Annotated in this window: 49 protein-coding genes (1 of these 49 cut by a window edge); 34 read left to right on the plus strand and 15 right to left on the minus strand. The window is 49.7% G+C overall.

Annotated elements, in window-relative coordinates; translation table 11 throughout:
* The first annotated feature begins 95 nt into the window (after positions 1–95).
* The 5 genes from ACFOE0_RS05805 to ACFOE0_RS05825 all read left to right on the plus strand — a co-directional run bounded on the left by ACFOE0_RS05805 (position 96) and on the right by ACFOE0_RS05825 (position 5,995).
* Entirely contained in the window at positions 96–1,187 is a 1,092-nt protein-coding gene (locus ACFOE0_RS05805) for a 3-deoxy-7-phosphoheptulonate synthase (RefSeq protein ID WP_248935059.1), read from the plus strand.
* A 24-nt stretch (positions 1,188–1,211) separates the two neighbouring features.
* Positions 1,212–2,357, plus strand: a complete 1,146-nt coding sequence (tyrA, locus tag ACFOE0_RS05810; RefSeq protein ID WP_248935058.1) for a bifunctional chorismate mutase/prephenate dehydrogenase — start codon at positions 1,212–1,214, stop codon at positions 2,355–2,357.
* 226 nt (positions 2,358–2,583) lie between these two features.
* Positions 2,584–4,245, plus strand: a complete 1,662-nt coding sequence (gene hcp, locus ACFOE0_RS05815; RefSeq protein WP_248935057.1) for a hydroxylamine reductase — start codon at positions 2,584–2,586, stop codon at positions 4,243–4,245.
* 58 nt (positions 4,246–4,303) lie between these two features.
* Positions 4,304–5,509 carry a hybrid-cluster NAD(P)-dependent oxidoreductase gene (locus ACFOE0_RS05820; protein ID WP_248935056.1) on the plus strand — a complete coding sequence of 402 codons (1,206 nt, stop codon included), beginning with the start codon at positions 4,304–4,306 and terminating at the stop codon, positions 5,507–5,509.
* A 153-nt stretch (positions 5,510–5,662) separates the two neighbouring features.
* Complete coding sequence (locus tag ACFOE0_RS05825) at positions 5,663–5,995, plus strand: hypothetical protein (protein ID WP_248935055.1); 333 nt, start codon at positions 5,663–5,665, stop codon at positions 5,993–5,995.
* Positions 5,996–6,065: 70 nt separating this feature from the next.
* On the opposite strand, the gene ACFOE0_RS05830 is transcribed toward ACFOE0_RS05825, so the two are convergent.
* Positions 6,066–7,919 carry a chorismate mutase gene (locus ACFOE0_RS05830; RefSeq protein ID WP_248935054.1) on the minus strand — a complete coding sequence of 618 codons (1,854 nt, stop codon included), beginning with the start codon at positions 7,917–7,919 and terminating at the stop codon, positions 6,066–6,068.
* Between the two features lie 245 nt (positions 7,920–8,164).
* Positions 8,165–8,518 carry a ribosome hibernation-promoting factor, HPF/YfiA family gene (gene hpf, locus ACFOE0_RS05835; protein ID WP_115135761.1) on the minus strand — a complete coding sequence of 118 codons (354 nt, stop codon included), beginning with the start codon at positions 8,516–8,518 and terminating at the stop codon, positions 8,165–8,167.
* A gap of 615 nt (positions 8,519–9,133) precedes the next feature.
* Between hpf and ACFOE0_RS05840 the strand changes: the two genes are divergently transcribed.
* Positions 9,134–9,799, plus strand: coding sequence for a cytochrome b/b6 domain-containing protein (locus ACFOE0_RS05840; protein ID WP_248935052.1), 666 nt, complete (start codon positions 9,134–9,136; stop codon positions 9,797–9,799).
* Between the two features lie 79 nt (positions 9,800–9,878).
* Here ACFOE0_RS05840 and ACFOE0_RS05845 read toward each other — a convergent pair whose 3' ends face one another.
* Entirely contained in the window at positions 9,879–10,328 is a 450-nt protein-coding gene (locus tag ACFOE0_RS05845; protein ID WP_248935051.1) for a c-type cytochrome, read from the minus strand.
* A gap of 238 nt (positions 10,329–10,566) precedes the next feature.
* On the opposite strand from ACFOE0_RS05845, the gene trpR reads away from it, so the two are divergent.
* The gene (gene trpR, locus ACFOE0_RS05850) at positions 10,567–10,857 is read left to right on the plus strand and encodes a trp operon repressor (RefSeq protein ID WP_248935050.1); all 291 of its coding nucleotides are present in this window, start codon (positions 10,567–10,569) and stop codon (positions 10,855–10,857) included.
* A 47-nt stretch (positions 10,858–10,904) separates the two neighbouring features.
* Here the strand turns inward: trpR and slyD are convergent, their stop codons facing one another.
* On the minus strand, positions 10,905–11,477 hold the full coding sequence (gene slyD, locus ACFOE0_RS05855; RefSeq protein WP_248935049.1) for a peptidylprolyl isomerase: 573 nt from the start codon (positions 11,475–11,477) through the stop codon (positions 10,905–10,907).
* A 674-nt stretch (positions 11,478–12,151) separates the two neighbouring features.
* On the opposite strand from slyD, the gene thrA reads away from it, so the two are divergent.
* The 3 genes from thrA to thrC are packed head-to-tail and all read left to right on the plus strand — an operon-like array spanning position 12,152 to position 16,848.
* Complete coding sequence (thrA, locus tag ACFOE0_RS05860; RefSeq protein WP_248935048.1) at positions 12,152–14,623, plus strand: bifunctional aspartate kinase/homoserine dehydrogenase I; 2,472 nt, start codon at positions 12,152–12,154, stop codon at positions 14,621–14,623.
* Complete coding sequence (gene thrB / locus ACFOE0_RS05865) at positions 14,620–15,552, plus strand: homoserine kinase (RefSeq protein WP_248935047.1); 933 nt, start codon at positions 14,620–14,622, stop codon at positions 15,550–15,552. Before thrA ends, thrB begins: the two co-directional genes overlap by 4 nt.
* A 9-nt stretch (positions 15,553–15,561) precedes the next feature.
* On the plus strand, positions 15,562–16,848 hold the full coding sequence (gene thrC / locus ACFOE0_RS05870) for a threonine synthase (RefSeq protein WP_248935046.1): 1,287 nt from the start codon (positions 15,562–15,564) through the stop codon (positions 16,846–16,848).
* A gap of 68 nt (positions 16,849–16,916) precedes the next feature.
* Here the strand turns inward: thrC and nfo are convergent, their stop codons facing one another.
* On the minus strand, positions 16,917–17,819 hold the full coding sequence (gene nfo / locus ACFOE0_RS05875) for a deoxyribonuclease IV (protein ID WP_248935045.1): 903 nt from the start codon (positions 17,817–17,819) through the stop codon (positions 16,917–16,919).
* An 87-nt stretch (positions 17,820–17,906) separates the two neighbouring features.
* On the opposite strand from nfo, the gene ACFOE0_RS05880 reads away from it, so the two are divergent.
* The 3 genes from ACFOE0_RS05880 (at position 17,907) to ACFOE0_RS05890 (ending at position 21,753) form a co-directional block, all read left to right on the plus strand.
* Positions 17,907–19,964 (plus strand): ATP-binding protein, encoded by a 2,058-nt coding sequence (locus ACFOE0_RS05880; protein ID WP_248935044.1) that lies wholly within the window; start codon positions 17,907–17,909, stop codon positions 19,962–19,964.
* The gene (locus tag ACFOE0_RS05885; protein WP_248935043.1) at positions 19,965–21,056 is read left to right on the plus strand and encodes a response regulator transcription factor; all 1,092 of its coding nucleotides are present in this window, start codon (positions 19,965–19,967) and stop codon (positions 21,054–21,056) included.
* A gap of 151 nt (positions 21,057–21,207) precedes the next feature.
* Positions 21,208–21,753, plus strand: a complete 546-nt coding sequence (locus ACFOE0_RS05890; RefSeq protein WP_248935042.1) for a hemerythrin domain-containing protein — start codon at positions 21,208–21,210, stop codon at positions 21,751–21,753.
* A gap of 57 nt (positions 21,754–21,810) precedes the next feature.
* Here ACFOE0_RS05890 and ACFOE0_RS05895 read toward each other — a convergent pair whose 3' ends face one another.
* From ACFOE0_RS05895 to ACFOE0_RS05910, 4 genes are all read right to left on the minus strand, one after another.
* Positions 21,811–21,993, minus strand: coding sequence for a DUF3545 family protein (locus ACFOE0_RS05895; protein ID WP_115135748.1), 183 nt, complete (start codon positions 21,991–21,993; stop codon positions 21,811–21,813).
* A 168-nt stretch (positions 21,994–22,161) separates the two neighbouring features.
* A complete protein-coding gene (pgi, locus tag ACFOE0_RS05900) occupies positions 22,162–23,799 on the minus strand; it encodes a glucose-6-phosphate isomerase (RefSeq protein WP_248935041.1) in 1,638 nt (545 codons plus the stop codon).
* Positions 23,800–23,815: 16 nt separating this feature from the next.
* A complete protein-coding gene (gene tal, locus ACFOE0_RS05905) occupies positions 23,816–24,772 on the minus strand; it encodes a transaldolase (protein ID WP_248935040.1) in 957 nt (318 codons plus the stop codon).
* A gap of 284 nt (positions 24,773–25,056) precedes the next feature.
* On the minus strand, positions 25,057–26,169 hold the full coding sequence (locus ACFOE0_RS05910; protein WP_248935039.1) for an OmpA family protein: 1,113 nt from the start codon (positions 26,167–26,169) through the stop codon (positions 25,057–25,059).
* A gap of 677 nt (positions 26,170–26,846) precedes the next feature.
* Here ACFOE0_RS05910 and ACFOE0_RS05915 point away from each other — a divergent pair.
* Together ACFOE0_RS05915 and yaaA are read left to right on the plus strand one after the other, a co-directional pair.
* Positions 26,847–28,289, plus strand: a complete 1,443-nt coding sequence (locus ACFOE0_RS05915; RefSeq protein WP_248935038.1) for an alanine/glycine:cation symporter family protein — start codon at positions 26,847–26,849, stop codon at positions 28,287–28,289.
* 119 nt (positions 28,290–28,408) lie between these two features.
* Positions 28,409–29,182 carry a peroxide stress protein YaaA gene (yaaA, locus tag ACFOE0_RS05920; RefSeq protein ID WP_248935037.1) on the plus strand — a complete coding sequence of 258 codons (774 nt, stop codon included), beginning with the start codon at positions 28,409–28,411 and terminating at the stop codon, positions 29,180–29,182.
* Positions 29,183–29,250: 68 nt separating this feature from the next.
* Here yaaA and ACFOE0_RS05925 read toward each other — a convergent pair whose 3' ends face one another.
* Positions 29,251–30,660, minus strand: a complete 1,410-nt coding sequence (locus ACFOE0_RS05925) for a M20/M25/M40 family metallo-hydrolase (RefSeq protein WP_248935036.1) — start codon at positions 30,658–30,660, stop codon at positions 29,251–29,253.
* 134 nt (positions 30,661–30,794) lie between these two features.
* On the opposite strand from ACFOE0_RS05925, the gene ACFOE0_RS05930 reads away from it, so the two are divergent.
* Positions 30,795–31,091, plus strand: a complete 297-nt coding sequence (locus ACFOE0_RS05930) for an ArsR/SmtB family transcription factor (RefSeq protein WP_115135740.1) — start codon at positions 30,795–30,797, stop codon at positions 31,089–31,091.
* Between the two features lie 92 nt (positions 31,092–31,183).
* On the opposite strand, the gene rpsT is transcribed toward ACFOE0_RS05930, so the two are convergent.
* Positions 31,184–31,450 carry a 30S ribosomal protein S20 gene (rpsT, locus tag ACFOE0_RS05935; protein WP_115135739.1) on the minus strand — a complete coding sequence of 89 codons (267 nt, stop codon included), beginning with the start codon at positions 31,448–31,450 and terminating at the stop codon, positions 31,184–31,186.
* A gap of 247 nt (positions 31,451–31,697) precedes the next feature.
* On the opposite strand from rpsT, the gene murJ reads away from it, so the two are divergent.
* The 12 genes from murJ to ACFOE0_RS05995 all read left to right on the plus strand — a co-directional run bounded on the left by murJ (position 31,698) and on the right by ACFOE0_RS05995 (position 45,653).
* Positions 31,698–33,266 carry a murein biosynthesis integral membrane protein MurJ gene (murJ, locus tag ACFOE0_RS05940; protein WP_248935035.1) on the plus strand — a complete coding sequence of 523 codons (1,569 nt, stop codon included), beginning with the start codon at positions 31,698–31,700 and terminating at the stop codon, positions 33,264–33,266.
* A 55-nt stretch (positions 33,267–33,321) separates the two neighbouring features.
* Positions 33,322–34,257: a bifunctional riboflavin kinase/FAD synthetase gene (ribF, locus tag ACFOE0_RS05945; protein ID WP_115135737.1), complete on the plus strand. Its 936-nt coding sequence runs from the start codon at positions 33,322–33,324 to the stop codon at positions 34,255–34,257.
* 42 nt (positions 34,258–34,299) lie between these two features.
* Complete coding sequence (ileS, locus tag ACFOE0_RS05950; protein ID WP_248935034.1) at positions 34,300–37,119, plus strand: isoleucine--tRNA ligase; 2,820 nt, start codon at positions 34,300–34,302, stop codon at positions 37,117–37,119.
* A gap of 28 nt (positions 37,120–37,147) precedes the next feature.
* Positions 37,148–37,687, plus strand: coding sequence for a signal peptidase II (gene lspA, locus ACFOE0_RS05955; protein WP_115135959.1), 540 nt, complete (start codon positions 37,148–37,150; stop codon positions 37,685–37,687).
* A 4-nt stretch (positions 37,688–37,691) separates the two neighbouring features.
* A complete protein-coding gene (gene fkpB, locus ACFOE0_RS05960) occupies positions 37,692–38,111 on the plus strand; it encodes an FKBP-type peptidyl-prolyl cis-trans isomerase (RefSeq protein ID WP_248935033.1) in 420 nt (139 codons plus the stop codon).
* Positions 38,112–38,150: 39 nt separating this feature from the next.
* Positions 38,151–39,080, plus strand: coding sequence for a 4-hydroxy-3-methylbut-2-enyl diphosphate reductase (gene ispH, locus ACFOE0_RS05965; protein ID WP_205407294.1), 930 nt, complete (start codon positions 38,151–38,153; stop codon positions 39,078–39,080).
* A gap of 262 nt (positions 39,081–39,342) precedes the next feature.
* Positions 39,343–39,906: a type IV pilus modification protein PilV gene (gene pilV / locus ACFOE0_RS05970; RefSeq protein ID WP_248935032.1), complete on the plus strand. Its 564-nt coding sequence runs from the start codon at positions 39,343–39,345 to the stop codon at positions 39,904–39,906.
* Between the two features lie 9 nt (positions 39,907–39,915).
* Positions 39,916–40,896, plus strand: a complete 981-nt coding sequence (locus tag ACFOE0_RS05975; protein ID WP_248935530.1) for a PilW family protein — start codon at positions 39,916–39,918, stop codon at positions 40,894–40,896.
* An 11-nt stretch (positions 40,897–40,907) separates the two neighbouring features.
* Positions 40,908–41,345 (plus strand): pilus assembly PilX family protein, encoded by a 438-nt coding sequence (locus ACFOE0_RS05980; RefSeq protein WP_248935031.1) that lies wholly within the window; start codon positions 40,908–40,910, stop codon positions 41,343–41,345.
* Between the two features lie 34 nt (positions 41,346–41,379).
* Entirely contained in the window at positions 41,380–44,928 is a 3,549-nt protein-coding gene (locus ACFOE0_RS05985; protein WP_248935030.1) for a pilus assembly protein, read from the plus strand.
* 15 nt (positions 44,929–44,943) lie between these two features.
* Positions 44,944–45,342: a type IV pilin protein gene (locus ACFOE0_RS05990; protein ID WP_248935029.1), complete on the plus strand. Its 399-nt coding sequence runs from the start codon at positions 44,944–44,946 to the stop codon at positions 45,340–45,342.
* Positions 45,342–45,653, plus strand: coding sequence for a TapY2 family type IVa secretion system protein (locus ACFOE0_RS05995; protein ID WP_248935028.1), 312 nt, complete (start codon positions 45,342–45,344; stop codon positions 45,651–45,653). Before ACFOE0_RS05990 ends, ACFOE0_RS05995 begins: the two co-directional genes overlap by 1 nt.
* 12 nt (positions 45,654–45,665) lie before the next feature.
* On the opposite strand, the gene ACFOE0_RS06000 is transcribed toward ACFOE0_RS05995, so the two are convergent.
* Both ACFOE0_RS06000 and ACFOE0_RS06005 read right to left on the minus strand, forming a co-directional pair.
* Positions 45,666–46,196 carry a GspH/FimT family pseudopilin gene (locus tag ACFOE0_RS06000; protein WP_248935027.1) on the minus strand — a complete coding sequence of 177 codons (531 nt, stop codon included), beginning with the start codon at positions 46,194–46,196 and terminating at the stop codon, positions 45,666–45,668.
* Positions 46,197–46,285: 89 nt separating this feature from the next.
* Positions 46,286–46,816 carry a GspH/FimT family pseudopilin gene (locus ACFOE0_RS06005; protein ID WP_248935026.1) on the minus strand — a complete coding sequence of 177 codons (531 nt, stop codon included), beginning with the start codon at positions 46,814–46,816 and terminating at the stop codon, positions 46,286–46,288.
* A gap of 160 nt (positions 46,817–46,976) precedes the next feature.
* On the opposite strand from ACFOE0_RS06005, the gene glnB reads away from it, so the two are divergent.
* Positions 46,977–47,315 (plus strand): nitrogen regulatory protein P-II, encoded by a 339-nt coding sequence (gene glnB / locus ACFOE0_RS06010; RefSeq protein ID WP_115135727.1) that lies wholly within the window; start codon positions 46,977–46,979, stop codon positions 47,313–47,315.
* Between the two features lie 55 nt (positions 47,316–47,370).
* On the opposite strand, the gene ACFOE0_RS06015 is transcribed toward glnB, so the two are convergent.
* Entirely contained in the window at positions 47,371–48,207 is an 837-nt protein-coding gene (locus ACFOE0_RS06015) for a phospholipase A (protein ID WP_248935025.1), read from the minus strand.
* A gap of 74 nt (positions 48,208–48,281) precedes the next feature.
* Complete coding sequence (locus tag ACFOE0_RS06020; protein ID WP_248935024.1) at positions 48,282–49,298, minus strand: LacI family DNA-binding transcriptional regulator; 1,017 nt, start codon at positions 49,296–49,298, stop codon at positions 48,282–48,284.
* 383 nt (positions 49,299–49,681) lie between these two features.
* Here ACFOE0_RS06020 and ACFOE0_RS06025 point away from each other — a divergent pair, with 383 nt between their 5' ends.
* The 5 genes from ACFOE0_RS06025 to ACFOE0_RS06045 all read left to right on the plus strand — a co-directional run.
* Complete coding sequence (locus ACFOE0_RS06025; protein ID WP_248935023.1) at positions 49,682–52,327, plus strand: TonB-dependent receptor; 2,646 nt, start codon at positions 49,682–49,684, stop codon at positions 52,325–52,327.
* A gap of 64 nt (positions 52,328–52,391) precedes the next feature.
* A complete protein-coding gene (locus tag ACFOE0_RS06030; RefSeq protein ID WP_248935022.1) occupies positions 52,392–53,924 on the plus strand; it encodes a tryptophan halogenase family protein in 1,533 nt (510 codons plus the stop codon).
* The gene (locus ACFOE0_RS06035) at positions 53,917–54,561 is read left to right on the plus strand and encodes a putative 2OG-Fe(II) oxygenase (protein WP_248935529.1); all 645 of its coding nucleotides are present in this window, start codon (positions 53,917–53,919) and stop codon (positions 54,559–54,561) included. The genes ACFOE0_RS06030 and ACFOE0_RS06035 overlap by 8 nt, the downstream gene beginning before the upstream one ends.
* 153 nt (positions 54,562–54,714) lie before the next feature.
* On the plus strand, positions 54,715–55,413 hold the full coding sequence (locus ACFOE0_RS06040) for a SapC family protein (protein ID WP_248935021.1): 699 nt from the start codon (positions 54,715–54,717) through the stop codon (positions 55,411–55,413).
* Between the two features lie 483 nt (positions 55,414–55,896).
* Positions 55,897–57,671, plus strand: the 5' portion of a protein-coding gene (locus tag ACFOE0_RS06045; protein ID WP_248935020.1) for a family 20 glycosylhydrolase. The gene runs 871 nt beyond the window's last position; 1,775 of the gene's 2,646 nt are visible here — the first part of the coding sequence; the start codon lies at positions 55,897–55,899; its stop codon lies off the right edge, out of view.

Below are 57,671 nucleotides of genomic sequence, written 5' to 3' on the forward strand. Positions count from 1 at the left end.
GGTGTAATGGTGTAGCGTTACGCTGGTGCGATTGTCCACTTTAGTGAGTGGAAATCGACAGGGTAATGAAGTAACAGCAACAGCAGGAAAAGCGTATGGAACAGCAGCAAATAGAAAACGTGCATATCACGGCAGAGAAAGTACTGATTACCCCGGCGGAGTTGAAACTGGCTTTGCCCCTGTCACAGCATGCACGTGATTATGTGCTGCGTTCCAGGCAGACGGTATCTGACATAGTCCACAAACGGGATAGCCGTATTCTGGTGGTCGCAGGGCCATGCTCTATCCACGATATAGATGCTGCCAAAGAGTATGCCCACAAACTGAAAAAGCTGCATGATGAGCTTAAAGGTGAATTCTTCATCCTGATGCGGGTGTACTTTGAAAAGCCCAGAACCACTGTGGGCTGGAAGGGCCTTATCAACGACCCGGATATGGATGGTTCCTTTGACGTGGAAAAAGGCCTGAAGATGGCCCGTGATCTGATGCTGTATCTGGCTGAGCTGGAGTTGCCTGTGGCCACTGAAGCATTGGATCCTATCAGTCCTCAATACTTGTCAGAGCTGGTGACCTGGTCAGCGATTGGTGCCCGTACGACTGAATCACAAACCCACAGAGAGATGGCATCTGGTCTGTCTATGCCGGTTGGTTTTAAAAATGGTACCGACGGCAAGCTGGATGTCGCCATTAATGCGCTGCAAGCAGCGGCGAGCTCTCATCGTTTTATGGGAATCAATCAGGCAGGGCAGGTGGCACTGTTGCAAACCAACGGTAACCCTGATGGTCATGTGATCCTGCGGGGGGGCAAAAAGCCAAATTTCGATGCTGACAGTATCAATGAGTGCGAGCAACAACTGCATGGCGCCGGTTTAAATGCCCGCCTGGTGGTGGACTGCAGCCATGGTAATTCAAGTAAAGATCACAGACGCCAGCCAGTGGTGTGTCAGGATATTTTTAATCAAATTGAGCAGGGCAACAGCTCTGTGATCGGCATTATGCTGGAGAGTCATCTGAAGGAGGGCAATCAGTCCTCATCCAAACCAATGCATGAACTTGAATACGGCGTCTCGGTAACCGATGCCTGTATTGATTGGGACAGTACCGAGTCACTGCTCAGGGAAGGGGCATCACAATTGTCGCTGGTGTTACCCGGCCGCTTTAGTATGCTTAAAGCCGCCAACGAATAAAGTCAGGATCAGGACAGAAGTAGTATGACTGAGAAAACCACCGCTGAGCTGGAGCAGCTCAGAGATAAAATTGATGAAGTTGATCAGCAGTTGCTGGACTTAATTCGTAAGCGACTGGACCTGGTTGCCAGGGTAGGAGTAGTAAAGCATGGCGCCGGTTTACCCATCTATGCCCCTCAGCGAGAGGCCAATATGCTGGCCAGGCGCCGCGCTGAAGCCAGTGACATGGGCATTCCACCGCAGCTAATCGAAGATATCCTCAGGCGCCTGATGCGCGAGTCCTATCTGAATGAGAAAGATATGGGCTTTAAGCAGGTAAAAACCGATCTTGGCAAGGTGGTGATCATCGGTGGTGAAGGCGCTCTGGGCAAGTTATTTGGTCAGATGCTGACCCTGTCCGGTTATCAGGTTCATTCTCTGGATAAGGATGACTGGCAGCAAGCTGATTCGATTTTGGACGGTGCCGGTCTGGTATTGGTGAGTGTGCCGATCCGTCTGACCTGCGAGCTTATCAGAGATAAGCTGGGTCATTTACCTGAGCACTGTATTCTGGCTGATCTGACTTCGGTGAAAGAAGCACCTCTGAAAGCCATGCTGGAAACCCATAAGGGACCTGTGGTCGGCTTGCACCCTATGTTCGGCCCGGATGTTGGTAGTCTGGCCAAACAGGTTGTAGTGGTTTGTGAGGGACGACAACCAGAGGCTTGCGAATGGCTGCTGGAGCAGATTGGCATTTGGGGAGCCCGGGTGGTTCAGGCCAGTGCAGACAAGCATGATGAAGCTATGCAGTTGGTGCAGGCTATGCGTCACTTCTCGACTTTTGTGTATGGCCTGAACCTGTGCAGGGAGCAGGCTGATATTGCATCTTTACTCCAGTTCAGCTCACCGATTTACCGTTTGGAATTGGCTATGGTTGGACGACTTTTCGCTCAAAGCCCGGAGTTGTATGCCGATATTATCTTTGCTCAGGATAAGAGTCAGCAGGCGATAGGTGACTATCTGGACAATTATGCCAATGCACTTGAACTGCTGAGAAAGGGCGATCGTGAAACCTTTATGCAGTGGTTTGCCGAAGTGTCTCAGTGGTTTGGTGACTTTGCGCCTCAGTTTCGCAATGAAAGTCGCGCCATGTTGCAATCGGTCAATGATATGAAGCCAGCGCACCAGTAAGGGCTGTTGACAAGCACAGTTCTCGAGCCCGTACCTTTCCCAAACTCTCCTCTTTAAGGGCAGCCCGGTGTGGCTGCTCTTTTATTAATTTTCCGCTAATTCGTCATTCTGTGACTCAGCTCTTAAAGCTGTATTTAAATTGTGCCTTTATCTTTCGCCAGGAGCCTCCTGTTATTATGCTTACTTAAAACATGTAATTAATATACATGATAAGAGGAGCTTTGTTATGTTTTGTATTCAGTGTGAACAGACCATCAGAACCCCGGCCGGAGCCGGTTGTACCTATGCCCAGGGAATGTGCGGTAAGTTAGCAGCTACTTCCGACTTGCAGGATGTGTTGATCTATATGCTGCAAGGGGTATCCCATTACGCGTTAAAGGCGCGGGAGTTCGGTATTGTTGATGCTGAGATAGACACCTTTGTCCCCAAGGCCTTCTTTGCCACTCTGACCAACGTCAACTTTGATGATGAACGTATTATGGCGTACACCAGTCAGGCCCAAACATACAGAGATAGGCTCAAGAGTGCCTTTCTGGCGGCTTCCGGCGAAAGAGGCCTCGAAGCTGAGCTGCCTTTGAGTGCTTCTATGGTGCTTGGTACCAACAAGGCTGAAATCCTGACTCAGGCACCTATGGCTGCCCCAAACCGTGGGGCACAAGAGGTTAACGAAGATATTATGGGGCTGCGTCTGTTGTGCCTGTATGGTCTCAAAGGTGCGGCGGCCTATATGGAGCATGCCCGGGTGCTGGATCAAACCGATGCTGATGTTGCTGCTGAATTTCATCGCCTGATGGCGTTTCTGGCGACTGACAGTGACGATGCCGGCGCTTTGTTTGATGTGGCTATGGCGATTGGTCAGTTGAACTATCGCATTATGACCATGTTGGATAAAGGTGAAACCGACGCCTTTGGTCACCCGGAGCCCACGCAGGTAAACACCAAGGCGGTGAAGGGTAAAGCGATTCTGGTGTCCGGTCATGATATGAAAGATCTGGAGCTTATCCTTAAGCAGACCGAAGACAAGGGCATTAATGTTTATACCCATGGTGAGATGCTACCGGCACTGGCTTACCCGGAATTGAAGAAATACCCGCACCTGGTGGGCAATTATGGCAGCGCCTGGCAAAACCAGCAGCGTGAGTTTGCCACTTTCCCCGGCGCTGTGGTGATGACGTCCAACTGTATCATCGACCCTAATGTAGGCCAGTATGCAGATCGCATCTTTACCCGCAGTATCGTTGGTTGGCCGGGTGTGACCCATATCGAAGGGGATGATTTCTCACTGGTTGTTGATAGAGCCCTGAGTCTGGATGGGTTCCCGTTTGATGAAATCCCCCACATGATCACCATAGGTTTTGCCCGTAACGCTCTGATGCAGGCTGCTCCTGCCGTGGTTGAGCAGGTGAAGGCGGGTAATATCAAACACTTCTTCCTGGTGGGTGGTTGCGATGGCGATAAAGCCGAGCGCAGTTACTTCACCGACTTTGCCCGTGCAGTGCCTGAAGACAGCCTGATCCTGACGTTGGGCTGCGGTAAGTACAAGTTCAACAAACTGGACTTTGGCGACATTCAGGGTATTCCACGCCTGCTGGATATAGGTCAGTGTAATGATGCCTACAGCGCGATTCAGTTGGCGCTGGCTTTGGCTGAAGTGTTTGAGTGTGACATCAATGAGTTGCCGTTGAGCCTGGTATTGTCCTGGTTTGAGCAAAAGGCGATTGTGATTTTGCTGACCCTGCTGTCTTTGGGCGTTAAGAACATTCGCACCGGCCCAACCGCACCGGCTTTCCTCACCGACAATCTGCTGAAGGTATTGGAACAGCAATTTGGGCTAAAGGGCACCACAGATGTGGAGTCAGATTTGGCTGCACTGCTGAAAACTGCTTAACCCCTGTTTTCCTCAAAGCGCTCACCAGAGCGCTTTTCCCTTTGAGGAGTGTTCAATCATGAATCCTTTTAAAGCGCCGTCATTTGGTGGCGGTTCGTTCGCGGGAGCATTGGCGGGTCTGCAGCAGCCTGCCAAAGCGTTGCCATCCGATAAAGACAGACAGAAAGAGTCTGAAACACAGGTTCAGGATTGGCTTGATGCTGACGTCTGGCAACAAGGCGAACTTGAGTTGGTATGCGTCGACAAGCGTCGGGAAACCCATGATGTGGCGACTTTGGTATTGCAGCCATCCCATCCTTTGCGATTTCACTTCAAGCCTGGGCAGTTTGTGACGCTTGGTGCCGAAGTTGACGGTAAAACACTGTGGCGCAGCTATACCATCTCATCCTCACCAAGTCGGCCTTATAGCCTGGAGGTAACTGTTAAAAAGGTGAGTAACGGAATGGCGTCTACCTATCTGGTGGATAAACTTGCCATTGGCGACTCGCTTAAGGCTTTGCCACCTGCCGGGGAGTTTAACCTGGCTGAGTATGATGCTGATAACTGCCTTTTGTTAAGTGCCGGCAGTGGTATTACTCCTATGATGTCCATGACTGCTTTCGTAGCTGACACCCGCATCCACAAGGATATAGCCTTTGTTCACAGCGCTCGCAGTGACAGGGATATCATCTTTGAACGGCGTTTGCGTAAGCTGGCGGCAACCAGGTCTGAGTTCAGGCTGGCGTTTGTGCTAGAACAGCTTTCAGAGCCGGGTACAGAGTCCTCTGATGCAGCAGTTGTTACAGGAAGGCTGGATTGGTCTAAATTGCTCTCTTTGGTGCCGGATGCTATGGAACGTGAAGTGTTTGTTTGTGGCCCTGAAGCTTATATGCACTCGGTGAAAGAGATGCTGAAGAATGCCGGCTTCGATATGAGTCGGTATCACCAGGAGAGTTTCACTCCGTCATCAGGCAGCGTCAAAGCTCCGGGGGTGAGTTGTCAAACTGAGGAGATTACCGCAGGCAGCAGTTTGTCAGTGAGCTGGGGGAAAAGTGAAGCCCGGGTAGAAAATGGGAGTTCTGTGCTTGAGGCTGCAGAGGAGCTGCAGCTACCGATTATTACCGCCTGTCGAGCCGGTGTCTGCGGTGCATGCAAGTGTAAGGTGGTGAAAGGTGAGGTGAGAAGCAGCAGCCGGGTGACGCTCACTGATGAAGAGGTGGCCGCGGGTGTCGTGCTTGCCTGTGCCAGTACGCTGCATTCTGACGCCGAGTTGACTCTGGTCTAGTTTACAGAGTGGCGACAGAGCGGGTTTCAGCAGTATCCATGAGTTTTTTTACACTCATATTGCTTAATTCCGGACTCAATCGTATTGTTAAAGGGAGTGGGTATGCAGTTGGTTGTATGCCGGGTCCCATTTCAATGCGACAGGAGAGACTGAATGGCATTGAGTACTACAGATAATGCGTTGCCTGAAGATGTCTCTCCGGCTCATATTTTATACGGATTGATGTCGGCATTCGCACTGGCCTGTATTCCTGTTGTGCTGGCTTTGGTGATTAACCTGTCTCAGCGTGCCAGAGGCGCTGTGCTTCGCAGTCATTTGAGATGGCAACGCTGGTCAATGTTGGGCTTTATCGGAGCCTGTTTACTGGCCTGGAGTATTCCTCAGGTTTGGTTGGCGCTGACGGTGCTGACGCTGGCTGTACTTTGGTTTGCCAATCGCATCGTTAAAGGTTGGCTGAGACTGGCCGACGGCCTTGAAATGCCGTAACACACAGCGCGTATAACAATGAAAAAGGGACCAGATGGTCCCTTTTTTGGTGTCAGGGAAGGTGCGACAATCAGCAGTACCAGGCTGCGAGTTGGCTGCGGTAATCCTCGCCCGGCGTTATCGCTAATATCAGGCCGTCACAGGCCTTGGAAGCGGCGTTTGTCACCTGATTTGAAGTATTGATCAGCAATGGTAATTTGAGCTCCTGCTGTAAATCCTCGCAATAGCCTATGTCCAATACACGCTTGCCGCTGCGAGTCTCAAACCCGGACTCCGCCAGGATTACCTGACGATTACCGCTCTGCTGCAGCGCACTGACGGCCTGTTGTAGAGCTTCAGTTTCGGCATCCGGGTGCCTTTCCAGAATGACTGGGACGGGCAGCGTACCGACTTGTTCCAACAAGGCTGTGTTATACATGTTATCGCTGCCGATGTAGAGGATGTCGGCATGAGCGACTGAGGTCAGTAATCCCGGGTGGGTGACTTCCACTACACTGCACAAATCGAAGCTGTCCAGAGCTGTGATCACCTCTTCCAGTGCCTGCTGTCCCGTCTGAGTGATTACCAGCCCCTGGAAGCCCTGCTCCTTGAGAGACTTGGCCAGATTGCCCGGGTTCATCAGTGCTTGATCTACATCCAGACTGGCGAGCATGCCCAGGTGCCCCTGACCAAGGGCGAATTGTCGAACCTTGATATCAACCGCCTGCTCAGCCAGGTGTTGTTCGGTTTTGGAGGTGTCAGGTTCTATCATCAACTGCTTTTGACTGAGCTGCGTAGGCTCAACGGTTTCGCAGGGGTAGCAACCCAGCACCTTGATAAAGCGGGTGAGTTCAGCCAACTCTTTGAGGGTGGACTCCATCGCCGGGATCCTGAGATTGGCCTCAATATCCAGATAAAACATCTCTTCCCAGGGCGTACCGGCAATAGGACGGGATTCCAGCTTACTCATGTTCAATTTATGCTGTTTCAGTACCAGCAGTGCATCGACCAAAGCGCCAGGCTTATGACCTGTCGCCATAATCAGAGTGGTTTTCGCTGGCAGTTGCTCAGGTACGGCAATCGCTTTGCGGGCCACCACAATAAAACGGCTTTGATTAACCTTTTGGTTAGCCAGGTTGTTTTGCAACACTTCCAGTCCATAGAACTCGCCGCCCTGAGCACTGCCAATTGCAGCGATATCAGTACGATCACTGTGCATGATTCTGTCCATGGCATCGGCACTGGAGGCGCAGTATTCAAGTTTGAAATCCTTGTGCTGACTCAGATAACGGCTGCACTGACTGATTGGCTGTGGATGAGCAAATAGTGTAGTGACCTGTTCCAGTTTTGTTCCCGGTTTTGCCAGCAAGCAATGACCAACTTCAATAGTCGTTTCACCAACAATGGCCAGGCTGGTGTGCTGCAGCAGGTCATAGACCTCATTGATGGAGCCGGATGAGGTGTTCTCTATGGGTAGAAACCCATAATCGGCATGGCCGGATTCAACGGCATTGATAATCTCATCAAAGCTTTGGCAACCCAGATCCAGCATCTCAAACGAGCGTCGTTGGCAGTAGCGGGTGGCTGCAAGGTGTGAATAGGAACCGCGGGCGCCCAGGTAGGCGACACAGTACTGCTGTTTGGTGACGTCAGGATTGGCCCGCCCCTGCAAAAATGCCTGCTGACTTAGTACTGAGTCTTCGATAATGGTTTGGTACAGGGTCAGCACAAAGTGAGCATCCAGCCCCTGCTCACGTCCCTGCTTTACCAGTCTCGCCAGCAGCTCTTTTTCTCTTTGGGTATCTCGAATAGGACGAATATCGACCTCTTTGCTGCGAGCCACGTCCAATGCCAGATGCTTGCGCTGGGCAAGCAGAGCCAGCATATCTTTATCAATAGCGCTGATCGCCTTACGTATCTCCGTGAGAGCAGGTGGTTTGTCCATGGTTACCTCTGAAAATCATATAAAAAAGCCCCCCATGTGGGAGGCTGACTTTTTATTTTCTTTTTGACACCTTTAAGCCGCCTCCGGAGTTGGTGGTGCAAAAAAGAAAATAAAAAAGTGTTGTGACATGCTGTTCATAGTTTATGAAGGTAAGCATCACCGGCTTGAGTGTCAATCAAAAATTCCTTGATTTACAGGATCAAAAAAGCACGCCACTATGGCGTGCTTAATTGTTTTACCGGATATCAGGCGACATATTCGTCGTATTCAGCTTCTTCCTCTTCAATATCCTCAGCTGGCAGTTTACCGGTATGACGTTTTGCCTCATCTTTGTGGGCAAGTCGATTCAGCTGCTTTTGCAGTTTTTGGCCCATGGCGTTGATGGCATTGTACAGGTTTTCGTGTTTAGCTTGGGCGAACAACTCTCCCTGTGGTACTTTTACCGTGGCCTCGATTTTAAACAGGGGTTTTTCTTCACTGATAATGACGTGGGGATTAATCAGTTGAATGTCATAGCGCTCCAATTTCGCCAGACGACTTTCAACGCGTTCGCGGATGGGAGCAGTGACTTCAAGGTGCTTGCTGGTAATTTTTAACATATATAGAACCTTCTGTTGTTTCCCTGAATTCAGACTAGCAATATCCCCGGTGAAAGTCGTGCGCTAAATCACGTTTTTGCACCTCTGGTGAGTTGTTTGAGGAAGATTTCGGCACTTGAACAGAAATCGCTTAAATTGTCCCGATTCTGCTTGTAATCCTCTGTTTTGCAGGTCATATTCGAATGGATAAGTCTATTGCACCCCGCTGATATCTCCTCCGCATTGCTGTTTTTTTACTCCCTCTTATTTCAATTTCCCAGTGTCAATTCAAGTAAATCCGATTAAGTTTCTGCTTTGTCTTGAGTAGAATGCTTACTAGGGTCTGCTGATCTTTGAAGATGGTTTTTGCAGCTTTTTGTCGTTGTTTTATACAAAGCAACGCGATTGATGTGTAGTTGTTCTACATAAATGAGCGTTAATGCAGTAGAAAGCGACGACAAACGCTGTCCGAAGGGCTCGGCTATACGCGCTTTACTCTTTGTTGCAAGGTATTTGCTTAGGCCCACTAGGCGGCACACCTTGCGTCGCGATTAAAGCGCGTCTATCTCGAGCAAAATTCAACCATGAAAGGTCAACAGACCCTAGAGATCACATTTTTATTTTAAGGGAATAACGATGAGCGCAAGTGTGAAAGTGTGGGACTTCCCCACCAGATTGTTTCACTGGGCGTTGGTGGCACTTATTGGCGGACTTTGGTGGACGGCTGACGCAGGCGAGATGGAGTGGCATATGGTGCTGGCTTACAGTCTGGGCGCGTTGCTGCTTTTCAGGATTATCTGGGGATTTATGGGCAGTGACACCAGCAGGTTCAGAGACTTTGTTCATGGTCCACGCACAGTAATCGGTTACGCCTCTTCACTCAAAACCCGTGGGGTGACACCTCACAGCGGTCATAATCCTTTGGGTGGCTATATGGTGGTAGTCATGTTGCTGGCCATTGCGGTGCAATTCACTACGGGGCTGTTCGCCACAGATGATGTCTTTACTGAAGGACCTTTGTACGCCTATGTCAGCTCAGACACCGCGGACTGGATGACCTGGGTTCACAAGAAGAACTTTGATTTTATTCTGGTGCTGGTGGGGCTTCATTTACTGGCGGTGTTGGTACATATGTTTAAAGGCGATGCCTTGCTGGGCGCTATGTTTACCGGCCGTCGACAGGGGATTGCAGAGCGTAACCTGCAATTTGCCCCATTATGGCAGGCATTAGTGATTCTGGCGGTTATCGGCGCGCTAATGGGTTACTTTCTGATCTGGCCTGTATACAGCAATATGTACTAATCCCTATCTGTGGTACGGATAAGATTGAACAAAAACGCCGGTCACAGAACCGGCGTTTTTTTATGGTAAGCGAAAGGGATCAGTCTTTCTTGTAGCTGTCGTGGCAAGCCTTACAGTTTTTGGCTGTGGCGCCAAAGGCTTTTTTGATCGCTTTCTTATCGCCGGTTGCTGCCACTTGGGCCAGCTTTGCAGCATCTACCTGAAACTTTTCCATCTTGGCATCAAAATCGGCCTTATCGCTCCAGATATCGGATTTGGCTTCTGTATCACCTTTATCACTGCCGGCAACAAAGCCTTCGCCTGGCATTTTAGACAGAGCTGCAACATTTTGAGCGCGCTTTTCGAAGACTTTGGCATCGAAAGGCTTCTTGCCCTTCATCATGGCACCCATGTCACCAAAGTTATGAACAATTGCACCGAATACGTCCTGGCGATATTCAATGGCGTCCTCGGGCTTTTTAAAATTGTCGGCAAAGGCGGCAGAGCTGAAAGTTGCTGCGACCAGCACAGAAAGCATGATCTTTTTCATTGTTGTTCTCACATTGTTGGGTTTATTTGTGATTTGCGCAGACAATCTTACCTGTTGCAACTTGATGTTCAACAGAGATTTTTGTCAGAAATTGTATTCTGGCCGTTAAAGGAGACGGTCTGATGTTGCCATTGCCCCGGGATTGATGTGAGTTTGGCCAAACACTTATGATGCGGATTGGCGATGGCGGGGGAAATCGATACACTGTCAGGGTGTTACCTGAGACGGTGAGAGATTAATGCGAGCAAGTTGGGATCTGGTCCTTGAGAAAATACTGAGCCACAGCAATTACGCTGAGCTGGAGAGTTTATTTCATCTGTTGCTGACCGAAGAGGAGCGTAGTGCCGTCGCCAGCCGCCTCAAGGTTTTTCAGTTACTGCTTCAGGGCGATTTAAGCCAGCGCCAGATAGCCGCGGAATATGAGATCAGTATCGCCACTATCACTCGTTGCTCCAATTATCTGAAGCAGATGCCTCCTGAACGTCGGCAGGAGATACGTGACTTGATAATGGATACAGAGAATAGATAGCAATAACGCGCCCTTGGGCGCGTTTTTTCATTCAGCATCAGGCTGGATTAGTGACAGCCACAACCGCCGCTGCCGCAACCGCCACCTTGCTCCTCAGAGCAGCAGCCTTCTTCACCTTCGCCGCCACAGCAACCGCCTTTACTGCCACAACCGCCATGGGCGTGGATGTGACCGTGAGCGATCTCTTCTTCTGTGGCTTCACGGATATCCATCACTTCAACGTGGAATACCAGTGCCTGGCCTGCCAGAGGGTGGTTACCGTCTACCACGACAGTATCATCTTTAACTTCAGTCACCTGGACCGGACGCTGACCCATTTCGGTCTCAGCGATAAAGCGCATACCTGGGACAATATCTTCGATATCACCAAAAGCGCTCAGGGGAACTTCCTGACGCAGGCCATCATGGTAAGGACCGTATGCGTCTTCAGCGTCAACAGTCACGTCAACGATGTCGCCTGTAGCCTTGCCTTCCAGTGCTTTTTCCAGACCCGGGATCAGGTTGTTGGCACCGTGCAGGTAAACCATAGGCTGCATATCAAAAGAACTTTCCAACACTTCGCCCTGCTGGTTGCTCAGACGATAGTGAATGCTTGGAACTGTATGTTGAGAGATTTTCATAATGCCTCCAATCTGACTTTGGGCGGCATCATACTCTGGTTTTTCCCGGTTGGCGATGGAAACCCCATACTTCTGTTATTCAAAGCACAGGTTTGTCCGTCAGCCGTGTGCTGCAGCACGCACAAAGACCAGGCGACGGCGGGTATGTGAGCGCAGTGATAAGCCTCGGAATATGAGTAAAAGCGTGCTTCACCTCAAATTGCGTCCAAGTGTGATTCAGCGTAATAATTGCAATTCAAGATAGAGGGGTGAGTTTTAAGGGTAAGATATATATAGGATTTTATTGGTGTGTAATGTTGTATCATTACGTTGACGTAAGCTGAAAACCTAATGAAAATCGTTATTTGAGGGCTGTTAAAACTTATGAAAATGCCGGTCGGGTCAAACAGAATGAATGAAGTTATAAATTAGTCTGTTTTTATTGGAAACAGGGGCTTGACAGTCACCGTCGTTTCAAGCAATGCTGTTTATACATTAACCGCAGGGTAAACACTTTTAGTCATGCTTAATCATCGCCACGTTGTAATTACCACCATTACAACCACCACTATCACCATAGTGGGGGCGGGCTGATTACACCCTGAAAATAACAGATTCAATAAAAGCCCGCTCCCACCAAAGGAGCGGGCTTTTTTGTTTTCTTCTTTGGACAGAGCGGGAATAGGGAGATAAAGATGAAAGTCATGAAATTTGGGGGCACCTCTCTGGCCAATTGGGAAAGGTTCCGAGCTGTTGCTCAGTTGGCAGCAGAGCAGACTCAGCAGCAGGGTGTTGCGCTGGTTCTGTCGGCGCCTGCCACAGTGACCAACTCACTGCTGGAGTTGGTGGAACTTGCCCGGAACGGTCAGGAATACAGTGTATTGCTGGGTCGGGTCGAGTCGCTGTTTAACGGGTTGTTTGCCTCAGCACTGCAGGATAAAGAGCTGAGTCTGGCTCAATTCGAGTCTCTGCAACAGGTTTTGGCGGCACAGATCGCTCGCTGGCGTAATCTACTGTCCGGCATCAGCCTGCTTCGCTCTTGTCCTGACCCTGTTTATGCTCAGGTCGTTACCGCCGGTGAAGCTATGTCTGCGGCCCTGATGATCGAACTGATGAAGCACAAAGATCTGGATGGTTGTCTTATCCAGCCAGCCGAAATGCTGCTGGGCGTGGGTGGTGTTAAAGAGGCTATGGTCGATATTGATGCCAGTAAGCCGAATTTTGCTGCTCTGGATTTGTCGGCCAATCGGGTGTCGGTAATGCCAGGTTTTACCGCTGGTGATGGTCAGGGTAACCCCGTCTGTTTGGGGCGAAATGGTTCTGATTACTCTGCCGCTGTATTGGCTGCCTGCCTGGATGCCAGCGCCTGTGAGATTTGGACCGATGTGGATGGTGTTTACAATACCGACCCCAGGTTGGTAGCCGATGCCAAGTTGCTGTCCCAACTGAGCTATCAGGAAGCGATGGAGCTGTCCTATTTTGGTGCCAAGGTACTGCACCCAAAAACCATCTCCCCAATAGCCCAGTACCATATTCCCTGTTATATCAAAAACACCATGAATCCGGCTGCCCCAGGAACTCTGGTATCCAACGAACCGGATCAGACTGGTCTGCAGGTAAAAGCGATTTCCAACCTGGATAACCAAACCATGTTTGATGTGTCCGGGCCCGGGATGAAAGGTATGGTCGGTATGGCCAGCCGGGTGCTGGAAGCCATTGCCCGTATTGGTGTGTCGGTATCTCTGATTACTCAAAGTTCTTCTGAATACAGTATCAGCTTCTGCGTCGCCACCTCGGATGCTGCCAGAGTGAAGGCATCATTGGAGTTGGAGTTTGAACTTGAGCTGAAGTCGGAATTGCTCGAGCCGATTGAACAGCAACATCAGTTGTCCATTGTTTCTCTTATCGGTGATGGTATGCGTACCCACAAAGGTGTCGCTGCCGGTTTCTTTCAGGCGCTGGCTCAGGCCGGGGTCAATATTATCGCGCTGGCTCAGGGCTCCTCAGAACGTTCTATTTCTGCTGTGGTATTGCAGCGCAAAGTGCCCAACGCTATTCGCGCCTGTCATCAGAAGTTTTTCGATGTGCAGCATTATCTGGATGTATTTCTGGTGGGGTGTGGCAATGTGGGGGCCGGCTTGCTTGAGCAGATCCGCCAGCAGCAAGCAGCACTGCGTGATGAGCATATCAGTGTCAGGGTATGCGGCGTGCTGAACTCCCGGCAGATGTTACTCAGCGCTGATGGTGTCGATTTGGCTTGCTGGCGTGACCAACTTGAGCAAAGTGCTCTGGCGGCCAATCTGGATGCCATGGTGTCCTTTGCCCGGGAGCAACAACTCTTGAATCCTGTGCTGGTGGATTGTACCTCCAGCGAAGAGGTCGCAGGTCGCTACCTGGATCTGCTGAAAGCCGGATTGCATGTGGTTACCCCCAACAAGAAAGCAAATACTCGCGACTTTGCCTATTACCAACAGCTGCGTCAGGCTGCGCTTAAGTATCGTCGCCAGTTCCTGTATGAGACCACCGTAGGTGCAGGTCTGCCGGTAATCGACAATCTGAAAAAGCTGTTGATGTCGGGAGACAGGCTTAAGAACTTCAATGGCATTTTGTCCGGCTCTTTGTCTTATATCTTTGGCATGCTGGATGAGGGGATGTCTTTGTCTGAGGCAACGGGTATTGCCCGGGACAAGTGCTTTACTGAGCCGGATCCAAGGGATGACCTCAGTGGTATGGATGTGGCCCGTAAGGTGCTCATTTTGGCGAGGGAAGCCGGTATGCAGTTGGAGCTGGATGATATAGAGGTGCAATCCGCGCTGCCACCTGAGTTTGATGCCAGCGGTGACGTCGACACCTTTATGGAAAACCTGCCAAAGGCCGATGCCTGGATGGCCGCTCAGGTCAAAGCGGCCGCAGAGCAGGGTAAGGTGCTTAGATATGTTGGCCAGATTGATGAGCAGGGTGGTCGGGTGGTCATCGCTGCTGTAGATAAAGATGACCCTCTCTACAGTGTTAAAGGTGGTGAAAATGCACTGGCGTTTTACAGCCGTTACTACCAGCCTATTCCATTTGTGCTCAGGGGCTATGGAGCAGGTACAGAAGTGACTGCAGCCGGCGCCTTTGCTGATGTGCTGAGAACCCTGAACTGGAACCGTGAGGTGGGCCAATGAGTTTAACTGTTTATGCGCCCGCATCCATGGGCAATGTCAGCGTAGGTTTTGACCTTCTGGGGGCTGCGCTGGCACCGGTTGATGGCAGCCTGTTGGGAGACAGGGTTAGTGTTGACCACAAAGAGTCAGGTGTGGAGTTATCCGTGAGCGGCAAGTGGGCCGACAAACTGCCATCAGACCCTAAGCAAAATATTGTTTACCAATGCGCGGAGTTTTTCCTGAAAGCTCAGGGGATCAAGTCTGGCGTTTCCCTGGTACTGGAGAAGAATCTGCCTGTGGGCAGTGGTCTGGGTTCAAGTGCCAGCTCAGTGGTTGCGGCATTTGCGGCGATGAATGAGTGCTTTGGACTGCCCTGTGAGCCCCAGGCGCTGCTGGAGCTCATGGGGGAATTCGAAGGCAAAATCAGTGGAGCGGTTCACTATGACAATGTTGCGCCCTGTTATCTGGGCGGGATGCAATTGATGCTGGAGCAGCACGGCCGTATCAGTGAGTCTATCCCGGCTTTTGATGACTGGTATTGGGTGGTTGCATACTCCGGGGTGTCCTTATCCACCGCCAGAATGCGTCAATTGATGCCGCAGCAATATGATAAGCGCACTTGTATCGACTTCGGCCGTAATCTGGCGACCTTCGTTCATGCCAGCTACAAACAGGATGCGCAACTGGCGTTGTCGGTACTTAAAGATGTGCTGGCCGAGCCCTATCGGGCGCCGGCGATTCCGGGCTTTGAAGTGGCCCGTGCCGGATTGAATGAACTGGGTATGGATGTCACCGGTATCTCTGGCAGTGGCCCAACCTTGTTCTCTGTAACCCGGGATAAAAAGCTTGCCGAGCGGGCCGCAGCCTGGCTTGCAGAACATTATGTGTGTGAAGCGGACGGATTCGTCCATGTGTGTCAGTTGGATCAGCAGGGCACCCGACGGGTGTAAGGAATAACAATGGAACTTTATAACTTAAAACATCCGTCGCAGAAGGTAAGTTTCTCAGAGGCTGTGCAGCTGGGGCTGGGCAAAGACAGAGGCCTGTTTTTTCCGGCTGAGGTGCCACAGATCGATGATATTGATGCGTTGCTTGCAAAGCCTTTTGTCGAGCGCAGTCAGGAGATTATTCATCTTTGGCTGCAAGGAGAGATAGAGCGCGAAGTGAGTGACGCTTTGGTTGCCAACGCTTTCAATTTTGAGCTGCCCCTTGCCAAAGTTGATGACAAACGCTGGTGCCTGGAGCTGTTCCATGGGCCGACGCTGGCATTTAAGGACTTTGGTGCCCGCTTTATGGCGCAGTGCGTTAATCATCTTGCCGGTGACGCTCCACTGACCATTTTGACTGCCACCTCAGGTGATACCGGTGCAGCCGTAGCCGATGCTTTCTATGGCCTGGATAAGGTCCGGGTGGTGGTGCTCTACCCCAAGGGCAAAATCAGCGTGCTGCAGGAGAAGATGTTCTCCACACTTGGCGGCAATATTCACACTGTAGCGGTCACCAGTGATTTTGATGCCTGTCAGGATCTGGTGAAGCAGGCCTTTGAGGATGCTGACGTGCGTAACGGTTTGCGTTTGAATTCAGCCAACTCCATCAATATCAGTCGCTTGCTGGCGCAGGTTTGTTATTACTTTGAAGCTGTGGCTCAGTTCAGACAGGCCACCCCAGGCAAGGCACCTGTGATATCTGTGCCCAGTGGTAACTTCGGTAATTTAACCGCAGGCCTGTTGGCCAAAGCGATGGGTTTGCCCGTGGCACGTTTTGTGGCTGCAACCAACAGTAATGATACTGTGCCCAGATATCTGGCGGATGGTCAGTGGCAGGTGAATCCGACTCAGGCCACCATGTCCAACGCCATGGATGTGTCTGACCCAAGTAACTGGCCCAGAGTAGAGACTTTGTGCAAGCAAAAAGGGTGGGGCGATGATGTGCTCAGTGGTGTGGCCCTGTCGGAAGCGGAAACCAGCGCGGCTTTGGCACAATTATATAAAGCCGGTTATCAGAGTGAGCCCCATGGTGCCATTGCAGCGGAGGCTTTATCTCGCGCGCTGGGTGAAGGGGAAAAGGGGCTGTTCCTTGGCACTGCTCATCCTGCCAAGTTCAAGGATGTGGTGGATAGAGAGCTTGAGCTGGATTTACCCCTGCCAGAGGCGCTGGCAGATGTTGCCGGTAAGCCCATATTGTCGGTGACCTTGTTGCCGGAGTTTACTGTGCTTAAAGAGTATCTGTTTGCCAGACTTGCTTAATAGAAGACCGAGGTATTTGTAACGTAAGAAAGGCGTGCAGGGAGCACGCCTTTTGTTTTATCCGGCGGTTAACCTGCTTGCTGTTTTGCCCAGTAGCGCATCTGATTGATTTCAGCTGACCAAAGCTCGGGCCTGATGGTCTCGAGAATCAAGGGTATACCCCGGCTCCAGGGCTGAGCAGCAATATACTCAAAACAAGCAGAGCCAATTTCGCCCTGACCCAATGAGTCATGTCTGTCTACCCGGCTGCCCAGGGGGTTCTTGCTGTCATTCAGATGCATACCTTTGAGGTACTGCATGCCGACCACACGGTCGAACTCGTCAAAGCTATATTTGGCCGCTTCTTTGGTCCTCAGATCATAGCCTGCGGCGAACATATGACAGGTATCAAGGCAAACTCCGACCCGGGATTTATCTTCCACTTTGTCGATAATCTCTGCCAACTGCTCAAAGCTGTAGCCCAGATTGGAACCCTGGCCTGCTGTGTTTTCTATCACGGCGCAGACGTTCTGAGCTTGATCCAGTGCCAGGTTGATGGACTCGGCGATACGCGTCAGGCACTCAGACACTGAGATTTTCTTCAGATGGCTGCCGGGATGAAAGTTCACCATGGTCAGGCCCAATTGCTGACAGCGCTCCATTTCTTCAATGAAAGCGCTGCGGGAGCGAGCCAGGCCTTCTGGGTCAGGGTGCCCTAAATTAATCAGGTAGCTGTCGTGGGGCAGTATTTGAGCGGAATGAAAGCCATAGGTTTCGCATGAATCCCTGAACTCTCTAATCTCTTCATTGCTCAGGGGGGCATGTTGCCATCGACGCTGATTACGGGTGAACAAAGCAAATGCGGAGGCGCCAATATCAACGGCATTGGTGACGGCATTATGCAGTCCTCCAGCCATGCTGACGTGGGCTCCCACATACAGATATGAGCTTTCTGTGGAGCCTGAAGTGTCATTCGTAGGTTTGTTTTTCATGTAAAAGCTTACTTTTTATGAGGATGTAGTCGCGGCATGTGAGACTTCAACTATGCTTATCCTAATGGATTCAGATGGAAAAGCAGAATGGACTCTAACGCGATTCAATCCTCAACTCAAACCTCTGACTCAGCGCTGTTTGCGCAGGTACTGGCTGAAATCGGAAAACTCCAGGCAAGATTTATTCTGGGGGATGATGTCTTGTTCCCTGTCTGTCAGGAATTTGCTGAATTAAGTCAGTCAAGCTCAGTGCTGCTGGTGGATGTGAACTCAATCTCTGAGCCAGAGATGCCGGAACATGCTGCATGCTGGTGTCATGACACAGTACGTTTTTTGTCGCTGTGGAAAGAGGTCCGAGACTGGCCCTTTGCGGAGCAGGAAGCGGTTGTTCACAGGTGGCGGTCTTTTGTTGTTTGGCCTTTGCCCAGCACCAATACATTGATTTTTTTCCGTGAGCCCCAAACCGAGTGGCTGGAGTTCCTGATGGATCATCAGCAATCTTTGTCACAGTCGTTAATGGGTATGCTTGCTCCTCAGACCCGTAACTGGCGTGAGCAAAGTGGTCAGCATAATTTATGTGGCTATGACGCCGAGATTTTCCGTTCAGTGGTCAGTAACAGCGAAGATATGATTCTGGTGTTGAATCTTGCTGAAAATGGGGAGTCTACCGTCATCTATGCCAATGCAGCTGCCACCTCAATCAGTTTGTACCCAAGGTCTCAGCTTATCGGTCATCCCGCTGTAAAGATTTTCGACTCATCCAAAGCTGACGATGAAAGCTGCGACTCTTTAATGGAGGCCCTTAAGACTCAGGAGGAGTTTGACGGCGAGCTGTGGATAGAAAGGGCCGATGGCGAAAAAGCATTGCTTTTAATTCACCTGGTACAGCTGGGTAATGATGGCCAATCGGGCTTATTTGCTCTGGTGGGCAGGGACAGGACTGAGCAGAAGAAAATGCAACTGGCGATGGCCAGAACCCAAAAAATGCAGGCGATTGGTGAGTTGGTGGGTGGTATTGCCCATGATTTCAATAACATCCTTGGGGTAATGAAGGGCAATATCGAATTGATGGAGCTGAAAAACCGGGATGAGAAACTCGAGAAGTATCTCAACACCGCGTTTAAGGCCTGCCAACGTGGAACCGACCTTACCCGAAGGCTGTTGCAGTTCTCCCGACAGGAACAGTTCAACGCCTGTAACCTCAGCGTCAACGAGATTGTTTCAGGCCTTGAGGATCTGTTTTCCAAATCTCTCACCTCCAGTGTCAGTATCAGTATCGAACTGGCGTCAAATGTGTCCTCAGATATCTGGGTCGATAAAGGGGACCTTGAGGATGCGCTATTGAATCTGGCCATCAATGCCCGGGACGCCATGGGCGGCGAAGGTGAACTGATTATTCGCACGGGTGAAGAAGATATTGAAGGCGTGATTCAAGGTCCGGGAGGAAGCACCAATATAAAACCCGGCCGTTATGTCTGGATTTCGGTACGTGATACGGGTACCGGTATTCCCCCGGAGATCCTGGAGAAAATCTATGATCCCTTTTTTACGACTAAAGATAAGAGTAAAGGCACAGGCCTTGGATTGGCGATGACCTATGGGTTTGTTAAACGTTCCAAGGGCTATATGAACGTAGTGGATACCGGTCCGGATGGCACCGAATTCAGATTGTGGTTCCCGGCTTCAGATGTTGAGCAGGTCAATAAGTCCCAGACAGAGCCAAGACAGCAGTCGCCCAGGACTTTGCAGGTTGAAGGAAAGCTCAAAGCTCTGGTGGTTGACGATGAGGTTGAGCTGTTACAGGTGCTGTCAGACTATTGCGGCATGCTGGGCATTGAAGTTGAGAGCTTCAGCGACCCCCTGCAGGTGAAGTCCCGCTATGGCAGTGATGCCGGTGAAATAGATATTTTGATTACCGATGTGTTGATGCCGGGCGGAATGAACGGGTACGAGCTAGCTCAGGCACTTCATAACAATACGCCTGATCTGAAAGTGCTGCTGATATCCGGATTTATCCATGATATCGGGGTGACCAAAAAGGAAGAGATGCCCTATCAGGTACTCAACAAGCCATTTGATTTGGAGAGCTTCTCCAATGCGTTAAAGCAGGCAGGGATCAGTTTTGTCGAGAGAGAGGGTGAGTAAATGAGCATGCAGACAGTATGGGTCGTGGATGATGACAGGGATTATTGCCAGCTGATTGCAGAGGTGCTGGAAGATGACTATGAGTTAAGAGTCTTTTACAACGCCGGAGATTACGAAGCGGCTATCCATGATGGTCATCCGGAAGTGATTTTAATGGATATTAACCTTCCGGATAAGGATGGTATCACCCTGTGTAAAGAGCTGGTGGAGAATGGGACAGACAGTTCTGTTTTGTTTGTCTCAGGCATGAACACTCTGGATGAGCGTCTCAGAGCCTATGATGCCGGTGGCGTGGACTTTATTGCCAAGCCCTTTGAACTGAAAGAGCTGATTGCCAAAACCGCTGCTGTGGCGAGCTATCAGGCCAAAAAGAAGATGCTTAAGCAGTCGGAAAGCATGTCCAGAGACATGGCTTTCCAGTCCATGACAGAGTCTTCCCAGTACGGCAGCGTGATGCAGTTCTTTCGTCAGTGTTTTCTGTGTGACAATTTCGATGATCTGGCCAAAGCCTTTTTTGATGTGATGGAGCAGCTCAATCTGAAAACCTGCCTGGAGATCCGGGTAGGTGAGCCAAAGTACTATGTGCCTGAGAATACGGCTATCAGTCCCATTGAAGCCAATATCTTTGAGTTGTTGGATAAACAGGGGCGTTTATACGACTTTGGCAGCCGGACTATCTGTAACGATAAGCATGTGTCTTTCCTTATCAAGAATATGCCGCTGGACGATGAAGTCTTGTATGGCCGACTGCGGGATGTGATTGCGGTGATTATCGAAGGCCTGGAAGCCAGGGTTCTGGATATCCAACGCCAGCAAACCCTGCAGATGGTGCTGGATAAAATTCAGGGACTACTTTCCGGTGTGAAAACTTCCATTATGGAAAATGATAAGCGCTTCAGTAAGGCGCTGACCAATATCACCACGGACATCCGCGGCAGCTTTCATGTATTGGATATGACACTGGAGCAGGAGGAGTATTTCTCTGGTCTGGTGGAGCGCCATCTTAAGGAGGCCAACTCTGCCGGAGATGCGTTCGTCCGGCTACAAAAATCACTTAACTCAGTTATTCAGGAGATTGAGTCCGGGCAGTAATAAAATGCTGGGCGGAATAAAAGGAAGGCTTTGCCTTCCTTTTTACATTTCAGGTATGTTGCGCTTTTGTTGATCGAGGTCAACCGCAGGAGCAGGTCAGGCTGGGTATATTGAGAGTCACTATAGACCAACCCAGCCAGAGAGGCGCAGTATGCTTAAGCGTTTACAGCAGGACCACAAAAACATCAGTGTGTTGTTGAATATACTGGCAAAGCAATCACAGCAATTGGTGCTGGCTGAGCCTGTGAACTTTCGCATTATGATGGATGTGATCGAATACATGCTGGCATATTCCGAACACAGTCATCACCCGGTGGAGGATATTGTGTATCGCTACTACAGTGACAACACTCCCCAGGCTGAATTGTCAGATCGAATGCTAAGCCAACATAAGGCACTGACTGAGTCTACAGAGTCACTTCACCAAACCTTACAGCAAGTGCTGAACGACCAACCTGTTACAACTGAGCTGCTGCAAACCGAACTTGAGCAATTTATCCGACAGCAAAGAAGTCATATGCAGTATGAGGAGGAGATAGTGTTTCCTATGCTTAGGGAGCATATTTCAGAGCAGGGATGGGAAGCCGTGGCAGATCTGTGTCAGGAAATGCTGATCCACGACCCGCTGTTCAGTGACAAGGTTTCGGTAGAGTGCCACAGGCTGCGGGCTATGGTAAGCGAATCGGGCGGTGAGTAGCCTAAAACTCTAACGAATGCAGAACCAAAAAGCGCGCCAATTGGCGCGCTTTTGTGTTTATAGAATATCGTCGATATCGTAATCCAGGCTGCTGTCGATATCCTGAAGTTCTTTTAGCAAACGTCGCTTATCCTTCAGTGCTTCAATCTCACGCCACTTACGCTTCTTGTTTGAGCCGCGGGAGCGAGTTGGCTTTTCAACGACAGAATCCAGTGCACTTCCATAATCCAAACGGTCCATGGCGACCTCCTGTTTTTTTGTATCTGTTGGGAACTAAATACCACAGTCGTCGGACAGGATGCAATACAAATGTTGCAGAAATGTTATTGTGGTTAACTTTTTGAGGGCGGGTAATGATGGTCAACTGGTTGGTGAATAAGAAAAAAGCCGGCGATTGCCGGCTTTAAATCAAATGTTTCCTTTTCGGAACATATTTATCAGTGCATTGCTGGATGCATCGAGTTCAGTTGCATCTGTATCTGCACCCAGACGGGCAAGTACATCATTGCCGAGGGTTTTACCCAGTTCTACGCCCCATTGATCAAATGAGTTGATGTCCCAGATAGCGCCCTGAACAAAGGTTCTGTGCTCGTACAGTGCGATAAGCGCACCCAGAGTCTCTGGAGTGAGTTTGTCCATCAGGATGGTGTTGCTCGGCTTGTTACCTGTCATCACCTTATGCTTGGCGATAAGCTCACGTTCCTGCTGACTCAAAGAGGAAGAGGACAGTTCTGCCAGCGATTCCTCAAAAGTCCTGCCCTGCATCAATGCCTGAGTTTGACCAAAGCAGTTGGAGGCCAGTTGAGCATGGTGTTCTCCAACAGGATTATGGCTCTGCAGCGGCATAATGAAGTCAGCCGGGATAAGCGCAGTACCCTGATGCAGTAGCTGGTGGTAGGCGTGTTGACCATTGGTGCCTTCGCCACCCCAGATTACAGGACCGGTTGAATGGTCAACCTGTTCACCACCCAGGGTGACATGCTTACCATTACTTTCCATATCCAGCTGCTGGAAGTAGGCTGGCAGACCACGCAGATAGTGATCATAGGTCAGTACAACGTGGGATTGAGCGTCGTGGAAATTGCCATAAAGTACTGACAACATTCCCATGATAACCGGCATATTGGTTGCCAAAGGAGCTTCCAGGAAGTGCTGATCCATCTCCCTGGCGCCGCTCAGCATGGCTCTGAAATTGTCCATACCAATCAGCACGGCAATTGGCAGGCCGATGGCTGACCACAGGGAGTAACGACCACCAACCCAGTCCCACATAGGGAAGATGTTGTCGGCGTCAATACCAAACTCAGTGGCTTTGGCCACATTGGAAGTCACCGCAACAAAGTGTTTGGCTACATCAGCCTGAGAGGCTCCAGCTGCCAGGAACCAATCTTTGGCTGTCAGGGTATTGGTCAGGGTTTCCTGTGTACCGAATGACTTGGAGGACATGATAAACAGCGTGGTTTCATGGTCCAGTTTCTTCAGTTTTTCACAAATGGCTGTGCCATCAACGTTGGCAACAAAGTGGCACTTCAGAGCGTCAGTCCAATATGGACGCAGGGCTTCTGAGGCTATTTTGGGACCCAGGAAAGAGCCGCCGATACCAATGCTGACAACATCAGTAATGGTTTTACCCGTATAGCCTTTCCACTCACCATCACGCACTAAAGCGACAAACTGCTCCATTTTGTTCAGCGTTTGCTGAACTTCAGGAACCACGTTGACACCATCAACTTTAATATCGGCATCTGCAGCGGCGCGCAGCGCGGTATGCAGTACAGCACGACCTTCAGTGGTGTTAATGATTTCACCATTGAACATCGCAGCTTTCTTCTGCTGCAGCCCGGCTTCTTCAGCGAGGGCCAGCAGTGCTTTCAGCGTCTCAGCGTCGATACGGTTTTTAGAGTAGTCCAGCATCAGACCCGCAGCTTTGAATGAGTAGGTTTCAAAGCGCTGAGGGTCATTGGCGAACAGGCTGCGCATATGCGCAACCTGCTGACTGAGTTGTGATAAAGCTTGCCAGCTCTGACTTTCCGTCAGTTTGGTCATCATGCACTCCTTTAGCTTAACCTTGCAGACGAGCGATCAGCATTTCTTCCAGTTTGCCCTGATCAATGGCAAAGTTGCGGATACCTTCGGCCAGTTTTTCTACTGCCATGGCATCCTGATTCAATTCCCAGCGGAATTCGGCTTCTGTCATAGACGCGCCCGGGGCAACAACTTCAGTTGCTGCGGTCAGTTTGGCGCTGATGGCTTGTTCGCTGTTGGCCAGCTCTTCCAGCAGAGAAGGGCCAATGGTCAGGCGGTCACAACCTGCCAGCTCGATAATCTCACCTGTGTTACGGAAGCTGGCGCCCATTACCACTGTTTGATAGCCATGACGCTTGTAGTAGTTATAGATGTCAGTGACAGACACTACACCTGGATCTTCAGCTGCTGTGTACTCTTTACCGGTTTCTTTTTTGTACCAGTCCAGAATGCGGCCAACAAATGGTGAGATCAGATAAACACCGGCTTCTGCACAGGCACGAGCCTGAGCAAAGCTGAACAGCAGGGTCAGGTTACAGTTGATACCCTGAGCTTCCAGTTCACGGGCGGCACAGATGCCTTCCCAGGTGGACGCCAGTTTAATCAGAATACGGGACTTATCTATGCCAGCGGCCTGGTACAGGTTGACCAGTTTGTGAGCCTTGGCGATTGAGCCTTCTTTATCAAAAGACAGACGGGCATCAACTTCGGTAGAGATGCGACCCGGAACATATTTCAGGATCTCAACACCGATATTGACCGCCAGTTTGTCACCGGCATCTTCAATCTGCTGTTGCAGATCTTCGCTCTGGCTTTTTGCAAAGGCGATAGCATCTTCAATCAGTGGAGCGTATTCAGGGATTTGCGCGGCTTTCAGTACCAGAGATGGGTTGGTCGTGGCGTCTTGTGGCGCGTATCGTTTGATGGCTTCGATATCGCCGGTATCTGCAACGATGGTGGTGAGGGCTTTCAGTTGCTCGAGTGTATTGGCCATGGAAAAAATATCCTTCTCAGTGACAGCCTTAGCTATTAATTGCTGGTCAGTATTAGAAGCGATTTTGCACTCTTTTCCAACCGTTGTTGAAAAAAAACTACAAAAATGACACAAATTTCATTTACCTGAGAAAGTACGGCTGGATGCCCCTTTTACTGCAGGGAGTCGCTTCAAATTAGGTGTTCAGTTTACTGCCTGTGATGATAAAAGTGCAGGGGATCTCCCAACAAAAAAGCCGCTGACTGGCAGCGGCTTGATCTAATTATCAATTTTTTGAAATTGAATTACCTTGACGTAGGTACCATATCTACGACAGTCACATCTGCTTCGATACGACGGTTCGCTTCATTGGCCTCTTTTGAGGTGCCAGGGATCAGTGGCTGGGTAATACCATAACCACGGGCAGAGATACGGCTTGCTTCAATACCAAACTCAGTTTCAAGCGCTCTTGCTACAGACTCGGCGCGGCGCTGCGATAACTTCATATTGTAGTCAGGGTTACCGGTATTGGAAGCAAAGCCCTTAATCAGCACGGTAGACTTTGGATTTTGCTTCATAAATTCAGCCAGCATAGCGACTTCATCCATAGAGGACTTATCCAGATCTGCTGAGTTGTTGGCAAACTTCGCATCAATATGCAGGTTCTGAACAGTCTCTTCGAACACAGTACAGCCGTTGCTGTCTACCATATATTCAGCAGGCGTATCCGGGCACTGATCTACACGATCCGGTACACCATCCTGGTCAGCATCAGTGATAACCACTTCTTCTACAACCGGTGGCGGGGTCGGAGCAGGTTTACTGGTACTGCCAAAGCGGTAAGCGATGGTTGCACCCCAGTAGTTACTGTCCATATCCAGAGTGTTATATCTGTCATCTTCCAGATTACCGTAACGACGGTATTTGGCAGCCAGCTGGATATTGTCAGTAATATAGTAACCTAAACCCAGACCAGCATAGGGAGACCAGCCTGAATCACTGTATTGGTTGGCACCCCAGTTACGGTTGTTCTTTAAGGTGTAGTGCATGGCACCGGCTTCGGCGATGGCGTGGAAATCACCATAGATGGGAATTGTGCCTACCAGACTCAGGCTCAGACCGCGGGCGCCGGCATCATTTTGATTGTTTGACCAGTCCACCCAGGTCGCACGTCCAAGATTGCGATAGCCTACTTCGAAGGCATAGTGCTCGCTCATCTGATAACCGACGAAGGCTTCCCATGCATAGGGGTCATCTTCCTGATTGATCTTATCAGGGAAGTTGTACTCATAGTCGTTGACGCCAACACCGGCACCGATATACCAGGGGCTCAGACCATCATCGTCTTTTGCATTGGCTGCCAAAGAGGCAGGGATCAACGCAGACAGCAACGCAACAGATAGCATTCTGTTCATCATATCTTCTCCATTATTGATGTCGATGCGGAAATATCGAACTGCAGAATCTCCGTTTCACGATTTGCTGGGTGGGCTTGGAAGTATAGTGAATTACCCCCGCAAATATGTTTTTGCCCGTACATTGTTACATATAAATGACCAATGGCAACAAAAAGTGGGCCATCTGTTGGTCTTTTGTTGTTCTTGATCATGGTTGACAATATACATTCACTTTCTTTTTATTCTGTCTTCCCTGGCCCTCCTGTGGCGGTTTTATGTTGAAGCAGGATGTTGTACCCTTTGCTTCACCTTTTTCTAATCTACAAGTCTGACGGCCACTTGATTAACATAAACTGAACGGCTCCCACCCTGCCTGATCAGTGCTTTGTCCCGGCTTTGTCAGATCTGTGATCCTGATGTTGGTTTGTTGGAAAGTATGGCTAACTGTGTTCAGGGGCTGTGATGTCAGTGTCGGTAAAATGGTTAATTGTGAACTTGATCATGCGGATTTTGGAAATGACTATGCTATTTTGCCCCGTCGGATGCAGTAACCGTGACAAAACATGCTCGCGGATTGATAACTTGAATAACAGCAAACTGCTATCCAGGTCTTTTCATTTGGAAGGATTCATTCACTACAAGCACTGCCGGAGCTGAAGGCTTCCGCGGCGCCTTGGTACGGGAAGAAGTAAAACGATATGTTAGAAACAACAGTAAATTTCCTGAACGCATTGCTATGGGGCAAGCTTCTGGTATACGGACTGGTCGGTGCCGGATTGTTTTTCACGCTGAGATTGGCGTTTATTCAAATCACCTACTTCAAACACTCAATCAAAATCATGTCTATGAGCCGCCAGGGCTGTGACAGTGGTTTGTCTTCATTTCAGGTATTTTGTACCAGTATGGCTGCCCGTGTAGGTGCGGGTAACATGGCTGGTGTGGCTGTGGCAATTGGTGCCGGTGGCCCTGGTGCTGTGTTCTGGATGTGGCTGATTGCCATGTTGGGTATGGCCACTGCCATGGTGGAATCGACTCTGGCACAGGTTTACAAAACCCGTGATGCCGAAGGTCAGTTCCGTGGTGGTCCTGCTTACTATATGGAAAAAGGTCTGGGCCAACGCTGGATGGGCGTGCTGTTCTCTATCTTCCTGATCATCGCTTTTGGTCTGGTGTTTAACGCTGTACAGGCGAACACTATTACCGGTGCGATGGAAGTTGTGTTCGATATCAGCCCACTGTATATGGGTATTTTCCTGGTTATCACCTCTGCTTTCGTTATCGTTGGCGGTTTGCGTAAGGTAGCCAAAGTCTCTGAAATCATCGTCCCTGTGATGGCTCTGGCCTACATTCTGATCGCCTTTGTGGTGGTGGCGATGAACATTGAGAAGCTGCCAGCGGTATTTGAGTTGATTATCAAGAGTGCCTTTGGTTGGCAGGAAGCTGCGGCCGGTGGTGTTGCTTACACCGTTGCTCAGGCGATGCAGTCGGGTATTGCCCGTGGCTTGTTCTCTAACGAAGCGGGTATGGGCTCGGCGGCCAACGTAGCGGCCAGTGCATCACCAAACCCAAATCATCCGGCTTCTCAGGGTTTTGTGCAGATGATGGGCGTGTTTTCTGACACTATCGTTATCTGTACTGCCACTGCAGCAATTATTTTGTTGTCCGGCGATGTGACTGCCGGTGCCGACGGTATCAAGATGACCATTACCGCCATGACTGAACATGTTGGTGTACTGGGTGGTGGCTTCGTAGCTGTAGCGATTTTGCTGTTCTGCTTTACTTCTATCATCGCCAACTACTCCTATGCTGAGACCAACGTGCTGTTCCTGTCCGGAAACCGTAAAGGTGTGTTGCCTCTGTTCCGCATCTGTGTGCTGGGCATGGTGATGTTTGGTGCCGTAGCCAAGATCAGCCTGGTTTGGAACCTGGCTGACGTATCTATGGGCTTGATGGCCACAGTGAACATTATCGCGCTGTTGCTGCTGTCCGGTTTGGCTGTGCGCGTGATCAATGACTACCGCGATCAGGTACGCGCCGGTAAGACGCCAGAGTTCGATCGCAGCAAGTTCCCTGAACTGAACGGTCAGGTTGAAGAGGATGTTTGGCAGGATTTGTCCAAACAAAGCTCTGATAAAGCCTGATTAGGCTGACCCTGTTCGGTAAAACCGGACGGGGGCATCTGAAAAACCACGCCCAGTGTGCGTGGTTTTTTCGTATCTATTCAGTATGATTGAACTATTGATGATATGGAGGCAGCAACATGCTGATTGTGGTTTCACCGGCTAAAACGCTGGATTATGACAACCCTGCGGGAACGGACAAATACACTCAACCCACTTTGCTGGAATACAGCCAGGAATTGATCTCTGTTTGTCGCGAGCTGACGCCGGCAGATATCGCTTCGCTAATGAAGGTCAGCGATAAAATTGCTGGCCTGAACGTAGCCCGCTTTACCGAGTGGCATCCTGACTTTACGCCTGAAAATGCCAAACAAGCTCTGTATGCCTTCCGGGGTGATGTATATACAGGCCTGGATGCAGATTCCTTGTCACCTGCAAGTATAGATAAGGCCCAGCAGCACCTGCGGATATTGTCCGGACTTTATGGACTGCTCAAGCCGCTTGATCTGATGCAGGCGTACCGCCTGGAAATGGGGACTTCGCTGGCCAATCCAAAGGGTAAGAACCTTTATGCCTTCTGGGGGGAAGTCATCACTGACGAAATTAACCAGGCACTGGCAGAGCAGGGCGACGACATACTGGTAAACCTGGCGTCCAATGAATATTTCAAGGCGGTTAAGCCAGCCAAAGTCGCTGGGAGAATCGTGACGCCGGTATTCAAGGATTTGAAGAATGGCCAGTACAAGGTGATCAGCTTCTTTGCCAAGAAAGCCAGGGGCATGATGGCAAGGTACATTATCGAAAATGATATCAAGAGCCTGGATGCTCTGAAGCAGTTTGATGTGGCCGGTTACTATTACTGTGAGGCTGAGTCTACTGAGCTGTCACCGGTATTTCTGCGGGATGAGCAGTAATCAGGCTCGATTGCAGATATAAAAAAGCGGCCATTGGCCGCTTTTTGTTTGCCTGAAGCAGTGATCCTTTACTTATCCTGCTTAGCGGGAATAGGGCGAAGCTCAACCTCAGACTGTGCCATCAGCCAGGCGAATTGGGCGTAGGCTGCGACATTCTGCGCCAGTGCAGCGGGATCTATCTTATCCAGAGTGTCATTGGGCGTATGATGATAGTCAAAATAGTCCCGCCCATCCTGTCTCAAGGTCGCGACCGGCACGCCATAGTCAGGCAGCATAGAGACATCAGGACCTCCATTGGCTTCGTTGTTACCCGGCATCACGCCATTTTCTGCCATAACGCCGGTAAGTGACTGGATATCGGCGAAGGCACTATCATTAACTCTGACATCCAGGCGGTATATGCGTCCCGCACCAAAATCTGACTCGGCTGCGATATAGTGTTTGGCCAGCTCTTGCTGGTGGTCCCTGGCATAGGCTTTGCCACCTACAAGTCCAATCTCTTCTGCGGCATAGAGCACCACACGCACGGTTCTGGCGGGTTTTTGTGGCAGCTCCTGAATCAGCTTGGCCGCTGCTGTGACAATGCCGACACCTGCGCCGTCGTCAATGGCTCCCGTGCCTTCATCCCAGGAGTCCAGATGGGCGCCTATCAGTACGATTTCTTCGGGTTTACTGCTGCCGGTAACTTCAGCAATAACATTGTAGGATGTGGCTGTACCGCGACTTTCTGGCGACAGATAGAGTTGCAGCGTGACTGAGTCTGTTCGCTTCAGCATGCCATTAATCAGGTCAGCATCAGGATTGGACATGGCTGCAGCCGGAATGCGTGGCACGCCCTCTTTGTAACGCATCATGCCGGTGTGAGCCATGCGGTCGCTGTCAGTGCCTATGGAGCGGATGACGATGGCGACTGCGCCTTTTTCTGCGGCGGTTACTGCCCCCTTACTGCGTCCCCTTACGGTAATGCCATAGCCTTTGCCATCGATATGGCGTTCGGTCTTGTGGTCGATAAAGACGATTTTACCCTCGACCTCTTGTGTTGATGCGGCTTTCAGCGCATCGAGTGTGTCGAATCTGACAATTTCGGCGGTGACGCCTTTCTCCGGCGTGGCGACGCTGCCTCCCAAGGCGGTAATCACCAAAGGCTGAGTAAATGGTGCGGTCACATAGGCACTCGCATCACCCCGCACCCAAACCGGAACTTCAACCGCTTCTTTATAGACTTTATCGAATCCCAGACTCTCTAACTTGGTTACAGCCCAGTTAACAGCCTGTATGTCCTTCTCTGTGCCGGCCATACGTGGACCGACTTCAACAGTCAGCGACTCGACAATTTGATATCCAAGGTCGGAAGCGAGAGCTTTTTGCTGCAATTGCAACGCAACATTTTGATTTTTAAGATTTGATGTGTCCGATTGGCAGGCGGTTAACAGACCTAAAAATGCCAGCGGAAGCCATATCACTTGTTTGCTTTTCATGAGTTTCCCTGAATTTTTTTACGTACATCCCATTTCTGAAAACAATCTAGCAAAAAGTGTGGTTTATGTCCCGACTAACTCAGTAAGGCGAAGCTATATTAGTGAGGGGTTTGTATTAGGAGAAAACGCTCGTCATGAATATCGAAATAATGCAGCAACGAGCTGATCACGCTGTTGTCCTTCTTAAAGCACTGGCTAATGAACGCCGTCTGTTTATCCTGTGCTATCTGCTCAACGAAGGTGAGATGTGTGTAGGGGAGATGAACAAGAAGCTGGGGTTAAGCCAGTCTGCCTTGTCCCAACATCTTGCATGGTTGCGTAAGGACAACCTGGTGGCGACCCGCAAGGAAGCGCAAACAGTTTACTATTCGCTGAAAAGTGAAGAAGTGAAAGCAGTGATTCAACTGTTGCACGACATCTATAGCCAGTAAGGTATAGAAAAAACAAATCCCGGTTTTGCCCTGGCAATTCCGGGATATAAAAAAACCGGCCTGAGCCGGTTCTTTTTTATCTGAGCGACAGATTAAGCAGCCAGTGCTTTGATCTTAGCGTTCAGACGAGCCTTAGAGCGAGCAGCCTTGTTCTTGTGGATCAGGCCTTTGGTCGCCATACGGTCAACGATTGGTTGTGCAGCAGCGAAAGCTTCAACAGCAGCAGCGTGATCGCCAGCTTTAACAGCAGCGATTACTTTTTTAACGTAGGTACGCAGCATAGAACGACGGCTGGCGTTGTGCTGACGACGCTTTTCAGATTGAAGCGCGCGCTTCTTTGCAGTCTTGCTATTAGCCAAGGTGCAACTCCTAAAAATGGGATTAAACTTTTAAAGGCCGAGGAATATGCCTGCATTCTGCCACTTTGTCAATGGCAGGGGCGGAATATCCATCATAAAGATAAATTTATCCAACCCAGCTTGGCTATCTTCAGCCCAACTCATGTAAAATGTGGCGCAATTCTACCAGCAATTCAGGCTGTGTGACAGAGTCCAAAAGGAAATTTTGCGGCTCTGCGCTAATCTTTCGATCTTCTCAGGGGGTATTTTGAGTAAGAAGTTGTTGAGGTCGGGCATGATCGTCAGTGCCATGACCCTGGTGTCCCGCGTCCTGGGCTTGGTCAGGGATATGGTAATTGCTAATTTAATGGGGGCTGGCAGCAGTGCCGATGTATTCTTTTTTGCCAATAAAATCCCCAACTTCCTGCGTAGATTGTTTGCTGAAGGTGCATTTGCTCAGGCCTTTGTTCCTGTATTAACTGAGTATCAGGAAAAGGAGACGCCAGAGGCCACCCGGGAATTGCTTTCCAAGGTCGCGGGTACCTTGGGTTTTCTGGTCACCATAGTGACATTGGTGGGGGTTATTGCCTCACCTGTGATTGCGGCAATATTTGGTACAGGTTGGTTTATGGCCTGGGTCAATGATGAGCCTGCAGGTGCCAAGTTCGAGCTGGCGTCACTGGTGTTGAAGATTACGTTCCCTTACCTGTGGTTTATCACCTTCACAGCTCTGGCTGGCTCTATCCTTAATGCTCGTGGTCGGTTTGCAGTATCTGCCTTTACTCCTGTTTTTTTGAACGTCGCTATTATCGGTGCCGCTATTTATATTGCGCCGGGTATGGAGCAGCCAGAAATAGGCCTGGGTATCGGCGTGTTTTTGGGCGGATTGGTGCAGTTCCTGTTTCAAATCCCGTTCCTGATGAGGGAAAACGCACTGGTCAAACCCACCTGGGGCTGGAACCACCCTGGCGTGGTTAAAATTCGCACCCTGATGTTACCCGCTCTGTTTGGGGTCTCTGTATCGCAAATTAACCTGCTGCTGGACACTCTGATTGCCAGTTTCCTGGTAACAGGTTCAATCAGCTGGTTGTATTACTCGGACCGTTTGCTTGAGTTTCCTCTGGGATTATTTGGAATCGCCATCGCGACTGTGATTTTGCCTGCGTTGTCGAGGAAACATGTGAATGAAGAGGGTGCAGGATTTGCTTCCACTATGGACTGGGGAGTCAGGGCAATCCTGCTGCTGGGGATGCCCGCCATGCTGGGCTTGATTGTGCTGGCTCAACCCATGTTGATGGTGCTCTTTATGCGCGGCGCGTTCACCATATCTGATGTAGAGATGTCCTCCTATTCCTTGATGGCATACGGCGCAGGTCTGTTGAGCTTTATGATGGTGAAAGTACTGGCACCGGGCTATTACTCCCGTCAGGACACCAAAACTCCTGTGCGTTACGGTATCATCGCCATGGTCAGCAATATGGTATTCAACCTGATCTTTGCTGTGCCTTTTGGATATGTCGGCTTAGCCATCGCCACGTCCTTGTCGGCGCTGTTGAATGCCAGCTTGCTTTATCATGGTTTGAAACAGAAACAGGTATACCAATTCAGCCGTCGAACCTGGGTGTTCTTCGCAAAAGTTGTGCTGGCGACTGCTGCAATGGTGGTAGTCTTGCTCTATATGTTACCTGAGCAGCAAATCTGGCTGGATTGGCACATAGGTCAACGTGGGCTGGAGCTGACCAAACTGATTCTGGGTGGTGCTGCGGTATATGTACTTAGTTTGATATTTATGGGGATTCGTCCCTGGAAATTGAAAGCTGGTGCTGATTCTGAATAACAGCTGAGATATAATCCGCCAATTTACGTTGAGCGGTCGTGGAATAGCAAAAAACATGGAACTTATCCGCGGGATTTACAATATTTTGCCGGCACACCATGGCTGTGTGCTGACGATCGGGAACTTTGACGGCGTACACCGTGGCCATGCCAAGGTTATCGCCAAGTTGCTCGCCAAGGCCGAGCAGTATAAATTGCCTGCGACTGTCATGTTGTTTGAACCCCAACCTCAGGAACTGTTTCGGGGGGCGGAAGCGCCGGCCCGTCTTAGTCTGTTGCGGGATAAACTCTTGCTGCTGGAAGAGTTGGGTGTCGACAGGGTGATTTGTGTCAATTTTAACCATAAGTTCGCCAACATAGATGCCGACGAGTTTGTCGACCAATTATTGGTCAAACAGCTGGGCATTAAGTATCTGGTGATTGGCGATGACTTTTGTTTTGGCAAGAATCGTCGTGGTGATTTTGACATGTTGTGTCGCGCCGGAGAACAGAACGGTTTTGCCGTGGACAGCACTGAGAGCTTTTTAATCGGTGACCACAGGGTCAGTTCAACTGCGGTTCGTAATGAGTTGGCCAAAGGTAATCTCGAGCAGGCGCGGCGATTATTGGGACATCCTTTTGCCATCAGTGGTAAAGTGGCGCACGGTCAGAAGATTGGCCGCACTATTGGATTCCCGACCGCCAACGTGGCACTGAAACGTAAAGTGGTGCCGGTACGTGGCGTATTTGCCATCAAAGCCTGGTGGCAGGACAGCGATATCTATGAAGGGGTGGCCAATATTGGTTTCCGCCCCACAGTGAATGGCCAGAGATGCCAGTTGGAAGTTCATTTGTTTGATTTTGATGGCGACATCTATGGCAAACAAATTGAAGTGGAACTGGTGGCCAAAATCCGGGATGAACAGCCTTTCCTGTCCCTGGATGCACTGAAACAACAAATCTTAAAAGATGTGGATGAAGCCAAGGCTTTATTTAACAACGACGCTAGCTGAATCAGCAGCAATTTTGACTGCTGAATTAATGGTATAGGATCAATGAGCGACTATAAATCTACTTTGAATTTGCCGGAAACCGAGTTTCCGATGCGAGGCAATCTGGCCAACCGTGAGCCGGAAATGTTGAAGCGCTGGACCCAGGACGGCCTGTATCAACAAATCCGTGAAAGCCGCACCGGTGCCAAGCCTTTTATTTTGCATGACGGCCCTCCATACGCCAACGGCAGCATTCATATTGGTCACTCTGTAAACAAGATCCTGAAAGACATTATTATCAAGTCCAAGACCCTGTCTGGATTTGACGCGCCTTATATTCCTGGTTGGGACTGTCACGGCCTGCCAATCGAGCTGAAGGTTGAGCAGAAGGTCGGTAAGCCAGGCCAGAAGATCTCTGCCGGTGAGTTTCGTGAAGAGTGCCGCAAGTATGCCCGTACTCAGGTTGAAGGTCAGAAAGAAGATTTCATCCGTTTGGGTGTGCTGGGCGACTGGAACAAGCCATACCTGACTATGGATTTTGCCACTGAAGCCAACATCATTCGCTCTCTGTCTAAAGTGATTGAAAACGGTCATCTGAACAAAGGTGTTAAGCCGGTTCACTGGTGTACCGATTGTGGTTCGGCCCTGGCTGAAGCGGAAGTTGAATACGAAGACAAGACTTCTCCTGCTATCGATGTAGCATTTGAAGCTGTTGACAGTGCTGCCGTTGCCGCCAGGTTTGGCGTAGAAGGCTTTGCCTTGCCTGTGTCTATGGTGATCTGGACGACCACCCCATGGACTCTGCCTGCCAACCGCGCTCTGTCTATCGCTCCCGAGCTGGACTATGTACTGGTTCAGTATGAAGTTGAAGGTCAAACCCGTGCACTGATCCTGGCTGATGTTCTGCATGAAGCCTGTCTGAGTCGTTTTGGCGCCGAGTCTTTTGAAGTGCTGGGCCGCGTTCAGGGCAAAGAGTTGGAGCTGGTTCGCTTCAAGCACCCATTCTACGCCTTCGACGTACCTGCCATTCTGGGTGACCATGTGACCACAGATGCGGGTACTGGTATCGTGCACACTGCACCTGGCCATGGCCAGGATGACTTTGTTGTGGGTCAGAAGTACGGCATTGAAGTCGCTAACCCGGTTGGTGACAACGGCGTTTACAAGGCGGACACTGAGTTCTTCGCCGGTATGCACGTGTTTAAAGCTAACGATGCTGTAGTTGAGAAGCTGAAAGAAACCGGCGCTCTGCTGCACTATGAAGCTTACCGTCACAGCTATCCACACTGCTGGCGTCACAAGACCCCAATTATCTTCCGTGCCACACCACAGTGGTTCATCTCAATGGATAACAAGGGTCTGCGCAGCCAGGCATTGACTGAGATTAAAGATACCCAGTGGATCCCTGAATGGGGTGAGAGCCGTATCGAGAAGATGGTAGAGAACCGTCCTGACTGGTGTATTTCGCGTCAGCGTACCTGGGGTGTGCCTATCACTCTGTTCGTTAATCGCGACACTGAAGAGCTGCACCCTGAGTCAGTATCTCTGATGCAGCGAGTTGCCAACCGCGTAGAGCAGGAAGGTATCCAGGCATGGTGGGATCTCGACGAGAAAGAGCTGCTGGGTGATGAAGCGGATCAGTACCGCAAAGTGACCGATACTCTGGACGTATGGTATGACTCTGGTTCTACCTTCGAGACAGTGGTTGCAGCCCGTCCTGAATTCCATGGTGCCGATATTGACCTGTATCTGGAAGGTTCGGACCAGCACCGCGGCTGGTTTATGTCGTCTCTGATGCTGTCTACCGCCATGAATGGCAAGGCGCCATACAAACAGGTTCTGACCCACGGCTTCACTGTAGATGGCAAGGGCCGCAAGATGTCCAAGTCTATCGGTAACGTGATTGCGCCACAGCAGGTGACCAACAAGCTGGGTGCCGACATCCTGCGCCTGTGGGTTGCTGCCACTGACTACAGCGGCGAGATGACAGTATCTGATGAGATCCTGAATCGCAGCGCCGATGCTTACCGCCGTATCCGTAACACCTGTCGCTTCCTGCTGGCAAACCTGAACGGTTTCAACCCTGAAACTGACATGATTGCGATGGAAGAGATGGTTGCCCTGGATCGCTGGGTGGTTCGTCGCGCGGCTGCACTGCAGGAAGAGCTGCTGGCTGCTTATGATAAGTACCAGTTCCACATTGTGACCCAGAAGCTGATGCAGTTCTGCTCTGTTGAACTGGGCGCTTTCTATCTGGATATCATCAAGGATCGTCAGTACACCGCCAAGCGCGAAGGTCATGCCCGCCGCAGCTGTCAGTCTGCTCTGTACCTGATCTCCGAAGCTATGGTTCGTTGGATTGCCCCAATCCTGAGCTTCACCGCTGATGAAATCTGGCAGTTGCTGCCAGGCCAGCGTGAAAACTATGTGTTCACCCAACACTGGTATGACGGTCTTAAGTCCGTGACTTTGGACTCTGACCTGAGCGACGAGTACTGGCAGCAGCTGCTGACCGTTCGTGGCGAAGTGAACAAGGTGATTGAACAGGCACGTCGTGACAAGCGTATTGGTGGTTCACTGGAAGCTGAAGTCACTCTGTATGCAGATGAAGCTCTGGCTGCTGAACTGGCCAAGATTGGCGATGAGCTGCGCTTTGTGCTGCTGACCTCCAAGGTGACTGTACTGCCTTTGGCTGATGCGACTGATGCCGTAGAAACTGAGCTGGCTTCTCTTAAGCTGTCTATCGCCAAGAGCGAAGGCCAGAAGTGTGAGCGTTGCTGGCACTTCCGTGAAGAAGTGGGCACCATCGCCGGACACGAAACTCTGTGTCAGCGCTGTGTAACCAACATTGAAGGCGAAGGCGAAGATCGCCAGTTCGCCTGATTTGGAGAGCACCACTATGGCCGATAGTATGGACAAGGGCCCCGCAAGCTGGCGTGACAGCGGCTTGCGCTGGTACTGGGTAGTGGTGCTGGTCTTCCTCGCAGACCAGCTTTCCAAACAATGGGTATTGGCGAATTTTGACCTTTATGAGTCAATTAAGATTCTGCCATTCTTCAATTTTACTTATGTACGAAACTATGGTGCGGCGTTCAGCTTTTTGAGCGACGCCGGTGGTTGGCAGCGTTGGCTGTTTACCGTTATCGCCGTAGGTTTCAGCGTGGTATTGACTCTGTGGTTGAGGCGTCAGAGTAAGTCCGAATGGCGCTTGAATCTGGCGTATACCCTGGTGATTGGCGGAGCATTGGGTAATCTGATTGATCGCCTGATGCACGGCTATGTGGTGGATTTTCTGGACTTCTATTACAAGACCAGCCACTACCCGGCCTTCAATATCGCCGACTCGGCCATTTGTGTAGGGGCAGCCTTGATTATCTGGGATGCTTTCCGTGCACCACAAGATAATGCGCCTAAACAAGAAAAAGACACGGATCCCGCAGTTAAGGAGTAACTGGATGTCTGAGCGTGCACTTTTGTGTCATATGAATATTTTGCTGTCTGATGGTTCCACAGCAGACAGTACCAAGGCGTCAGGAAAGCCAGCCAGATTGAATATCGGCGATGGCAGTCTGAGCCCGGCATTTGAAGCCCAGCTTAATGGTTTAGCTGAAGGGGATAAGCACTGCTTTACCCTGGAACCTGCAGATGCTTTTGGTGAGGCCAATCCTGATGCTATTCATCATCTCGACAGGACACGCTTTGCTGCCGATATGGAGCTGGAACCCGGTGTGATAGTCAGCTTTGCCGGTCCCGGAGGCGCTGAAATCCCCGGTATTATCCGTGAAGTCGCTGGAGATTCAGTGACTGTGGATTTGAACCATCCACTGGCAGGACAGAAGGTGACCTTCGAACTTGAAGTGATGCAGGTACTTTAATTTATGCAAGACCCAACTCAAATCCCTGAAAGTGCCAAGCTGAATATTATGCTGGCTAATCCACGTGGTTTCTGTGCCGGTGTGGATCGGGCTATCAGTATCGTTGAGCGCGCACTTGAGCTGTTTTCTCCGCCTATCTATGTTCGTCACGAGGTTGTACATAACAGATATGTTGTACAAAACCTGAAGGACAGAGGGGCGGTGTTTGTTGAAGAGCTTGATCAGGTACCGGACGACAGCATCGTGATCTTCAGCGCCCATGGCGTTTCTCAGGCGGTTCGTGCCGAGGCCAAACGTCGTGGCCTTAAGGTGTTTGATGCGACCTGTCCTCTGGTAACCAAGGTGCATCTGCAGGTGACCCGTGCAAGCCGTAAGGGCATCGAGTGTATTTTGATTGGCCACGAGGGGCATCCGGAAGTGGAAGGTACCATGGGTCAGTACAGTAACTCTGATGGCGGTGTGTATCTGGTTGAGTCGCCTGAAGATGTTGCCGCGCTGGAAGTAAAAAATCCTGACAACCTGTGCTTTGTGACCCAAACTACTCTGTCTGTCGATGACACTATGGATGTGATTGAGGCGCTGCAGGCCAAGTTCCCATCTATTGAAGGTCCGCGTAAGGATGATATCTGTTATGCCACTCAAAACCGTCAGGATGCGGTGCGCAAGATGGCCTCAGACGTCGACCTTCTGATTGTTGTTGGCTCTAAAAACAGCTCCAACTCCAATCGTCTGCGGGAACTGGCTCAGAAGGCTGGCACTCAGGCCTATCTGGTCGACAACAAAGATGATGTAGATGCAGCCTGGTTTGACGGTGTGGCTAAAGTTGCGGTGACTGCAGGTGCTTCGGCCCCTGAAGTTCTGGTTCAACAGGTTGTTGAAGCTATTGCGCAGCGGGCTCCAAGCGTCATAACAGAAGTTGAAGGGCGCAAAGAGGACGTTGTATTCGCCGTTCCGGCTGAACTTCGCTGATAAGAAATTTTTTTCGTTACTGAAATAAAAAGAGGCTTCGGCCTCTTTTTTTATATTTATCACTCAGAAGGGATGATTTACATCTGACTGGGTAGTGCCAAATGCTGAAAATCGTGGTTATTTTAGATGTCAATGTTGCTGGCGATTTACATTCTAGTCATATAGCATTAACTCGAGTACTATTGTACTAATTAGCAGAATTATAACGAAAACATTCAAAGGACACCGTCAGAAAACTGGCGATTTCAGGAGATTTGACACCATGAGTCGCTCTAATTCCGGATTTTCCTTGATTGAGGTACTGGTCGCCTTGATCATCCTGACCATAGGGTTGATCGGAATATTCAATCTTCATGTGGTTGCCAAACGTGGCAGCTACGAGTCATTTCAGCAAACTCAGGCTGCTTACCTGGCCTCTGACATTATTAATCGTATGAAACTCAACCGGGGGCAACTGCTCAGCTATGCCGGGACTTATACCGGTGGACTCGCTGTGCCTCCCGTCAGTTGCGACGTCGCGGTCGGGGCGAACGTGGTTTGTGACAATGCACAGACCCAGGCCTGGGACCTCTATCAGTGGGAGTCTTTGTTTACCGGGAGCACAGAGGTCGTCAATAACGCCAATGTGGGTGGCCTGGACAATGCTCAGGGATGTGTTTTGGTTGATGGTGCAACAGGAGAGGTGACAGTGATCATCAGTTGGCGGGGTATTCGTGCTGTCAGCGATGGCAGTGCGGCGGTGGCCAAGTTCGGTCAGTGTGCGTTCACCAATGGCAGTGACGCGGCCAAGCGCCGGGCCTATGAAGTCACGACCGTGATTATTTAGATGAAGGGAATGCAAGTGAGCAAGTATCAACAGGGACTGTCATTGGTTGAATTGATGGTAGCCATGGTCATAGGCCTGTTCCTGACCCTGGGTGTATTTACCATGTTCAGCATGTCTTCGGGCAATGTCACCACCACCAGTCAGTTTAACCAGTTACAGGAAAACGGCCGGATAGCATTGGCATTGATGGAGCCGGATCTCAGCCAGCTGGGCTTTTTCGGTGATATCACAGGGACCGAGCTAATTCCCGGTGGTAATACTCAGTTGGATGCTGCAGCTCCTGCCAACGATTGTGTTGGTGCCGGGGTCAATAATGCGACCTTGCCCAATACCACTGCTGCGCATTTCAGACGCCTGTGGGGGTTTCAGCAGGGAGATGGCAACTCATTGGCTTGTTTGACCGATGTGTTGGCAGGCACAGATGTTATTCAGATTAAACGTTTGCTGGGGCCTGATGCCGGCGATCCACCTGCGCTGAATACCAATCGGTATTACATAGGAACCACTGCCAATCAGGCTGTTATTTTTACAGGTGATCAAGGCGCTCCTGCGCTGGAGAATGGCAGATTCTGGGAATATCAGCACCATGTCTATTACCTCAGGAACGATGACAATGGTGTCCCTTCATTGCGCCGCAGGGTGTTAACCGTTGGTGCAGGAATGGGCTCAGCGAACGATGAGCAGTTGGTTGAGGGGGTCGAAAACATGCAGATCCTCTATGGCTTCGATAACGATGGCGATGACACTGCTGATACCTATATGCCTTCCCAGAATGTCACCACATTGATGTGGGACAACGAACTCTTCCAGCGTCTGGTTGCTCTGAGAGTGTTTTTGCTTATCCGTTCTATCGAGCCGGATCCCGGATATACCAATGAGTCTGTTTATCAGTTAGGTGATCAGACGCTTGACCCCTTTAATGACAACTTCCGCCGTAAAGTGGTTGCATCAACCATAGTGCTGGAAAACCCTGTGTTGATACGAAATTAGGTCTGGATATCATGAAAAAACAACAAGGTGTGGTGCTGTTTTTCTCTTTGATTGTATTGCTGATGATGACAGTTATTGGCGTGGCATTGGCGGTGAACTCCAGCCAGAGCCTGAGAATGGCGGGGGCAGGTTCTGAGCGTGTTGAGGCGCTGGCTGCGGCTCAGGGCGCACAAGCGCGGGCGATAAATAACAATCAGGGGAGCAATATGGCAAATATTGATAATGATATCCCTGTGCCGGCGGACGCCACTTTCCCCAATGCCAGCAGTGTGATTGTGCCGAGCGAATTTGGCGATGTTAACTGCCAGCGAAGTGCAGATGCCAGTAGTACCAATTTGATTAGTTGCCGTCGGATGGAAATTACCACCGAGGCGAAATTTGGCCGCGACAATTTGGGACGTTTGAGCGTGGTTACCGGAGTAGAACAAGAGGTTTTAACAGGAAGCTAAAGTTATGTTTTTCAGACGATATCTAGCAGGGGGTATGATTGCCTCTGCGTGTTTCGTCGGTGGCAGTTTTGCCGATGATACTGAGCTTTATGTATTTGAGTCCTCAGTTAGAGCAGGGGCGCGTCCTCAGGTACTGATTATTTTTGATAACTCGGGCAGTATGCGTACGATTGAGCAGAACGCAGAAGCCCCCTATGATTCCGATACTGTGTATCCCGCTATTGGCAGCGATAACTCCTATTCGGATGAGATGATCTATTTCACCAAGGGGGGAATCGACAGCACTTCGCTGCCCACTCCAGACTCTCCATCTGAAAGTCGCCGATTCCTGGCGGAAATCAACGGTTGTGAGACCTCCAAAAGTTACCTGGAAGACTATGGTGTATTTACCGGCTTTTTCCGTGAGTACACTTTCAAGGGGCAAAACGGAACCTGGGAAGAGGTTCCTGATAATGAAGGTGCCAATATCACAGTTATCGATTGTTTCGACGATATTGATGCTGGTAAGTGGGGAAACGCGCCTGGACAGCCTTCGGGTTTCCCGATAGACAGCGAGGGTACCAAGCAAAATCCAGTCCTTTATACCTCCATTGACGGTACGTCGACCGAAGCTGAGAAAAATGCTGCTCTGGAAAAAGCAAGGTTAACCGGGTTTGGCACAGGTCAGCCTCTGACTTTATATACTGACAACTATCTTCGTTGGTACCACGGTGACAAGGAAACCGTTCCCCGCAGCCGCATCGACATTGCCAAAGATGTGATAAAAAACACGATTGTGACCACCCCTGGCGTGGACTTTGGCCTGGCGGTTTTCAACATCAATGCCTGGAATGAAGGTGATGCTGATGGTGGCCGGATAGTGGCTGGCATTGACCGTCTGGATGAAGCCAGCAAAATCGATTTGCTCGACACTATCGGTGGTTTGGACCCCGAAACCAATACGCCTTTGTGTGAAACGCTTTACGAGGCAAAACAATATTTTGCGGGTGAGGCTGTGACCTTTGGTGACAAGGATGCTCCGCCATCCAACTATAACTATCAGCCTAATACTCCTCCACGGGATACCAGTATTGAGAATCATGGCGTCTATATTTCGCCGTTTAAAAACTGTCAAAACCAAGCTTATGTCGTCTATATCACAGATGGCGTGCCCACCGTAGATGCTAACGCCAATCATTTGGTAAAGGGATTGCCGAGTGTAGACACCACAGCTTATGTTGACGATGCCCTTGGTTTTAGCAGTTACCTTCCAAATCTTGCTGAATGGATGTACACCCAGGATATTAATCAGGATGACACTGACGATAAGCAAACGGTTAAGACTTACACCATAGGCTTCAGTGAAGGGGCTGCCGATGCGGCAGAGTTGTTGAGTGAGACAGCGGAAAGAGGTGGCGGTAAGTATTTTGCCGCTAAGAGTGCGACAGACCTGAGTGCTGCGTTGCAGCAGGTGTTTTCCGAAATTCTCGAGGTCAATGCCAGCTTTACCTCTCCGTCAATTGCCAGTAATAACTTCGACCGTACTTTGACCTTTGACTCAGTTTATTACGCCATGTTTTTGCCTAATAAAGGGCCCAGATGGCGGGGTAACCTCAAGAAGTTTAAAGTGACTGGCGGTGGAGATATTGTCGATGCCAACGGTAATGCTGCGATTGCCGATGATGGTAACCTGAAATCGTCTGCCTGCTCATTTTGGACCAGTTCAGGTACCTGCAGTGGTGCACCGGACGGAGGTGATGGTAATGATGTCAGAACCGGTGGTGCAGCAGAATCTCTTACCAAGCAAAGCACTCGTAAACTGTACTCCAACCTGGGGGCTGGTGGGACCTTACTGCAGCTCACCTCAAATAACGCTGCCAGCACAGCGGGTTCTTCCGCTGATTTAGCGGCCTTTATGGGAATCACGGAAGGGCAATTGCCTGACACATTTGCCTGGTTATACGGTACTGATGTAGATGATGACAATCAGGATAAAAGTACTACAGATACCCGTGGCGACATAATGGGCGATCCCCTGCACTCTAAACCGTTGGCGATTAACTTCGGTACCTCTGCAGCACCGGACATCAGGGTGATAATGGGGACTAATCATGGTTTTCTGCATATGTTTAAAGATGCAGGAGAGACTGTCAGCGAATCCTGGGCATTTATGCCTTATGAGTTGTTGCCCAATGTCGCTAAGCTCAGAGCCAATGTGCCTACCGGGGTCCACTCTATCTATGGTATGGACAGTTCGCCGGTTGCTTATGTAAAAACCGGCCCCAGTGGCATAGAAAAGGCCTGGCTGTTTGTAGGGATGAGAAGAGGTGGTAAATCTTATTATGCCATCGATATTACCAATCCTGACTCCCCCACTTTGATGTGGAAGGTTGATCCGGACAGCAAAGGGATGGCGGAGTTGGGGCAAACCTGGGCAGAACCGGTTGTAACCATGATTCCCGGCTGGCCAGCAGGGAACACGGATGCAGCTACAGCCAAGCCTGTGCTTGTGATAGGTGGTGGCTATTCGCCATCAACCAAAGACAATACAGATTTGGGCAGCGCGGATTCCATGGGACGTGCAGTGTTTGTTCTGGATGCTGAAACCGGCGCCATGGTGCACTCTTTCGGTACTTTGACAGAACAGACCTATCTGAATGGCCTCACTGACAGCATTCCCAATTCAGTGGCGGTGCTGGACAGTAACAGTGACCACCTTACCGACAGAATTTATGCGACGGATACAGGTGGTAATGTGTGGCGAATTGATATGCCCGGAGCATATCCATCCAGCAGTGAAAAACCCTGGACCGCCTTTAAGTTTGCAGCCCTGGGCAGTAATACCAATACAGAGTTGGACCGCCGCTTTTTCTCGGAGCCAGCAGTTGCACAGACGGTATTTACCAACATCAGCCAGATCACTGTTACAGAAGGCGGAACAACTACAAGTACCAAGACCTATCAAAATGTCCCCTATGATGCAGTGGTCGTTGGTAGTGGTTTAAGGCCAAATCCATCAGATAAGAGCCGCAGCGACAAGTTTTTTGCGCTGCAGGATAGAAATGTCGTCACCCGCTCTTTCACAGGGACTCCGGATAACCCCTTACCTGCGCCTTTGTTTGTATCTACACTCTATGACGTGACCCAGAATGCCCCCGCAGAGGATGATGAAGCTGCCAATATTCTGTTTGGACAGAAGCGTGGCTGGTATTACTCATTTAAAGAACCGGGTGAAAAATCGCTGGCTGGGGCGACCATAGTTCAGGGCAAGGTGTTTTTTACCTCCTATGTGCCGGGAGATTCATCGGCTGCAAATACCTGTCTGGTAGAAGGCTTAGGTAAGTTGTATGCTTTTGATTTACATAAAGGTACGCGAACCTATAGCCATGAGTATTTGGAAGTGGGTGAGCGGGTGCCGGATACGCCACAACTTGTTGTGCCTCCCAATGGCGACAACCCCAGCTATATGTATCTTATCGGGATAGGTAAGGCGGGTGCTCAGATGGAGCCGCTGCAGTCCGTTAAAGGATGCGCAGATGGCGATAACAAGTGTGTGGGTGGTGGTCTGGGCGCTAACCGGATTTACTATCACATTGAGGAGTAGTGAAAGGTGCATTGGATGCGTAAATTAAGGAAGAGTAAAGGATTTACCCTGATAGAACTCATGATAGTTGTGGTGATAATAGGGATCCTGGCATCGATAGCCTATCCCTCTTACACCCGCTATGTGGCTGAAGGCGCCAGATCAGAAGCTTTGTCAGAGTTGATGCGTATCGCTAACCTGCAGGAACAGTACTATTTGGACTTTCGTGGTTATACGGATGATATGACTAAGCTTGGTTTGGCTGCGGATCCGTATAAAACAGAAAGAGACCATTACAGTATTGATGCAACGGTAGCAGGCTCGACTTTCACGTTAACCGCCACGGCTCAGGGGGCTCAGGCAAGCCGTGATGCAGACTGTACCCCGCTGACGCTGAGCTCAACAGGTGCCAAGAACAAACCGGAGTGTTGGTAATGAAGACAAAAATAATAGGGATATGTTTGGTTGCTCTGTTCTCGACCGGGGCATTTAGTGTTCAGGCGGCCTCAGATAAGAAAGCCAGTGATTATAAGTGTTATCTGGAAACAACCCGTGGTTATCAAATTGGTTTTTATCATTGGAAAGAAAACAAGAAGAACATTTTGATGGCCAAACTGGTGGGTACTCAGACCTATAGTAAGGACAAACCAACGCCTTATATCAAAGAGGTGGTTGAATGCGTAAAGATGAACGATGACTTTGCATCAGCTGACGCCCAGGCGCTGGATAAAATGACCGCCAGGTAAGTGGCGGCTCCCTCAGTTGCAATTGCCGGATATGGATTCGTCCAACCGGCTTTTGCCACTGAGTAACAACTCACTGGTCAGTGACATGGATGAGGTTTTGCTACCCGGACAATAAACAAAACTGGTTTGTTTATTTGGTGAAGACACCAAGCCGGACGAGTTAAATATGACCCGATTCCCACCTGAGTACTTTATAAAGTCACCATCATCAAAACCTTCATGAACTTTCAGGATACCATCATTACCGCTTTCACCTTGTAGTACGGTTCCTGCAGTATCCGACACATAGATTAAGTAGCCTTTGCTCCAATCAGAGCCACATGTACCATTATTATTGGCACACATGGACACGGAAGCACCGTAGCTGACTGCGTAGCTGCGGGCAAAGGTCAATCCCTGCTGAATATCCCTGATACCATTGTCAGCGCGGATATGTTCATAACTGCTTTTCATGGATGGAATGCCTACAGATAGCAGTATGACCAAAATAGTCAACGCGATAAGCAGCTCCACCAGGGTGAATCCCTGAGTCTTCCTGTCCATTGTTCACTGTCCGGTGTGTGAGTCCAATCACAACAGTATATCCGCTATTTCAGCGGATTTCAGCTGCCAATTCCCTGACAAATCAAGGCCTACTGACAAGTGATTGACGATGTGCTGTCGCGGACTCGGCCATCATTATTGACGACCAGACCGACAGACTCTTTGCTGTCGGTTGAAGAGGGGCAGTATCTGAATGTACCGTTGGTACCTGAGGCTAATCCTGTGGGAAGGAATCTGACCGCGTTGCGGCTGTAAACAAGGGTATCGGCGGTATCAAAGGCCTGTATGACTTGCAGGATCTGATCATCGCCATCGACCACATTACTTGAGCCAGAGTCGACAAACATACTCATCCCTTTAGACCAGTCGCTGCCGCAGCTGGTGCCCTCAAGCGGGCAGACAGTGATTCTGACGCCATAGCTGATTGCCTGGGTTCTGGCCGTCATCAAAAAGGATTTAATTTTACTGATATTACTGTCCGCACGATAGAAGTCATAAGTCTTGGTAAGATTTGGCATGGCTACTGTCACCAGGATGGAGGCAACTACCAAGGCGACAACCAACTCGATAAACGAAAATCCTTTGTTGCATGGCATATTCAGTCCCTTGGCTGAGGTCATACACATCCTTTGATGACCTGATTGAAATTATCTGTACTTATTTGAGTTTAGCAGGGGGCTCAGGGAGCGGATAAATGCAGCTGGAGATTTATCAAATAACTCAGCCCGTGCTAAGCTAAGGTGTTGTTCCCCAAAGATACGATTATTCCAGGAGTGGTTAATGAAGAAGGTTGAGGCCATTATCAAGCCGTTTAAATTGGATGATGTGCGTGAAGCATTGGCTGACATTGGTATCACCGGCATGACAGTGTCCGAGGTCAAGGGGTTTGGCCGCCAAAAAGGACATACTGAGCTGTATCGTGGTGCCGAATATATGGTCGACTTTCTGCCAAAGGTGAAGATTGAACTGGTTATTCAGGATGAGTTGCTGGATCAGGCACTGGAAGTGATAGTGGAAACTGCCCGTACCGGTAAGATCGGCGATGGTAAAATCTTTGTCACCGACATTGAAAGGGTGATCAGAATCCGTACCGGAGAAGAAAACGAAGAGGCGGTGTAATCACCTCTACCCACTCAAAAAGGCATCCCCGGGGATGCCTTTTCTGTCTTGCTGACTAAAGCGCAACACCTATCCCTATGGCGTTATCATAGGAATTATAGTCTGAAATAGTCAGGCCATAACCCGATTGCAACTTCACATATCCATGCAGTTTCTTGTAGATGGGAAACTGCCAACTAAGCTCCTCGTAACCTTTGGAGAAACTGCTTTCCATCTGGTTCCTTAAGGTTAATTTGATGGTGTGCCTTCCCGGTTTCCACTGAAGTTGAATATCGCCGTAGCCCAGATAGTCCTCGATGTCCGGGTTGTAATCCCTGCTGGCATGGACGTCAGTTCGTATCCAGGGGCGCAGATTGACAGCCAGTTGATCCTTACCAAATTGAAAATCCAGGTAAAAACGGTTCCAGCTGCGTTCATACTCGCCACCTTTACCGTTGGACTGATGCATAAATCCGACCCGGCTATGTCGCCAATGCCAGTTGTTCTGGTCGACATCATTTAAAAATACCCAGAAGAGTTCAGGTTGATACTGGGTATCCCGGAAATAGGCTGAGCTATCGTAGGCCTGCCAGTTGGCTACCTGGGTGTAGCTGAAGTAAATACCATCGTTATCTGTCAACAGATTGGACGCCAAGCCATATTTCAGGCTTACCTGAAATTGAAAATTGGTTTTGCTGATATCGCCACCATTTGGGTTCTGGGGGGCGTAATAGGTTTGGTTGGGATCTGAGGTGTAGTACCAGGGGAGGAAGTAATTGCCTTGGTAAGCGCTGAGCTCGAACTGATCCCTGGCGGGCATAAAGTCGTGTTCAAATTCGTCAGCGAGGCTATAACCGCTGCACATCAGGTTCAATGTGCAGCAGCCGAGAAGCAGTATACTTTTTGGGGGCATGGTGGTGACCGATGGGTTCGGAAACGTAAACCTCAGTTTAACCCCGGTGGAAGGATAGGCTCATTAAACCTTGTTTAACCGGCAAAACCTGAGCTTGAATCTCTGACGACGGCTTCTGGCACAAACACTGTGGCACGGGGAGCTTTCTGTTGTTGTCTGGTTGCTATCAACACCCGGGTTGCGACTCTGGCAATCTCTTCATTGGGCTGGTGCACAGTGGTTAATTTTGGCCAGGTTTGGCGCGAGAATGGACTGTCCTCAAACCCAACTATTGATAACTCTCCCGGAACATCAACGCCCACCAGTCTGGCTGCCACCAGGACTCCTGCTGCTATTTCATCGTTACAGGCGACAATAGCAGATGGTCGGTTTTCCAGTTCGAGCAAACGCTTGGCTCCTGTTACACCGGACTCAAAAGAGTACTTGCCTTCGAGAATATAATCCTGCGGTATTGAGACCCCTTTGGCTGACATTGCCTGTTGATATCCCGCAAGTCGCTCAAGCGTGGATTGGTGGCTCATCTCTCCGGTTAAAAAGGCGATATCCCTGTGTCCCAGTGACAACAGATGGTCAGTAATCTGAACTGCACCACTGCGGTCGTCCACCAGAACACTCAGTCCAGAGGTGTTGGAGCCCTCGGCGCCCGCAATAATGCGGACATAGTTTGCGTCTATGGAGTCCAGCGCCTTGAGCACTTCAGGATCTTCGGAAAGAGGCGGGGTGAGGACCAAACCTGCCAGTCTTGCTTGCCTGACCAACTCAATCAACTTATCGCTGATAGCCTCATCTGTTGCATCGCAGGGGTGGATAAGCAGTTCATAGCCCTGTTCCCGGCAAGCCGACAGAATGCCGTTTTGCATATCAATGACATAGTAGGCATTGGGGTTATCGTAAACAAAACCAATTACATAGGATTTGGTCGCCGCCAGGCTGCGGGCGGATTGGTTGGGTTGGTAGTTAAGGGCTTTAATGGCTGCATTAACCTTATCTACCGTCGCTTGCTTAACCGAAGGCTCTTTGTTGGTAACACGGGAAACTGTTTTGATGGAGACGCCTGCATACTTGGCGACATCATGTATGGTGACTTTCATTTGTTAAATCCGTTTCCCCATAGTGTTAACACAAATATTCAGCTTGCTGATGACAACAGCCCGCTAAATAGTGTGCTTATTTTGGCTTAAAAACAAATCCTTGTGACAGAAAAAATGTGTGATGTCAGTCAATTCGGGCTGATGTCGGGAGCAATGGTATTTGTTGATGTTGTTCGCAACATATTGTTTACAAAGATTAAGTTTGACTTCCGGTTGTTTAAATGTGAACGGGTTTGCCGTTAAAATTCGCGCGCTGGTTATTTTGTTGTGGTCTTGGCGTTAATTTTTGTGTAATGTTTATCGACAGACATGACAGCGTTGTCATTCCCAAGGGAATGGTTATGGATAAAAAAAGATAAGAAAAGCTGAAGAAGGGAAACGAGATGCGACCATCAACCTTTAGAAAATCTGTACTGGCGACGAACATTGCAGTGCTGCTTGGCGGCGCTGTGTCTTTGCATTCTGTAGCCGCAGAAACCTCTGAGCCGAACGCCGACAATATTGAGAAGATTGAAGTACGCGGTATCCGCGCTTCCAACAAAGCCAATATCAATGACAAACGTTTTTCAGATGCAGTAGTTGATGCTGTAACTGCTGAAGACATTGGTAAGTTCCCTGACTCAGATATTGGTCAGGCCTTGGCACGAATTCCTGGCGTAACCGTTGGCCGTGCATTTGGTCAGGGTAGCTCTGTGTCTATTCGTGGTACTGACCCACTGATGACGTTGACAACGCTGAATGGCCAGAATGTGGCATCAACTGGTTGGTATGACCAGATGAACATTGACCGTTCGTTCAACTACTCCATGCTTCCTTCCGAGCTGGTAGGCGATATCAAGGTATACAAGTCTACTCAGGCCAATCTGGTAGAGGGCGGTATCGGTGGTACTGTAATAGTTGAAACCCGTAAACCTCTGGATATGGATGCCAATTCACTGTTTATGTCAGTAAATGGCGAATACGGTTCAATCAGTGAGGAAGTTTCTCCTGAGTTGTCCGGCTTGTATAGCTGGAAGAATGAGGATGAAACATTCGGTGTTCTTGTTTCTGCCGCTCACCTGGATCGTGAGTATCTGCGTGTAGGTACTGAAGCAGATTTGGATTGGGGTGGCCGCTCTTCCATTCAGCCATCAAGCTTTTTGCAGGATCAGCAACGTACTGCATACAATGCTACGGTTCAGTTCCGTCCCAATGACAACTGGGAATTTGATGCTCAGTATCTGTCATTGAAATTGGGTGCCGACAGCATTGGTGCCAACATGTACATCAATACTGATACCGACTGGGGTGAGGGTGAGTCCAACTGCCAGCAGTTCAATGACGCGGGAGTCTGTACTGTAAGCGTAACGCCAGAAAGTGATCCATCACGTGTTTTCTTCCAGAACTGGGCGCGTACAGGTGAGATGACTTCTGACACCTTCGAATTCAACGCTGCCTATCAAGCTGACACTTGGAATGCCAAATTCACCGCTGGCCACACTCAAGCTGAGGGTGGTACACAAATGACAGCCAACTTCGGTTATGGCTGGTGGGGTGACCGTTTCCATAATACCCAGTGGGCCGGTACTGTAGATGCAACCGGAAAGCAGATCGATATCAACGGCCGCGATATGAGCTTTGGCGTTGAAGATCTGGATACCACAGTAGGTACCTCTACCTGGACAGGTATTCAGGGACCAAACTCAGATGAAGAAACCTATGGACAGATTGACCTGGACTTCGATCTGGACATGGGCGTTATCAACCAGTTTGAAACCGGTCTTCGTTACACCGAGCATACTTTTGAAAAAGCTGAGTATCGTGCGGTATATGATCCTACGCTGACAAACTCTTTCAATACTGCAGATCTGTACAGCGGTACCATGAAGCTGGGTTACGACGAGTGGACTATTCCCAAAGCAAACCTGGATGCCATGATCAATGCAACCAATTCTCTGGTTGATGAGTTTGTTTATAGCCGTCCTGCCTATGGCATGATTGAAGAAGATAACTTCAGTGCATACGGTATGTTTACCTTTGCTGGCGAAGGTTTCCGCGGTAACTTCGGTGTACGCTATATCCACACTTCTGTTACCTCTACCGGTCACGTAATTGATAACTCACCTGCTGACAATCTGGGCCTGAATGCCGGTTGGAGCACAGCTACTCAGAGTATCAAAGACAGCTATGATGACGTGCTGCCAAGCATCAACATTGCATTTGACCTGGACACAGATCTGATCCTGAGAATGTCTGCGGGACAGGCGATTACCCGTCCAAATTACGACAATCTGTTCCTGTCTACTTCTTCCGGTTATCCAGATGACCGCGTAGGCAACGAAGAGATCACTTATGGTAACCCTGCACTGCTGCCAATGAAGTCTTCTCAGGCTGACGTGAGTCTTGAGTACTACTATGGCGACGGTAACCTGCTGTCTGCGACCTACTTTATCAAAGATATCAGCAACTTCATTGTGGCGACCACTGAGTTTAACCAACAGATTGGTGTAATCAACGAAGATATTGGTGCCGATGACTGGACTGTAAACCGTTATCAGAATGCCGGTGGTGGTTCTATCGATGGTATTGAATTGCAGTTGAACCATGCCTGGGACAATGGCTTCGGTATTAACGCAAACTACACCTACACAGATGGTACTGCTCCTGCGGAAGTTTATACCGATAACATTGGCCTGTTCACTGAGGCATCACGTCACACCACTAACCTGGTGGGTTACTGGGAGAACGATGACTTCTCTGCCCGTGCAGCATATAACTGGCGTAGTGAGTACATGATCCGTGAATACGGCAAGTACTATGGTAACCGTATGCACGATGACTTCGGTACTCTGGATGTCACTCTGGGTTGGAACGTCACTGAAAACATCGCTCTGAGCCTGGAAATGGTTAACCTGACCGGCGAAGATGATGTTCAATATGGTGCGGCCGGTGTCGGTACTGATGTTAAGCCAGCACTGCAGGATGACTTCCCAACTTGGTCATTTAAAGGTGAGACCACCTATAAACTGGGTGCTAGCCTGATTTTCTAAGTGATAGAACTTTATGATAAAAAACCCAGTTAGCGCTGGGTTTTTTTATTCGTGGGAGTTGAATATGGAAATTAAGAAAATCGCGATATTAGGGGGCGGCACAGCGGGGTGGATCGCAGCTAATCACCTAGGCGCGCAGTTGAGTGCGGATCCTGACTGTGAAATCACAGTTATTGAGTCTGAGAATATTCCTACAATAGGCGTGGGAGAGGGGACCGTCCCATATATTACTAAGGGATTACAACGATTTGGGATCTCTGAAGCGGAACTCCTCATCAGCTGTGATGCGACTTTTAAACAGGGAATTAAGTTCGCACAATGGCTGTGTCCTGAAACTCATGGGGACAACTTCTATTATCATCCATTTGACTCTCCCTATCCCGGCGGCTTCGACATCACACCTTTCTGGCTTACCAAGGCAGGTGAACGAGACTTTGGCGATGTTGGTATTCAAGCCAGAATTGCCGAGGCTGGCTTTGCTCCAAAGAGAATTAGCCAACCTGAGTATCAGGGAGATCTTGCTTATGCCTATCACTTTGATGCAAAAAAGTTTGCTGATTTACTGAGTCGTAATGCGATTAAGCGGTTTGCTGTTCGCCAGGTGAATGCCACTATTGTCGATGGGCGTGTTGATGATGACGGTAACATCCAGTGTCTGTTTGATGAGCAAGGTAATGAACATAAATTCGACTTCTATGTTGACTGCAGTGGTTTTCACTCAGTGCTGCTGAGTAAAGTGTTAGGTGTGCCATTTTTAGACAAGTCATCACAACTCTTTACCGATAAAGCACTGGTTCAGCAAGTTCCTCTCAGGAGCGGGCAACAACTTAATCCCTACACCACTGCAACTGCTCACAAAGCCGGATGGATTTGGGATATCCCATTAACGACAAGAAGAGGCACTGGTTTTGTTTACTCCAGTCAGGACATGAGTGAGCAGGAAGCCTTGAGCCTGTATGCCGATTACCTGGGGATATCTCCGGATGGCTTTAATCCAAGGCGCATCGACATGGCAATTGGTTACCGTGAAAAATTTTGGCAAGGAAACTGTGTCGCACTTGGTTTGGCTCAGGGTTTTGTTGAGCCGTTGGAAGCGACATCGATACTGGTAACTGATTTTTGCGCTGAACTGCTTGCGCGTACGATACCTGCGAGCAAACAAGAGGTACCACCTCACAGGGATTACTTTAATCAGGTCGGTAGCTATGTCTGGGAGAGGGTGATTGATTTCATCAAACTTCATTACTGTTTATCTGACCGCACAGACTCGGATTTTTGGGAGCGTAACAGAGATCCAAAAACCTGGTCTTCAGAGCTAACATCAAGGCTGGCTAAATTTAAATCTATTCATCCTCAGCGAACGGATTTCTTTTCTCAGTTTGACTTATTCAATGAAAAGAACTTTTTATACGTATTGTATGGCATGAAGTATGTGACCAAAGTGCCCCCGCTGTTACCGCAACAGGTGGAGCAAAGTGAGTCACTAATGAGAAACAACACAGAGCTTGTAAAGAAAGCTCCACAGTTTCTGCTTGGCCACAAAGAGTGGTTAGAGAAACTCAAACTCCATTACGAAAAGGAGTTTGGCCATGGTTGAGGCGTTCAAAGGCGCAAATATTGCTGTATTTGATTTCCCTGAGTTTGAAACCTATCCGGGATGTGCGAGATGGGATGAAACTCTTGAGCAATTGCTTGCTTTGCCTCAAGTTGCTGAGCAAAACAATGTCCCTGATGCCAAAGGTGGCAGGGCGTTATCGACAGTGCATCTCAGCGACAAGCTGAATATTCCAAAGATTTTGAACTTTACCCAGGACCCACTGGGACGTTGGCTATTGACCAATGTTTTGTATGCCGCAGCTGACTTCGGGCTCGATAAGACCCGTGATATTAAAAAAATGAAGTTTCATCGGACCTGGGTAAACCGCATGACAAAAGGCTGTGATGCAGTAGCTCATCGCCATGCTGCTCCGGGGTGGAATATACCCCATATGGTGGCCATCTTTTACACTCAGGTTCCTGAAAATAGTGCGGACTTAGTATTTATTGACGATAACAGCGAGGTGATGAGGGCTGGCAGTATCTGCGAATACCCGGCGGATAAAACCCACCTGATTCAGGCTAAAGCCGGCAGATTGGTCTGCCACGATGCTTGCATTCTTCATGGCACGACCCCGCATCTTAACGATTTGCCAAGAACATGCATTATTTTAGAGATAGGATTTGCACCCAAATAGCCTATTTATTCAACAGATCCATTTAACTTTGGCAAGAGGCTGGGATTTGTAAACATTTTTGGTGTAGATTGATGCCCTGTATCTTAAAACAGACTTGTTCGACCGGGGCATGGAGTTCTTCGGTAACAATAACGATAACGAATGGAGAGAGTTATGACGCAGCCTATTACTCTGCTTGACAGCAACAAACATGGCGACCTGAAAATCGGCAAGGTGGATTTCAGCCATCTGGCAGATCAGCATATTGTGCCTGTGACGCTGCATGAGATTGGTCGCGCCGCTATCGATTTCCCGGTAGTGTTCGTCAAAAACAGCGAAACGGGTGAGTTCCAGTCAGTAGCCATGCTGGGCCTGAAGCCAGGGCAGAACCTGATGGTAAAAGATGGCGCCTGGCAGGCACTGTATTTGCCTCACGTGGTACGCGATTACCCTCTGGGTCTGGTACTGAACCCAGATGACAAAGAGCGCGTTTGGATCGGCATCCGTGAAGAAAGCTCTGCGGTAACCAAGGAAGAGGGTGAAGCCCTGTTCAATGGCACCGAAGAGACAGAGTATCTGGCCGCCCGTAAGAAAGCCCTGATTGATCATTACCAACAGGATCAGGCCAGCCGTGCATTGGTTAAGTCACTGGCAGAGCTGGATCTGTTTATCCCACAGACACTGACTGTTGAAGTGAACGGCGAGAAGCGCAACATCAATGGTATCTACCTGATTAACGAAGCCAAACTGAATGATCTGAGCGAAGAGCAGTTTAACGACCTGCGTAAGCGTGGTTTGTTGGCACCTATCTTCAGCCACCTGACATCTCTGGGACAGATTAACCGTCTGGCTCGTACCGAGGCTCAGGGCTGATATCAGTTGTAGGTAAAAAACCGGCGTTAGCCGGTTTTTTTATGCCTTGAATTTACAAATAAATGAAAAATATATGTTAATGGTGTGGATCTTTTTGCCGGGTTTGTGTAGATTGCAAATGACAGCGTTGTCATTTGCTTGTGTGACAACCTGGTCTTGTAAGGTCTGCATGGATAAGGAGAGGTCTCTTATTCATGTGTAGTTTTACAAATCGATGACGGTCGGGCGACATGCGATTTGTAATTTATAGTCTCTCCCCAGAAACTATGATGGGCTGGGTCCTTTGGGATTCCAGCCATTTTTTTATCCGGTAAGATAGTATCCGGACTGGCCTTCCCCCTGTCAGCGTGCTGACGTTTCTTCGAGTTGGATGCCAGTGTATCTTCCTGAGTGTCGCCCATCGGATTAAGCCTTAATTAACTCGCTGAAACTAATATAGTTATCAAAGGTAATGGAAAGATAACGATAATAAGAGGGATGAAGATGAAACGGACCCAACTCGCTGCCGCGCTCTTGGTACTGGGATTGACGGCCTGCTCTGACAAGGATGCTGCTAACCAGTCTGTCCAGGTGCAGGGGATGACCCAGACTGTACTGGATTCTCTGGGACAACAACTGGATGTTAAGTATGAAGTCATCACCAATGTGCCAGGGGCTCACTGTGGCGAAGGTAAAGACAGATGCTTCAAAGCGGCAATTCATCTGACCCACCTCAAAGACTTCTCAGCTTCAGACTGGTCTATCTATTTCAGCCAGATGAGACCCGTACTCAACGTCGACTCCGAGCAGTTCACCATTACTCATGTCAAAGGGGATCTGTATCGACTATCCCCAACTGAAAAATTCCAGGGCTTTAAAGCAGGTCAGCAGATCAGCATTCCGTTTGTAGGTGACTTGTGGCAGCTGTCTGAGTCTGATGGTATGCCCAATTATTATCTGACATCCGGTGAGCTTTCTCCGGTTGTGATTGCCAGCACCAAACTCCATGTTGATGCTGACACGGGTATGGAAGTCCGTCCTCATGTCGTTCCTTTTGAGCGTGCTGAGCAATATCTGCGCCGGGAGTCTGACAAGTTGAAGTGGTCAGACGCCGGTGACATCTACAAGGCCAACGAGCAAACTGCACTTGAGTCTGCTGCTGTAGCGCCTGGCATTATTCCCTCGCCATCCTCCATTTTTGTTGCCGCAGGTGCGGCCCCTGTCGATCTGTCTGCCGGTATCTCTTTGAATTGGGATAGCAGGGCGACTCAGGCTGATAAGCTGGCGGCAGACGCTGCGCTGCAACGCCTCTCTGTACTTGGTGTTCCGGCCGCAGATGGTGGCCAGCCAGTCTCCCTGTCAGTTGACAAAGGGCTTGAGGATGAAAGCTATCGACTGGTGACCGGTCAGGACGGCATTAAAATTGAAGCTGCCAGTGGCAAAGGCTTTAACCATGCTCTGGTATCCCTGGCATCACTGCTGGATACCTCTAACAAGACTGTCGCGGTTGTGACAGTGGAAGACAGCCCCAGGTACGCCTATCGTGGCCTGCATATCGATGTATCACGTAATTTCCATGACAAGCAGCAGATGCTCAAGCTGCTGGATCAGATGCACGCTTATAAGTTGAATCAGTTGCATCTGCACATGGGAGATGACGAAGGTTGGCGTCTTGAAATCGACGGCCTGCCAGAGTTGACTGATATTGGCAGCAAGCGTTGTCATGATCTGCAGGAAAGAAGCTGTCTGTTGCCTCAACTGGGCAGTGGTCCTGAAGCAGACGTCGATGTGAATGGCTACTACAGTAAGCAGGATTATGTCGAACTGCTGCAATATGCCGCTGCCAGACAGATCCGGGTTATTCCATCAATGGATATGCCGGGCCACAGCAGAGCCGCAGTCAAGGCGATGGAAGCCAGATATCACACCTTTATGGAGCAGGGTAAAGAAGAGCTTGCCCGTCAGTATCTGCTTACTGACTTTGAAGACAAGACCCTATACTCATCCATCCAGTATTACGATGACAACACGTTAAACGTATGCATGGAATCCACCTTTGTGTTTATCGACAAGGTGATTGATGAGATTGCTGGATTGCATAAACAGGCTGGATTGCCTCTTGAGCTTTACCACATTGGTGCCGATGAAACTGCCGGTGCCTGGGTGAAGTCTCCCGCCTGCGAAGCTTTCGTTGCCAATAACGATCAGGGCGTGACTTCCATGGATGAGCTCGGTCCCTACTTCATTGAGCGCATCAGCCATATACTCGAGCAAAAAGG

Origin of the sequence: Shewanella submarina, from assembly GCF_042646185.1 — a bacterium.
GTDB lineage: Bacteria > Pseudomonadota > Gammaproteobacteria > Enterobacterales > Shewanellaceae > Shewanella > Shewanella corallii.

Coding starts and splice junctions, on each gene's coding strand:
- ACFOE0_RS05830 (WP_248935054.1), bottom strand. CDS start 7,919: ATGGACAAACCACCTGCTCTCACGGAGATACGTAAGGCGATCAGCGCT.
- ACFOE0_RS05845 (WP_248935051.1), bottom strand. CDS start 10,328: ATGAAAAAGATCATGCTTTCTGTGCTGGTCGCAGCAACTTTCAGCTCT.
- ACFOE0_RS05930 (WP_115135740.1), top strand. CDS start 30,795: ATGAATATCGAAATAATGCAGCAACGAGCTGATCACGCTGTTGTCCTT.
- pgi (WP_248935041.1), bottom strand. CDS start 23,799: ATGACCAAACTGACGGAAAGTCAGAGCTGGCAAGCTTTATCACAACTC.
- thrC (WP_248935046.1), top strand. CDS start 15,562: ATGGAACTTTATAACTTAAAACATCCGTCGCAGAAGGTAAGTTTCTCA.
- thrA (WP_248935048.1), top strand. CDS start 12,152: ATGAAAGTCATGAAATTTGGGGGCACCTCTCTGGCCAATTGGGAAAGG.
- ACFOE0_RS05895 (WP_115135748.1), bottom strand. CDS start 21,993: ATGGACCGTTTGGATTATGGAAGTGCACTGGATTCTGTCGTTGAAAAG.
- ACFOE0_RS05840 (WP_248935052.1), top strand. CDS start 9,134: ATGAGCGCAAGTGTGAAAGTGTGGGACTTCCCCACCAGATTGTTTCAC.
- hcp (WP_248935057.1), top strand. CDS start 2,584: ATGTTTTGTATTCAGTGTGAACAGACCATCAGAACCCCGGCCGGAGCC.
- ileS (WP_248935034.1), top strand. CDS start 34,300: ATGAGCGACTATAAATCTACTTTGAATTTGCCGGAAACCGAGTTTCCG.
- ACFOE0_RS05925 (WP_248935036.1), bottom strand. CDS start 30,660: ATGAAAAGCAAACAAGTGATATGGCTTCCGCTGGCATTTTTAGGTCTG.
- yaaA (WP_248935037.1), top strand. CDS start 28,409: ATGCTGATTGTGGTTTCACCGGCTAAAACGCTGGATTATGACAACCCT.
- fkpB (WP_248935033.1), top strand. CDS start 37,692: ATGTCTGAGCGTGCACTTTTGTGTCATATGAATATTTTGCTGTCTGAT.
- ACFOE0_RS06015 (WP_248935025.1), bottom strand. CDS start 48,207: ATGCCCCCAAAAAGTATACTGCTTCTCGGCTGCTGCACATTGAACCTG.
- ACFOE0_RS05995 (WP_248935028.1), top strand. CDS start 45,342: ATGAAGACAAAAATAATAGGGATATGTTTGGTTGCTCTGTTCTCGACC.
- ribF (WP_115135737.1), top strand. CDS start 33,322: ATGGAACTTATCCGCGGGATTTACAATATTTTGCCGGCACACCATGGC.
- ACFOE0_RS05980 (WP_248935031.1), top strand. CDS start 40,908: ATGAAAAAACAACAAGGTGTGGTGCTGTTTTTCTCTTTGATTGTATTG.
- lspA (WP_115135959.1), top strand. CDS start 37,148: ATGGACAAGGGCCCCGCAAGCTGGCGTGACAGCGGCTTGCGCTGGTAC.
- thrB (WP_248935047.1), top strand. CDS start 14,620: ATGAGTTTAACTGTTTATGCGCCCGCATCCATGGGCAATGTCAGCGTA.
- pilV (WP_248935032.1), top strand. CDS start 39,343: ATGAGTCGCTCTAATTCCGGATTTTCCTTGATTGAGGTACTGGTCGCC.
- ACFOE0_RS05820 (WP_248935056.1), top strand. CDS start 4,304: ATGAATCCTTTTAAAGCGCCGTCATTTGGTGGCGGTTCGTTCGCGGGA.
- ACFOE0_RS05910 (WP_248935039.1), bottom strand. CDS start 26,169: ATGATGAACAGAATGCTATCTGTTGCGTTGCTGTCTGCGTTGATCCCT.
- ACFOE0_RS06005 (WP_248935026.1), bottom strand. CDS start 46,816: ATGACCTCAGCCAAGGGACTGAATATGCCATGCAACAAAGGATTTTCG.
- ACFOE0_RS06020 (WP_248935024.1), bottom strand. CDS start 49,298: ATGAAAGTCACCATACATGATGTCGCCAAGTATGCAGGCGTCTCCATC.
- ACFOE0_RS06035 (WP_248935529.1), top strand. CDS start 53,917: ATGGTTGAGGCGTTCAAAGGCGCAAATATTGCTGTATTTGATTTCCCT.
- ACFOE0_RS05880 (WP_248935044.1), top strand. CDS start 17,907: ATGGACTCTAACGCGATTCAATCCTCAACTCAAACCTCTGACTCAGCG.
- ACFOE0_RS05805 (WP_248935059.1), top strand. CDS start 96: ATGGAACAGCAGCAAATAGAAAACGTGCATATCACGGCAGAGAAAGTA.
- ACFOE0_RS05885 (WP_248935043.1), top strand. CDS start 19,965: ATGAGCATGCAGACAGTATGGGTCGTGGATGATGACAGGGATTATTGC.
- ACFOE0_RS06000 (WP_248935027.1), bottom strand. CDS start 46,196: ATGGACAGGAAGACTCAGGGATTCACCCTGGTGGAGCTGCTTATCGCG.
- tyrA (WP_248935058.1), top strand. CDS start 1,212: ATGACTGAGAAAACCACCGCTGAGCTGGAGCAGCTCAGAGATAAAATT.
- ACFOE0_RS05915 (WP_248935038.1), top strand. CDS start 26,847: ATGTTAGAAACAACAGTAAATTTCCTGAACGCATTGCTATGGGGCAAG.
- ACFOE0_RS06030 (WP_248935022.1), top strand. CDS start 52,392: ATGGAAATTAAGAAAATCGCGATATTAGGGGGCGGCACAGCGGGGTGG.
- trpR (WP_248935050.1), top strand. CDS start 10,567: ATGCGAGCAAGTTGGGATCTGGTCCTTGAGAAAATACTGAGCCACAGC.
- hpf (WP_115135761.1), bottom strand. CDS start 8,518: ATGTTAAAAATTACCAGCAAGCACCTTGAAGTCACTGCTCCCATCCGC.
- ACFOE0_RS05985 (WP_248935030.1), top strand. CDS start 41,380: ATGATTGCCTCTGCGTGTTTCGTCGGTGGCAGTTTTGCCGATGATACT.
- nfo (WP_248935045.1), bottom strand. CDS start 17,819: ATGAAAAACAAACCTACGAATGACACTTCAGGCTCCACAGAAAGCTCA.
- ACFOE0_RS05975 (WP_248935530.1), top strand. CDS start 39,916: ATGCAAGTGAGCAAGTATCAACAGGGACTGTCATTGGTTGAATTGATG.
- ACFOE0_RS05825 (WP_248935055.1), top strand. CDS start 5,663: ATGGCATTGAGTACTACAGATAATGCGTTGCCTGAAGATGTCTCTCCG.
- slyD (WP_248935049.1), bottom strand. CDS start 11,477: ATGAAAATCTCTCAACATACAGTTCCAAGCATTCACTATCGTCTGAGC.
- tal (WP_248935040.1), bottom strand. CDS start 24,772: ATGGCCAATACACTCGAGCAACTGAAAGCCCTCACCACCATCGTTGCA.
- ACFOE0_RS05890 (WP_248935042.1), top strand. CDS start 21,208: ATGCTTAAGCGTTTACAGCAGGACCACAAAAACATCAGTGTGTTGTTG.
- ACFOE0_RS06025 (WP_248935023.1), top strand. CDS start 49,682: ATGCGACCATCAACCTTTAGAAAATCTGTACTGGCGACGAACATTGCA.
- ACFOE0_RS06040 (WP_248935021.1), top strand. CDS start 54,715: ATGACGCAGCCTATTACTCTGCTTGACAGCAACAAACATGGCGACCTG.
- glnB (WP_115135727.1), top strand. CDS start 46,977: ATGAAGAAGGTTGAGGCCATTATCAAGCCGTTTAAATTGGATGATGTG.
- ACFOE0_RS05990 (WP_248935029.1), top strand. CDS start 44,944: ATGCGTAAATTAAGGAAGAGTAAAGGATTTACCCTGATAGAACTCATG.